This is a genomic window from Streptomyces sp. NPDC002643, from assembly GCF_053592555.1.
Map to the genome: position 1 here is coordinate 345,777 of NZ_JBSFVY010000003.1, position 57,671 is coordinate 403,447.

The window sequence follows — 57,671 nt, forward strand, 5'->3', positions numbered from 1 at the left end:
CCGCCCAGCACCAGATTGATGCCGACGGCGAGCCCGTCGCTGTTCAGACCCAGATAGCCGAGCAGCCCGGCGAAGCTCAGCATCAGCACCTCGCGCGGGGAGCCCGCCCGGCGGATCGACAGGAAGCAGGTCTGGTCGTCGAGATTGCCGCTGAGGTCGACCGTCTGCGCGAGCGTGGTGTGGGCGCCGCCGTCCGGGCCGTGACCCACCCGCGCGTACGTCGTGCAGTCGCCCTCGGGGCGGCGGGTGCGGCGGTAGCCGAGGATCTCGCGGCGCAGTTGCAGCAGCAGGGCCTCCTCGTGGCTGATACCGGCCCCGTCGGCGAGACCGAGGATCTCCTCGGCCAGCTCTGGTACGGCGGCCTCGATCTCCGCCCGGTGCGCCGCGATCGCCGGCGCCAGCGACTCGGGCGACACCGGGGTGTCCAGGAGGTGGTTCAGCCGGGCGAGCCCGTCGTCGAGGAACGCGCGCAGCACCCGGGCGCGGGCGGCGCCGTGCCGCCGCCCCAACTCGTAAGGGGAACCGGCCAGTTGGAGGGCGGGGATGGGGGGTTCGGTGGTGGTCATGGTGTCGTCACGAGACCTTCCGGAGCAGTACACCGTGGCGGGCGCCGGGCACACTGGAGGCCAGCAGATACAGCCCGTCGATCTCGCTCTCTCCCGAGGCGAGGAGATCGACGAGGTTGATCAGGGGGTCGGCGGCGAAGCAGTGGCCGAGCCGCTCGACATCACCGAGGCGCAACTGCGCCGCCGTGAAGCCCGCCTGACGTTCCTTCATGGTGACCAGCGGCCGTACGAGGTTGGCCGGCAGCAGCGCGGTGACCTTCTCCCGGGGAATCCCGGTGACACGTTCCAGCTCCTCGTTGACCGCGACCGCCAGCCGGGAGTCGATCTCGTCGCGCACGCCCAGCACGGACGCGTTCTGCGCCGACGCCGAGGCGATCATCGCGAAGCCGTCCGGCCCTCGCTCGGCCGCGCCCACCAGACAACTCGCCGCGCCATCGCTGAACAGCGCGAACTTCTCCAGCCGCACCGCCTCGTCGACGATCCGGTCCGCCGTGACGACCAGGACCAGCCGATGACTGCCGGACGCCACCAGGGAGCGCGCCAGGTGGAGGGCGGCGAGCAGATTGTTGCAGCGGTTGAGCGTCATCCCGCAGGTGAACGCCACCCCGGTCAGCCCCAGCCCGTCCAGCACGGCCCCGAGGAACCCCGCGTGGTCGTCGACGGAGGGTGGGAACGCACTCGTGCAGACGACCAGCCCGTCCACCGACTCCCTCGCCACACCCGAGGCGTCGAGTGTGGCGTTCCCACTGGCGACCGCCAGCTCGACCGGGGTGCGCTCGGTGCGGAAGTAGCTGCCCCAGCCCCAGGTCCGGGGAGCCACGGGGATGGCGTACCGCGCCGCGCGCGCTTCCAGGTTCTCGACGGCCGTGTACGGTTCCTCGATCTCACCCAGGACGTACCGGGGCGAGCCGAGGAAGACCGGGGAAGTGTTCATCCGTCCTGGCCCCCGGGCTCGGGAGCGAGGCGTACGACCGCCCGGGCCTCGCTGAGGACCCTGGTGCCGTCGCTGGTGACGACCAGGTCGACCCGGACGCGGGTGTCGCCGAGCCGTTCGGCGACCCGGCCCCGGACCTCGACCGTGGCGCCCCGGGCGTCGTCCGGGACGAGCACCGGCCGGCTGAAGCGGGTGCGGTACTCGACGATCGCGCCCGGGTCGCGCACCCAGTCGGTGACCGTGCGGGCGGCCACGGCCATGGTGAGCATGCCGTGGGCGATCACCTCGGGCAGCCCGGCCTCGTGCGCCACCCGGGGGTTCCAGTGGACGGGGTTGAAGTCCTCGGAGGCCCCCGCGTACCGCACGAGATCGTGCCGGGTCAACGTGACCGCGCGGACGGGCAGTTCGGTGCCGACCGTCACTTCCCCGGCCGTGGACATCACTTCCTCGGCCTTGGACGTCACTTCCTCAGCCCTGGATGTCATCGCCCCGCACCGCCTTCCACCGCGCTCAGCGAGACGAAGGTCATGGAGGTGGTGACGACGTGTTCGCCGCCGGTGTCGGCGAGGTCGGCCCGCAGGGTCAGTACGTCCTTGCCGCGCAGCGTCTTCGCCCCGGTGATCTCCAGAGTGGTCACCAGCCGGTCGCCGACCCGGACCGGACGGGCGTACGCGAAGCGCTGGTCGCCGTGGATGAGATAGGTGGGGTCGAAGCCGATGTCCCCATAGTCGAAGACCTCTTCCATCGCCCGCATGACCACGACGAACGGGAACGTCGGCGGGGCGAGCGGGGCGGGATGGCCGAGGGACCGCGCCGCCTCGGGGTCCGTGTACACGGGGGCGGGGTCGCCCACGGCCTCGGCGAAGCGGCGGATCGTCTCCGGCTCCACGGGGTAGGGCCGCGAGGGCGGATACATCTTGCCGACGCAACTCGGGTTCAGCGCCATGTCGCTCCATCAAGTGCGGGTCGGAAAGGGGGCGTTGGACGATGGACGGGGCAGGCTCAGTCGTCCCAGTGGTCCAGGACCCTGCGGCGGACGTCGGCCGGGTAGGCCTGGGCGAACGAGCTGTGGTGGAGGCGGCCCTCGCCCCAGGCAGGCAGCAGACCGTCGTGGACGACGCTCGGGCCGCGCATCGCCTTGCGTTCGTCGTCCGAGTAGCAGGCCATGAACGGCAGGACGACTCCGTCCCACGCCGTCCGCCGGTCCTTGGGGTGCAGCCGGGTGGCCAGCGCCCACAGCAGATCGGCCTCGTCGGACGGGTCGATGTCGTCGTCCAGCACGAAGGTGACCGGCATCATCGCGCTGGGCCCGCCGCTGTTGTGGATGACCTCGCCGATCCGCCGTACGAACTCCCCGGAGTCCGTGCCGGGCAGCGCCGACCGCCAGTCGTCCGGCACGGTCACCACCGTCCAGTGCATGGCCGCCGGGAACGGCATCCACACGGTGGTCACCGGCAACCCGGCCCTCCGCAGGGCGTGCAGGACGTTCGCGGCGCGACCGGTGCCGGTCACCGTGTGGTACTCGTCCGCCGGCCGGCCCTCGGGGACGATCGGCCAGATCGGGTCGTTCCGGTGGGTGATCGCCTCCACGCTGTACACCGGCTGCATCGACGACTGCGTGGACGCGTACCCGGCGTACTCGCCGAAGGGGCCCTCCGCGCTGTCCCGGCCCACCGACATATGGCCCTCGATCACCACCTCGGCGGTGGCGGGCACTTCGAGGTCGACGGTCTCGCACCGGACGACATCGACCGGCTCCCCGTGCAGCGCCCCGATGTAGCCGACCTCGTCCACTCCGCGCGGCAGCGGGATGCCCCCCACGAAGGGGATCGCCGGGGCGCCGCCCTGCACCAGCGCGTACGGCATCGGCTCGCCCCGCTCGGCCCACGCCTGCCAGACCAGACCGAGGTGCTGCGGAGGCACCACCAGGCCGGTCATGCGCTTGCCGTCGAGCATCATGATCCGGGAGATCGACCAGTTGGTCCATGAACCGTCGGGCATCCTGGCGACGATGACACCCCAGGTGTTGAGGTAACTCCCGCCGTCCTTCTCATGGATACGCGGCACGGCGAACCGGTCCAGCGTGGCGTCGTCGCCGAGCAGCACGTTCTCCTTGCAGGGCGCGCTCTCGCGCGGCACCGTGCGCGGCGGTACGGGCGCCAGGTCACGGGTGCGTACGAGGTGCTCCACCAGCTCGGCCGCGCTCGTCTCCGGTGGCAGCCCCACCGACAGCGCCAGCCGGGCCAGCCGTAGGCCGGGCCGGGAGCCGACGCCCGCCGGAGCGCCGAACATCCGCATGCCGATCCGGTCCTCGGCGATGTTCGTGAACAGCGGGGCGGGGGAGCGGATCTCGTACGAGCGGCGGGTGATGGCGGCCGCCTCCAGATCCGCGCTGACGGGGCGGCCTACGGTCTTCAGATCGCCGAGCGCGTCGAGCGCGGCGAGGTAGTCACGCAGGTCGGTGAAGTGGCTCATGAGGGTGCCCCTCCCGGGCGTTCACGGTGACGGAGCGGGGGTCGAGGCCGACGGACACCGGTGCCTGGGCGGGTGCCGGGGCCGAAGCCGATGCCGGGGCCGTCGCGTCCGGCAGGCCCTGCCAGCGCCGCGCCCGGCCCGACGCGATCCCGAACTGGTCCAGGACCCGGGCGACGATGTGATCGACCATGTCCTCGACGGTGGACGGCCGGTTGTAGAAGGTCAGCATCGGCGGCAGCACCACCGCGCCCATCCGGGACAGGGCCAGCAGATTGTCGAGATGGATGTCGCCGAGCGGGGTCTCCCGGGGCACCAGCACCAGCTTGCGGCGCTCCTTGAGCGTCACGTCCGCCGCCCGTGCGATCAGCCCGTCGGCGTACCCGGTCCTGACCGCGGCCAGCGTCTTCATGCTGCACGGCATCACGATCATGCCGTCCACGGGGAAGGACCCGGACGAGATCGCGGCGCCCTGGTCGTCGGGGGAGTGGGTGACGTCCGCGAGGGCGCTCAGCGCGCGCCCCGTGAGCCCGGTCTCGACCTTCAGCGTCGAGCGCGCCCACCGGCTGACGACCAGATGGGTCTCCACCTCGTCGTGGAGCCGTAGTTCCTGGAGCAACCGCACACCCAGTACGGCGCCGGTGGCACCGGTGATGGCCACGACCAGTCGCATCGACGGCCCCCTCACTTCAGGCAGGCGCGGAAGCGGCACACCGACGCCCCCTCGCGCATGCACTCGACGACCTCGTCCGTCGCTCTCACGCCGATGCCCTCGAACCAGCCCGCCCGCAACTCCACGCACGGGCACCGGTAGCCGTCCAGGGAGCGGCTGGCCTTGAGCATCTTGAGGGCGAAGTGCTCGCTGACGACGGTCTCCCAGGTGCCGTCCTCGTCGAACTCGGTGGACTCCAGCTTCACCATCGACCGGGTGAACATCAGCCGGGCCAGCGCCTCCAGCGTGGCCGCCACGTCCTTAGGGGCGCCCTCCGGGTCCGTGGGGTGCTGCCGGGAGTAGAGGGTGGCGATGCGTCGGGCCACGAACTGCATGACCTCGGCGTTGAGTTCGTTGGCGGCGTCCTGTCCGAAGCGGGTCTTCACCGCCTGGTACCAGCGGGCGTCGTGCAGCCACCAGGCCTGCCGCAGCAGGGCGATCTCCTTGGAGAGCGGGAAGTCCCGCGCGGTCTCCGTCATACCGACGACCCCCTGACGGGTGCCGTGCCGGCGGTGACGAGGAGCGCCTCGGCCCGGTCCGGGCGGTCCTCCCGGGTGGCCAGCTCGACCAGGACGAGGAGCACATCCCCGGCGCTGCCGTCCTCGATCAACAACTCGGCCAGGTCCATCCCTTCGGCCGGCGGGTCACCGGCCGGGCTGACGCAGATCACGGGGCCGCCGAGACCCCAGCGGGCTGACACCACACCGAGGACGGCGCTGGGCACGGACTGGTAGAAGAGCAGCGGCGACGCCTTGGACCCGGTGTCGACCGAGCCGGTGACGGCGGCCTCGGTGGCCATGTCACCGAGCCGCGACACCAGCACCATCGCGGTGTCCTCGGCCCGCTCCGCCGCGAGAGGCGGTTCACCGAAGCGCTCGCTCAGACAGGCGTCGGCGATATGGGCGATGATCGGGGCGAACGGCGAGGCGGTGAACCCGGGGAGGTTCGGCGGCTGTTCCCCGCTGTCGGCGGACCAGCTCGCCCGCGCCACAACGGTCAGGTGGGAGGCTGTCGTCGTCATGCCGCGCTCACCACCAGCGCCGTGTTGGCGCCGCCGAACGCGGCGTTGAGGCTGAGGACATGGCGGGTCTCCCGTTCCCTGGGGGAATCGAGGACGAGGTCGAGCCGGCAGTCGGGATCGGGGCCGAGATAGCCGGAGTTGACCGGCAGCCGCCCCGACTCCAGGGCGAGCAGACAGATCACGAACTCGACCAGACCCGCGGCCTGCAGGGCGTGCCCGTGCATCGACTTGGTGGAGCTGACGGGGACGGACTCCGCGTGCTCCCCGAACGCCCGGTGCAGCGCGGCGGTCTCGGCGGCGTCGTTGTACGGCGTTCCGGTGCCATGGGCGTTGACGTAGTCGAGGTCCCCGGGGCCGAGCCCCGCCCGGTCCAGTGCCCGGGTGATCGCTCGGGCCATACCGACACCCTGCGGATGCGGCTGGCAGACATGGTGGGCGTCACCCGCCATGCCCCACCCGGTGAGACGGGCCAGCGGCCGTATTCCGGGCCGGCTGTCGACGGCCTCCAGCACCACCGCCCCGGCGCCGTCGCCCAGCAGCAGCCCCTTGCGTCCGCTGCTGAACGGCCTCAGCCGTCCGTCGGGTGCCAGGGCCTTGCCGGCGTTGAAGGTGGTGAAGGACTCCGCGTCGACGAGATGCCCGGCGGCGACCACCACCCGGTCCTCGCGGCCCGAGGAGATCAGCGCCGCCGCCTCCGCGATCGCCGTACTCGCCGCGACACAGGCGTTGATATAGGTACGTCCGGCGCCGCGCAGGCCCAGCTCGTGCGAGAGCCGCCGGGCGGTGTCGCTGATGGGCCGGGACTCCTGCTCGCGCCTCGGCAGCCGGGACACCTCGGGGTCGGCGTGCCGGGCCACGATCAGCGGGGCGTCGGCCCGTTCGCCCTGCGAGAGCCCGGCCTGTTTGCACGCCTCCTCGGTCAGCGCCGTCAACTCGGTGTCGAGGTCGAGTCCGGCGTCGGCCTGGGCGGCCACCCCGACCCGGTATCTGCCGGTGTCGAACCGGGTCACCGGAACGAACGCGGGTTCACCGGAGTAGATCCCCTCGCGCAGTACGTCGACGCCCTGCCCGTACCCGGTGGTCACCGCCATCCCGGTGACGGCGACCGTCCTGCCGGAACGGCCGGGCCCTGACTGCCTGTTCACCTGAAGCCTCCCGGAATTTCCGTCGCGGCCGGCTGAATCGTTCGAAGAGAAACCCGCGGCTGGAATCGGCCGGGTCCCGCGCCGGCGGTATTCGTCGAGTTCTTGGTGGAATTCCGGCCGACGAAATTCCGCCGCCTGCATTCCGTTCGGCCGACTGCTCGGTCTGCTCGGTCTGTTCGGTCCATGCGGTCCGTTCGGCCCATTCGATCCGTTCGATCGGTTCGGTTCGTTCGGGGAATCGCCGATGCTCGTGTGGCCGGGAACACGTTTCAGTGCCCCATTCCCATGCCGCCGTCCACCGGGACCACCGCGCCGGTGATGTAGGACGCCTCGGGGGAGACCAGGAACCGGACGGCCGCCGCCACTTCCTCGGGGGTCGCCATCCGGCCGAGGGGGATCTGACCGACGATCCGCTCCCGCTGGGCGTCGCTGAGCGCGGTGCTCATCGCGGTGTCGGTGAGCCCGGGCGCCACCACATTGACGGTCACCCCGCGCGGGGCGAACTCCCGGGCCAGCGACCGCGCCATACCGATCAGCCCCGCCTTCGAGGCCCCGTAGTTGACCTGGCCGGCGACCCCGCTGAGCGCGGCTGTCGACGAGATGATCACGACCCGTCCGCCCGGGGCGCGCATCAAGTGCCTGGCGGCGCGCTTGACCACCCGGTACGTCCCGGTGAGGTTGGTGTCGACGACCGAGGTGAAGTCCTGCTCCTTCATACGGATCAGCAGGGTGTCCCTGGTGATGCCGGCGTTCGCCACCAGCACCTCCACCGGGCCCTGCTCCGCCTCGACCTTGGCGAACGCCTCGTCCACGGCCGTCGCGTCCAGGACGTCGCAGGGCACGGCCAACAGTCCGCTCGGCGGCTCTCCCGAGCGATGGGTCACGGCCACCCGGTCGCCGTCCGCGACGAGGCGCCGGGCCACGGCCAGGCCAATTCCGCGATTCCCGCCGGTTACCAGGACAGATCGGCTCATGCGTGAAATCTCCAGCCCGCTGGTCGTGAAAAGCGTCGAGAGCACCGCCCCATGCGCGCACACCGGGAAACCGGGTGCCGGACGCATCCGCGATTCCACAGCGGGCGGGCAGACAAATCTCATCGCAGGAGCCGCGTGATTTCCACGGATCACGGTGTGCCTCGCACGTGCCTCGAAAACGGACGGGGGAACGGGGCACACCCGAGGCACATTGACTTTCCACCGGGGAGCCGGTCCACAGCGAACGGGGAACCCCCCGAAAAAACGGCGAACGGCCGCCCGGCACCGTTGTTCCGGTGCCGGGCGGCCGAGTGCTCCGCCGCGCGGGCCCGGGCCAGGGCCGTACCGGCCCGGACGGGACGCCGTCAGTCGGACGACAGCAGGTGCCGCACCTCCGGCAGATGGGAGTACGCGCGCAGGGCGAGCCGCACCCGCTCGGAGGCCGCCGCCCGGACCCCGCCGAGCAGGGTGGTGGCCTCCGCCACGGACTCCGCGCCACCGGCCGCGTCGCCGAGCGCGACCTGGGTCTCGGCGGCCCGCAGCAGATACAGCGACCGCACACACGGCGGCAGCTTCAGTTCCGGCACCTGCTCGGTCAGCACCGGCTCGAAGCACTTGAGCGCGCGGTCCGGCTGCCCCATCTCCAGCAGGGACACCCCATCCATCAGATGGAGCCAGCTCTCCGAGCGGATCGGCAGGATCAGCATGCGGTCCGCCCGGGGATCGGTGCTCAGCGCCAACCGCCCTTCGAGCAGCGCCCGTTTGCGGCCGAGATCGTCCCCGCGCTGGGCATGGACCCGTGCGGTCTGCGCGTGGATGAGCGCGGTCAGCGCCGGATCTCTCACCTGGACCCGCTCACGGCCGAGCAACGCCCGGGCCGCCGTGAGGAGTTCGGTGGCCTCCTCGTGCAGATGCAGATCCAGGTACTGCGCCGCGTGCAGGGTGACGATCGCCGCCGATGTCTCCGCGTCACCGGCGGCGGTCGCGCACCGCAGCGCCGCCACGTAGTACCGCTGGGCGCTGACGTGCTCGCCCTGCAGCCGGGCGATGAAACCGCACAGGGACAGCCCCTCCGCCGCCAGCGTCAGCAGCCCCCGGCCGTGGCGCAGCACCTCCGGGGCGGCGGCGAAGTGGTCGGCCAGATGCCGCAGCTCCTGCTCACTGGCCGGCACCAGCCACCCGGCCGTGAACCGGCCCGCGAACATGTGCAGCGTCCGCAGCCGGGTGCACGCCTGCAGTACGGAACCCGGCTCGACGCCCCCGCCCGGCTCCCAGGGCTCCGCCGAGGCACCGGGCGCGAGACCCTCCGGGGCCCTCGCCAACTCCTCGGTCATCGCCTCCAGCCAGCTCTCCGCCAGCGACTTGGCCGCCCAACCCGTCGCCAGCAGATACCCCTGCTGCGTCTGCTGCCGTGCCGCGACGGCATCGAGGATGGCCTCCGGCACGGCCGAGGACGTCCACGGTAACTCCAGCTGACGCGCGTCCCCGTGGGCGAGACGCAGCCAGTCCGGCCAGACGAGCCTTGCCACCTCCTCCTCCGGTACGGCGTGGATGTGCGCGATCGCGAGCTGCGCGGTCCGCTCCGGCACCGCGCGGCCGGCTTCCCAGCGGGACACCTTCTCCCTGCGCGCCGCCATGTGCCCGAAGCCGAGTTCGGCATGGGTCGCGGCGATCAGACGCGCGTACTCGCTGTGCGTGTAGCCGGCCCTGGTCCGCAGCGCGGCCAGAGGGTGTCGGTGGCGGGGGGTGGACGAGGCCATGCCTTTTTCTTCTCTGAACATCAGAATGCTGTGCTCCTCGATGACACGTTTCGCGTGAGGCGGTGAGGGGTATCCGCCAGACCCGGACTGAAGTCCCGGGCCGGTCGGACCGTCAAAGGGCGGTGTCCGAGTCGTGCACCTTGCGGCTCAGGGGCAGTGGACGGCGGGGTGCGCGGGTCGTCAGGCGTGAGGTGAGCGAGGCGTAATCACGCGGATACCAGAACGTCATGACAGTGTCCGGGTCGACTGGCTTGACCGGGAAGAGCGATTTCGGCTGTGTCACTCGGACATGCCCTTCATGACAGACGAAGCGGGCCCTCCCGATCAACCCCCCGAAGTCGACAATATGCAAGCCTGAAGACTCGGTCGGGGAAGCACGGTCTCGACCGTACACATGCCTGTACCTGGACCCTACTAACTGGTAGCCTCCGGGCCGTCAGCACCCGGCCCCCGCTGCGGCGCTCCCCTCCGCAGTCGACGCCGACTAAGGAGCAACAGTCTTGCGCGAGTTCAGCGTTCCGGCCTTGTACGAGGTTCCCGCCGACGGCAATCTGGTGGACATCATCCTCCGTAACGCCGACAAGTACCCCGACCGGGCCGTGCTCGCTCGCAAGGTCGACGGGCAGTGGCGGGACGTCACCGCCAAGGCGTTCCTCGCCGAAGTCCGCGGTGTGGCCAAGGGGTTGATCGCCTCCGGTGTGCAGCCGGGCGATCGCGTCGCCCTGATGTCCCGCACCCGCTACGAGTGGACCCTGCTCGACTTCGCGATCTGGACCGCCGGCGCGGTCTCCGTCCCGGTGTACGAGACGTCCTCCGCCGAACAGGTCGAGTGGATCGTCAGCGACTCCGGCGCCGTCGCGTGCGTCGTGGAGAGCGCCGCCCACCAGGCGGTCGTGGAGGAGGTCCGCGAACGCCTGCCGCTGCTGAAGAACCTCTGGCAGATCGACGCGGGCGGCATCGACGAACTCGTCGCCCTCGGCCGGGATGTGACGGACGCCCAGGTGACCGAGCACTCCTCGGCCGCAGGCCCCGACTCGATCGCCACGATCAACTACACCTCCGGCACCACCGGCCGCCCCAAGGGCTGTGTGCTCACCCACCGCAACTTCCTCGCGGAGTGCGGCAACATCATCGCCCGCAACACCCCCCTGTTCCGCGAGGACTCCTCCATCCTCCTCTTCCTGCCGCTCGCGCACGTCCTGGCCCGGGTGGTCGAGGTCGGCGCGATGGTGGCGCCGATCAAGCTGGGCCACGTCAGCGACGTCAAGAACGTCACCGAGGAACTGGGCAGGTTCCGCCCCACCTTCCTCCTCGGTGTGCCCAGGGTCTTCGAGAAGGTATACAACTCCGCCCGCGCCCAGGCCCGCGCCGGCGGCAAGGAGAAGATCTTCGAGCTGGCCGCCGACACGGCCATCGCCTACAGCCGCGCCCTGGAGACCCCGTCCGGCCCCGGCTTCATGCTGAAGCTCAAGCACACGGTCCTCGACAAGCTGGTCCTCAGCAAGCTGCGCGCGGTCCTGGGCGGCCGTACGACCCACGCCATCTCCGGCGGCGCCGCGCTCGGCGAGCGCCTCGGCCACTTCTACCGCGGCCTCGGCCTCACCGTCCTGGAGGGCTACGGCCTCGCCGAGTCCTGCGCGGCGACCACCCTCAACCCCTGGGACCGCCAGAAGATCGGCACGGTCGGTCTGCCCATGCCGTGCAGTTCGGTACGGATCGCCGACGACGGGGAGATCCTGCTGCGCGGCGAGCACATCTTCCAGGGCTACTGGAACAACGAGGCGGCTACCTCGACGGCCCTGGTCGACGGCTGGTTCCACACCGGCGACATCGGGACCCTCGACAACGAGGGCTACCTCCGTATCACCGGCCGCAAGAAGGAGATCATCGTCACCGCCGGCGGCAAGAACGTCGCCCCGGCCGTGATCGAGGACCGTATCCGCGCCCACGCCCTGGTCGCCGAGTGCATGGTGGTCGGCGAGGCCAAGCCGTTCGTCGGCGCACTGGTCACCCTGGACGGGGAGTTCCTGCCCCGCTGGGCCGCGCAGCACGGCAAGCCGGAGGACACCCCGGTCGGCAAGCTCCGCGAGGACCCCGAGCTGCTCGCCGAGATCCAGCGGGCCATCGACGACGGCAACGCGGCGGTCTCGAAGGCCGAGTCGGTTCGCAAGTTCCGCATCCTCGACGTCCAGTTCACCGAGGCGTCCGGCCATCTGACGCCCTCCCTGAAGCTCAAGCGCAATGTGGTCCTGAAGGACTTCGCCAAGGAGATCGAGGCGATCTACCAGTCCTGACCCGATGTCCGCTTCCTGAGCGGACACCCGAAGGCCGCCCACTCACCCCTCCGAGTGGGCGGCCTTCGCCATGTGCCCCTTGCCTGCGCCCGGCTACTCGCCCGAGGGCGCCGGCAGGGCCGTGCCCGTGGCGACCGGTGTACCGAAGTTCGGTGTCCCGTCGGCGTTCCAGGTGAACTTCTGTGCCCGGGTGGACCGGTTCATGTCGCAGCCGCCGCTCGCGGAGCTGTTGGCGTGGTAGACCATCCAGTCCTCGGTGCCGTCGGGTGACTTGAAAAAGCCGTTGTGGCCGGGCCCGTAGACCCCGTTCGCGTCGGACCGCTGGAACACCGGGCTCGGTGACTTGGTCCAGGACGAGGAGTTGAGCGGGTCACCGCCGTTGTAGGTGAGCATGCCGAGCTTGTAGTCGGGTGTGGAGCAGTGGCTGGCGGAGTAGATGATGAAGGTCTTTCCGTTCCGTTGCAGGACCTCGGCCCCCTCGTTGACCGCACCGCCCACCGTCTCCCAGCTGTAGGTCGGGGTGGACAGAACGCGCCGGGTGCCACTGGCCGTCCAAGGGTTCGACAGCGGCCGGATGAACATGGGCTGCGACCCGTTGTAGAAGGTCCCCAACAGATAGAGCTGCCCGTTGAGTTGGAGGATTCCCGGGTCCAGCTCCCAGGTGTTGTCCTGGGTCGGATCGAGCAGATCGGCCTTGAAGGTGTAGGGCCCCATCGGGTCGAGCCCGGCGCTCTCCAGCACATGGATGCGCTGGGTGCCCAGGTCGAACGGCTCCCGCCCGGCCGTGTAGTAGAAGTACCACCGCTTCCCGTTGGGCCCGTCGAGGAGATGGAACTCGGGCGCCCACATCGTGCCCGCCCCGTTGGGCCGGGTCAGTTGGAAGACGACCTGTTCGGGGGCAGAGGAGAGCCCGGCGAGCGTGGTCGCCCTGCGCATGGTGATCGTCGAGTTCCAGGTGGTGGTGGCGAGGTAGTAGTACCCGTCGTAGTACGTCATCCACGGGTCGGGTCCGCGTGCGACCAGGGGATTGGTGAACGTCTTCGTACCGGCCCCGTCCCCGGTGAAGCCGGGCAGCCGCCACACCCGGCCGTTCGCGGAGGCGCACGGCAGCTGCACCACAGCGGTGTCGGAGGCCGACGAACCACCGTTCGGCGTCACACACTTCCCCGACCCGACGGACACCAGGTTGAACGTCCTGTCCGTCCCGGACACCGACACCGGTACCAGCCGCCACTGCTGATTGGTGCCGTTGTGGCAGGGCCACTGGATGATCGCGGCGTTGTCGGCCGTCGAGGCACCGTACACATCGACGCACTGACCGGACCGCGTGGTGATCGTGTAGGTGTCGGTGGTCCCCGAGACCGGGGTGAAACCGAGGTTCTGGTTGGCGCCGGAGGAGCAGGTGAAGGCGCGGAGCTGGGTGCCGTTGCCGGTGGAACCGCCAGGCAGGTCGAGGCAGTTGCCGCCGTTCTGGTTCACGCCCGTGGAGGTGAACGACACGGCGGCGGACGCGGGCGGCGCCGTGGGGAAGACGACCGCGAGGGCGAGCAGGGTGAGGAGCGTGGAGAGACGTCTGAACCGCGTCAGGGGCATCGTCATGGTCATGGGCCATACGCCTTCACTTCGAGGAGACCGACGGAGTTGGTGCCGTTGCTGGTGAGCAGCACCCGTAGTCGTGTGGTGCTGGTGGCGGTGAAGGTGACGCTGTTGTACTGGTTCGCGGCCAAGCCGTACGCGCTCGCGCCCGGCACGTCGACGTACGAACTGCCGTTCCAGTACTGGAGTTTCCAGGCGGACGGCATGTCGATGCCCTGGTCGTCGTCGAAGAAGTACACCTCCGCCTTGTTCAGGGTGCGCGCCGACGGCCAGGTCAGCTCGGCCCACTGCTGACCGGACTCGGGCCAGGTGCCCCAGCGCGGATTCACGGTGTCGTTCGACGAGGGCGGATCGATCCCGTCGTTCAGGGCGGTGACCGCTTCCCACGGGGAGGTGTACGAAGCGCTCGCCGTCGCGGAACCCGCCTGGTTGGCCGGCGGCTGAGGCGGCTGGACACCGCCCCGGTTGAACACCTTCACCTCGGTGAGTCCGGTCCTGGCGCCGGAGGCGTGGGTGGCCAGCACCCGGATGCGCTGGGCGTCGAGAGACGGGAAGCGTACGAGGTTGTAGTTGGCGCGCGGGACGGACGGGCTCTTGGTCTGGTCGGGGGCGTTCACCCACGAACTGCCGTTCCAGTACTGGACGGTGTACGAGGACGGCGCCCGGTAGGTCGTACTGGCCGGTCTGCTGTCCTTGAAGTACAGGCGGACCTCGTTGAGCGTCCGGGTGGCGCCGAAGTCGATCTCGTACCAGTCCTGGCTGCCGGCGGAGCCGCCGGCGCCCCAGAAGGGTTCGTTGGTGGGCAGACCGTCGACCGCGCCGGAGACCGAGGAGCCCGACCCGGTGTGGGAGGCGGAAACGGTCGCGCCGGAGGCGAGATTGGTGAGGTCGGCGGTGAGATCGACGCCCGCCTTGGCGAGCATGTCGACCATGCGGGGGCTGTCCTGGACAACCTGGTTGGGGGCCTTGAGACCGGGGGCGGCGGTGTGATGGGTGACCGTGCCGTTCGTCGTCACCTCACCGGTGGCCGGGTCCCAGGTGAAGGGGACGAGCGTGCCGACGGTGGCGACGCGGCTGCCGTTGACGAAGATCGAGTAGCCCTCCGGGACACCCGGGTAGCGGACCACTCCGTCGGCCGGGTCGTCCCAGACGATCGACAGATCGCCGTTGCGGTAGCGGAGGTTGTTGACGGTGAAGTGGCTCCAGCCGATGTCGATCGGCGACAGCTCGACCTTGGCGTCACCGCGCGGCCGGAGCCCGGCCACGTCCTCGATGACCGTCCAGTTGCTGCTGCCGAGGATGTTGTGATGTATCCAGGACCGGTAGTCGATCGAGGAGCCGTTCCAGTCCGCCCAGAACTCGTTCGCGTCCGGCCACTGGGTGTTGCCGCCGACGTACTGCGCCCAGGTGTTCCAGTACAGCAGCTTCTTGTAGTCGGTCGCGCTCATCCAGGAGTTGGGGTAGTTGCGCAGCACCGACGAGTACAGCCTGAACTGCACGGTCGAGTTGATCGTGGAGAAGTTGTTGGAGCCCGGTTCGCCTGCCTCGGCCGCCGCCTGCTTGTCGATCTGGTTGGCCGTGTAGAACGGGAAGATCGGGTACTGCGCCGGGTCGTCGTACAGGCGCAGGGCCTGCCGGTAGGTCGCGGTGTCGGGGACGGCGCCGACCGAGAACGGGTAGTAGTTGTTGATCTCCTTCCACGGCACCCATTCGTTCGTCGACTTCAGCCGGTGCTCGAAGAGCTGCCGGTTCGGGTTCCACAGCACATTCACGATCGCGTCCTTGATCTGGTTCGCGAGCGTGCGCATCTCCGTGGCCTTGGCCGTGTTGCCGATCGCCTCGTACGCCTGCGCGGCGGCCATGGCACCGCTGTACTGGTAGGCGGACTCGGCGCGGTCCATGTTCCCCGGCTTCCAGTGGAAGGACACCGCGTCGGCGTCATTGCCGGTCAGGGCACCCCAGTCGTACTCGATGAGCTTGTTGTCGTCGTGGTCGTAGTACGCGAGCTGCCCCTTGACGTCACCCTCGGCGTACCGGGCCAGGTTGCCCGCGATGGCCGGCTGGCCGCCGTGGATCTGGTAGCTCTTCCAGGCGGCCTCGGCGATGTACTGGGTGTAGCTGTTCGACCAGTTCTCCGGGTCGCCCGGGTTGTCGAGGAAGCGTCCGCCCTTGGAGATCTGCCCGACGCTCAGCCAGTCCCCGTAGGCGTAGATCGGGTTCCGCAGATACTTCAGGTCGTCGATGTGCATCGGCTGGGTCAGCGCGATCGCGTTGTTGTAGCCGAGCACGCCTTCGGTGGAGGTCGGGAACTGGAAGGTCTGCCCGGGGATGTCGGCGTCGAGGTGGTTGAAGCGCATCAGCCACCAGCGGTAGTAGATGTTCTTCTTGATCGCCGGCTCGGGCACGTCGACATAGGGCACGTTCTGCGCCCACCACAGGTTGTAGGCGCGGACGTGGGTCGCGAAGGCGGTCGCGGGGGAGTGACCGGCGTACGCGTTGTACTCGCTCAGCGATTCCGGGATCTCGTCGGTGACGAAGCCCATCACCACCTTGACGGTGACCGTGGCCCCGGCCGCGACCGTCACCGAGCGGCCCAGACCACCGCTCGACACCGTGAACCCGTCGCCGGTCAGCCGGGGCTTGAGGGTGGTGAGGTTGTTGTACGCGTTGACCTGGCCGGTCAGCTCGCTGCCGCTGCCGGATGTGGCGTACGGCGAGGTCGCGCGCAGTTGAAGCGTGGTGGAGGCGGAGCCGTTGTTCCTGATGGCCAGGTTGGTCACGGCCACGTTGTTCTCGGTGATGAACTTGGTCTGGTCGACGGTGACGGAACCGCTGGTGTGGACGCTCTTCCAGTGGCTCGGGGTCTGCCGCCGCTGGCCGACCTGTTCGGTGAAGGTGCCCGGGGTGATCGCCACCGAGTAGGCGTTGCTGTTGTTGATGCCCTCCCAGTAGGCGACGTTGCCGCCGAAGCCGAGCACCGCCGGGTTGTGGGTCTTCATGAACAGGGCCCGGCCCCGGGACATCAGCCAGGGCCCGGCCGGATCGTCGCCGGTACGGGCCAGCAGCCGGTCCATCCAGAAGTCGGTGCCCGAACTCTCCGCGTCGTAGATGGCCTTCATCATGTCGCCCTGGGTGTGGGCGACGGGCGGGGCGGGGATCGCGGGGCCGCCGAAGGTGGGGAAGCCGATGGTCTGGTCGGCGTGGGCGGGAGGTGCGGCGAACACGGAGCAGACGAGAAGCGCCAGAGCGATCAGGAGGGGGTGCGCGGCGGGCCTTGTTCGTCTTCGCATCGGTTGCTCCCCTTTGCTGAAACGACCTAAAAGGTTTTCGCAACGTAGGAGCGGGCTGATGGAGTGTCAAGGGAGGCCGCTGGGGCACGAGTTCGCCGACCGCGCGGTTCAGGACAGACGGGGATCGCGGCGGCGCGTGCCTCGGCCCGGGATCGACGTGGTCAGGACAGCGGCGCCGTCGACCCCCGGATGACCACCCGGCAGGGCAGCGTCTCCACCCCCGTACGCCGGCCGCCCCCGATCGCCGTGAACAACGCGTGCGCCGCCGCCCGGCCGACCTGCTCCAGGTTCATGTCCACGCTGGTCAGCGGCGGCCGTGAACCGGCGGTCAGCACCTGCCAGTTGTCGAACCCCATGACCGCCACGTCCTCCGGCACCCGAAGCCCCCGCTCGCGCAGCACCTCCATCACCCCCCGGGCGATCTGATCGCTGCCGCACAACACGGCGTCGACATCGGGGTGCTGGTCCAGCAGCAGCGCGGTGGCCGCCCGCCCCCACCCCTCCGACCAGGCCCCGAAGCGCGGTTCGCCGACCAGCGCGAGCCCGGCGTCGGAGAGCGCCGCCCGCGCGCCCTCGGCCCGGTCATGGGCGGCGGCATACCCGGGATCGCCGGTGATGTGCGCGATCCGCGTACGGCCGCAGGCGAGCAGATGGTCCACGGCGATCCGCCCGGCGTCCACGCTGTCCGGCACGATGGACAGATCCTCCGGGTCGTCCGACGGCGCGTACGCGTACACCACCGGAACCGGCAGCTCACGGCCCAGCGACGGCCGGGCATCGGTGCGGCTGCCGACCACGATCAGCCCGTCCACCCGCCGTCCGAGCAGTGCCCGCACATGATGCTGCTCCCGGATCGCGTCCCCGCGCGCGTCGCACAGGAACACCGCGACCTCGCCCGCCCCGAAGGCGTCCTCGGCGCCCATCAGTATCGGGATGCTGAATCTGCCCTCCAGATCGCTGGTGAGCAGCCCGACCGTGCCGGTCCGCCCGGCGAGCAGCCCCCGGGCCAGCTGGTTCGGCCGGAACGCCAGCCGCTCGGCCGCCTCGATCACCCGCTGCCGGGTCTCCGCCCGCACCTGGCTGCGCCCGTTGAGCGCCTTGGACGCGGTGGCGACGGAGACCCCGGCCAGCCGGGCCACATCGCTGAGCGTGGCGGGATGCGGACGGGCGGGGCCGGCGGCCTGGGTCATGGGCGTTCTCCTGTCTCGCGGCGCGTGCCGGGGCCGTCGAGCGTGGCACGTCGCACGTGAAACCGTACGCGAGTTGTTTCGGCCGATGTGCGTCCCGCCGGTTTTCACAGGTTTCGGGAAGCCTGTAAATCCGGTTCGTGCGAGGGGGATTGACGGGCCATGAGGCTGGTCCTAGCTTTCAGAAAGCCTTTTCGGTTTGTTTCCGGGTTCGTTTCCGTCGAGGGGATCGGCATGGGGATCGGCAGGGAGATGGGCATGGGCTTCGGCATGGGGAGCACGATCGGACCACATGGACGTCTGCGCCGTATCGCCGCCGGTGCCGTCGCACTGCTCGCCGCCGGAAGCCTGGTCACGGCCTGCGGATCGGGCGACGGGGGCTCCGGTAGCGGGGGAGCCGGGGCTGGTGGTGTGAACGGCGTCGACGACGGCACCACGCTCACGATGTGGACGCGCGCCGCGACCCGCCCGCAGAGCGAGGCCCTGGTCGAGGCGTACAACGCGAGCCACAAGAACAAGGTCGAGCTGACCGTCGTCCCCACCGACGACTACCAGGCCAAGGTCGGCGCCGCCGCCGGCTCCCGGGACCTCCCCGACCTGTTCGCCTCCGATGTCGTCTTCGTGCCCAACTACACCTCCAGCGGCCTCTTCGCCGACCTCACCGAACGCGTCGACGCCCTGCCCTACGCCGACAAGCTCGCCCAGTCGCACATCAAGGCGGGCACCTACGAGGGCAAGAAGTACGTCGTACCGCACACCCTCGACCTCTCGGTGCTCTTCTACAACAAGGACCTCTACCGCAAGGCGAAGCTCGACCCCGAGAAGCCGCCCACCACGCTGGCCGAGTGGGACGAACAGGCGCGGGCCGTGGACGGACTGGGCGGCGGTGTCAACGGCACCTTCTTCGGCGGCAACTGCGGCGGCTGCGGCGTCTTCACCTGGTGGCCGTCGATCTGGGCGGCCGGGGAGGAGGTGCTGAACGAGGACGGCACGGAAGCCGACCTCGACTCCGCCACCGCGCGGAAGGTGTACGACACCTACCGGGGCTGGGTCGACGACGACATCGCGGCCCCCGGCGCCCGCGACGAGACCGGCACCACCTGGACCGGTGTCTTCCCCAAGGGCGAGGTCGGTGTGATGCCCATGCCGTCCACCACGCTCGGCCTGATGCCGAAGGACCTCGACCTCGGTGTTGCGCCCATCCCCGGCCCCGATGGCGGCAAGTCCACCTTCGTCGGCGGTGACGCCATCGGCATCGCCGCCACCAGCGAGGCCGCCGACCAGGCCTGGAACTTCCTCTCCTGGACCCTCGGCGACAAGGCCCAGGTCGATGTCGTCGCCGCCCACAAGGACGTGGTGGCCCGCACCGACCTCGCCGCCAACAAGCACTCCGCCGCCGACCCCCGCCTGGTCACCGTCAACGAACTCGTCGCCCACGGCCGCACCCCGTACGCCCTCAAGTTCGGCGAGACCTTCAACGACCCCAACGGGCCCTGGCTGACGCTGATGCGCGACGCGGTCTTCGGCGACGGCACGTCCCTGGAGAAGGACAACGAGGCGGTCACGGCCTCGCTGGCGGACTGAGTTCGCCGGCGGAACGTGTTCGCCGAGGCAACGTGTTCGCCCACGGAATGCGTTCGTTGACGGACCGAGGAGGGAGAGCCATGCAGGTCAAGGCACCCGACCGAGTGACGACCGAGCACCGCGCCCCACCGGAGCACCCGACCCCACGACGCCGCAGGGCCACGCCCCTGTGGCACTCCCGCACCCTCCAAGGCCTCGGCTACGCCGCCCCCACCGCCGCCTTCGTCGCCGTCTTCTTCGTCGCGCCCCTGCTGCTCGTCGGCCAGATGTCCCTCAGCGACTGGCCCCTGCTCGCCGGAGACCGGGGCACCAACGCCCCCGAGAACTACACCGACATCGCCGACAACACCCTCTTCTGGCCCGCCGTCCGCTTCACCCTCCTCTACACGGTGATCGTCACCGTGATCCTGCTCGGCCTCGCGCTCCTGCTGGCGTTGCTCGTGCAGGAGTCCCGCCCGGGCGCGGGCTTCTTCCGCACGGTCTACTTCCTGCCCGGCGCCCTGGGCCTGGCCTCCGCCTCCCTGCTCTTCTGGGGCCTCTACAGCCCCACCACAGGCCCGCTCAGCGACATCCCCCGGAAACTGGGCCTCTCCGACGACCCCGTCTCCTTCCTCGGCACCCCCACCTCCGCCCTGCTGTCGACGGTGTTCCTGGTGGTGTGGAAGTTCGCCGGGTTCTACATGCTGATCCTGCTGGTCGGCCTGCAACGCATCCCGCACGAGGTCTACGAGGCGGCCCGGATGGACGGCGCGAGCCGCGCCCAGATCTTCCGCTCCATCACCCTGCCCCTGCTACGACCCTCCCTCGCCCTGTCCCTCCTCCTCTGCGTCACCGGATCGCTGCTCGCCTTCGACCAGTTCTTCGTCCTCACCAAGGGCGGCCCCGACAACAGCACGGTCACCGTCGTCCAGTTGATCTACCGGGAGGCGTTCCAGCGCCTGAACCTGGGCACCGCCGCCGCCCTCTCGATCATCGTGCTGGCCGCGCTGCTGCTGCTCAACGCCCTCCAGTTCCGCGGTCTGCGCCACGCCGACGAGTCATGACCCCCGCGTCCAGGAGAAGGGAGCCCCCGGTGCTCAGCCGAGCCCGAGCCCGAGCCGGAGCCCGAGCCGGAATCCTCGGCCGTACGCCGTACTACGTCGTCGCCGGAGGACTGGCCGTCATCTTCCTCTTCCCCCTGCTGTGGAACACCTGGGCCTCGATCAGCCCCCAGCCCGGCACCGCACAGGACTCCGGCCACGGCCTCGGCAACTACCGGACGCTCCTCGACTATGACGCCGGCCTGTGGCGGTACCTCCTCAACAGCACGCTCGTCTCGGCGTTCACCGTCACCCTCACCCTCGGCGTCTCCCTGCTCGGCGGCTACGCCTTCGCCCGCTTCCACTTCCCCGGCAAGAACGCCCTGTTCCTGCTGACCCTGGCCATCCTCATGGTCCCCTACGCCACCCTCCTCATCCCCCTCTACGTCCTCCTCGGCCGGCTCCACCTGCAGAACTCGCTGATCGGGCTGAGCCTGGTCCTCGCCATGTTCCAACTGCCGTTCGCCACCTTCATGATGCGGATCTCCTTCGAGGCGGTACCACGCGAACTGGAGGAGTCGGCACTGGTCGACGGCTGCGGCACGGCGGGCGCCCTGCGCCGCGTCCTGCTCCCCGCCGTACGGCCGGGACTGATCACCGTGGGCCTCTTCGCCTTCCTCGCCGCCTGGAACGACTTCATCGCCCCGCTGATCCTCATCTCCGACAGCGAGAAGGCACCCCTGCCGCTCGCCGTCGCCAATCTGCGGCAACAGAGCATGGGCGCCGTCGACTACGGCGCCACCGAGGCGGGCGTCGTGGTCCTCGCCGTCCCCTGCCTGCTGATCTTCCTGCTCCTGCAACGGCACTACGTACGCGGCTTCATGTCGGGCGCGCTGAAGGGCTGACACGTCCGCCACGGAGCGGACCTACCGAAGGCATGAACCATCCCAGAAGGGGACCTACCGAAGGAATGATCCGCCACAGAAGGGACCTACCGAAGGCATGATCCGGTGACGACGAACGACACCAAGCGCTCACTCGTCCTGCCCGTCGCCCCGAGCCGGGGCCGACTACGACCGCTGGGCCTCGACGAGGTCAGGATCACCGGCGGCTTCTGGGCCCACCGCCGGCACATCAACGCCACCGCCACCCTCGACCACTGCCGGGAATGGATGGAACGCGTCGGCTGGATCGGCAACTTCACCGCCGCCGTCGAGGGCCGTGTCCAACGGGACCGACGTGGCAGGGAGTTCGCCGACTCCGACGTCTACAAGCTGCTCGAAGCCATGGCCTGGGAGGGCGGCAACGACGCGGTCACCGCCCTGGAGACCGTCACCGGCACCATCGCCCCCGCCCAGGAACCCGACGGCTACCTCAACACCGCCTTCGGCCGCACCGGCCAACAGCCCCGCTACAGCGACCTCGAATGGGGCCACGAGCTGTACTGCTACGGCCATCTGATCCAGGCGGGCGTCGCCCAGCTGCGCACCCAGGGCGACGGCGAACTCGCCAAGACCGCCCGCCGGGCCGCCGACCACGTCTGCGCCACCTTCGGCCCCGGCGGCATCGAATCCGTCTGCGGCCACCCCGAGATCGAACCCGCCCTCGTCGAACTCGCCCGAGCCACCGGCGAACAGCGCTACCTCGACCAGGCCGCTCTCTTCATCGACCGCCGAGGCCAAGGCACGCTCGCCGACCCGGAGTTCGGCCGCGCCTACTACCAGGACGACATCCCCGTACGCGAGGCACCCGTCCTGCGCGGCCACGCCGTACGTGCCCTCTACCTCGCCGCCGGCGCCGTCGACGTGGCCATGGAGACCGGCGACGACGAACTGCTCGCCGCCGTGGTCCGCCAGTGGGAGACCACGGTCGCCCGCCGCACCTACCTCACCGGCGGCATGGGCTCCCACCACCGCGACGAGGCCTTCGGCGACGACTACGTCCTCCCGCCCGACCGCGCCTACTCGGAGACCTGCGCCGGTGTCGCCTCGGTGATGCTCAACTGGCGCCTCCTCCTGGCCACCGGCGACCCCCGCTACGCCGACCTCGCCGAACGCACCCTCTTCAACGTCATCGCCACCTCCCCCTCCGAGGACGGCCGGGCCTTCTTCTACGCCAACACCCTCCACCGCCGCCGCCGAGGCACCCTCCCCCCGGCCGACGCCGAGAGCCCCCGCGCCGAGGCCGGCCTCCGCGCCCCCTGGTTCGCGGTCTCCTGCTGCCCCACCAACGTCGCCCGCACCCTGGCCCTCCTCCCCGCCTACCTGGCGACCACCGACGACCACGGCCTCCAACTCCACCAGTACGCCGACGCCGAGATCGCCACATCGTTCGGGACAGGCCAGGCCGTCGCCCTGCGGGTCCGTACCGACTACCCCTCCGGCGGCCATGTGACGGTACGGGTCGACCGGACCCCGGAGCACCCCTGGACCCTCTCCCTGCGCGTCCCCGAGTGGGCGACCGGCGCCACGGCCTGGCTGATCACCCCGGACGGCACCCGCCGAGCCGTGACCCCGGGCACGGTCGAGGTCACCCGCCGCTTCCGCCCCGGCGACGAACTCCGGCTCGAACTCCCCATGGCCCCCCGCTGGCTCGAACCCGACCCCCGCATCGACGCGATACGCGGCACGGCCGCCGTCCAACGCGGGCCCCTGGTGTACTGCGCCGAGTCCGTCGACCTGCCCACCGGCCACGAGGTCGACGCCATACGGGTGGACACCACCGTCGAGCCACAGGACACGCCAGGCACCGCCGCCCCCGGTGTCGTTGTCGCAGGCGCGCTCACGCAACCGACCGACACCCCATGGCCGTACGCACCCCCCACCCACCCCCCGACGACGGAGCCCACGGACCGCACCACCCACATCGCCCTCGTGCCCTACCACTCCTGGGCGAACCGTGGCCCTTCGACGATGCGGGTATGGCTACCGAAGACCGAGTGATCAAGCGATCAAGCGATCGAGTGACCCGGAGATCGAGCAGTGACGATCGGAGTCGTAGCATGCCCCAACCCCCCACACGCCGCCGCCTGTTGACACTGGCCGCAGGCACCGCGGCGGCGACCTCCTTACCACACACGACCCCGGCGGCCCACGCCGCCACCATCGCCGACCCCACACCCGCGCGGGCCACCAGGACAGTCATCGCCCCCGCCACCTGGCAGGTCCATCCCTTCCCCCTGGACCAAGTCACCCTCGGCGACGGCGTCTTCCGCCGCAAGCGGGACCTGATGCTGGAGTACGCCAGGTCGTACCCGGCCGACCGCATCCTGGCCGTCTTCCGGGCGAACGCCGGCCTCGACACCCGGGGCGCCCAGCCGCCCGGCGGCTGGGAGACCTCGGACGGCAATCTGCGCGGCCACTACGGCGGCCACTTCCTCACCCTCGTCGCCCAGGCGTACGCCGACACCCGCGAGGCCGCGCTCAAGTCCAAGCTGGACTACCTGGTGGCCGCCCTCGCCGAGTGCCAGCGGACCGTGGCCGAGCGCGGCGACCCCAGACCCAGCCACCCCGGGTTCCTGGCGGCGTACCCGGAGACCCAGTTCATCCTGCTGGAGAGCTACACCACCTACCCGACCATCTGGGCCCCGTACTACACCTGCCACAAGATCATGCGGGGCCTGCTCGACGCCCACACCCTGGCGGGCAACGCGGAGGCGCTGACGGTCGCGTCGGCGATGGGCGACTGGGTGCACAGCAGACTCGGCCGACTCCCCAAGGCCCAGCTGGACCGCATGTGGTCGATCTACATCGCCGGTGAGTACGGCGGCATGAACGAGGTGATGGCCGATCTGTACGCCCTCACCGGCAAGGCCGAACACCTCGCCGCCGCCCGCTGCTTCGACAACACCGCCCTGCTGGACGCCTGCGCCCAGGACCGCGACATCCTCGACGGCCGCCACGCCAACCAGCACATCCCCCAGTTCACCGGCTATCTGCGCATGTTCGACCACACGGGGGAGGACCGGTACGCCGACGCGGCCCGCCACTTCTGGGGCATGGTCGCGGGACACCGGACGTACAGCCTGGGCGGTACCGGCCAGGGCGAGATGTTCCGTGCCCGGGACGCCATCGCGGCCACCCTCGGCGACAACAACGCCGAGACCTGCGCCACGTACAACATGCTCAAACTCAGCCGCCGGCTCTTCTTCCGCGACCCGGTCCCCGCCTACATGGACCACTACGAGCGGGGGCTCACCAACCACATCCTCGCCTCGCGCCGGGACGCCCGCTCCACGGCGAGCCCGGAGGTGACGTACTTCGTCGGGATGGGGCCGGGCGTCGTCCGCGAGTACGGCAACACCGGCACCTGCTGCGGCGGCACCGGAATGGAGAACCACACCAAGTACCAGGACTCCGTGTACTTCCGCTCCGCCGACGGCGGCGCCCTGTACGTCAATCTCTACCTCGCCTCCACCCTCCGCTGGCCCGAGCGCGGCCTCGTCATCGACCAGACCAGCGCCTTCCCGGCCGAGGGCGTACGCACCCTGACGTTCCGCGAGGGCGGCGGTCTCCTCGATCTCAAACTGCGTATCCCGTCCTGGGCCACGGACGGGGTGACCGTCACCGTCAACGGCGTCCGGCAGCGGGTCACGGCCGTGCCCGGCACCTATCTCACCCTCAGCCGGACCTGGCAGCCCGGCGACCGGATCGCGATCTCCACGCCCTATCGGCTGCGCGTCGAACGGGCGTTGGACGATCCGGGTGTGCAGTCGGTGTTCCACGGGCCGGTGCTGCTGGTCGCACGGAGTACGGAGACCGGGTTCCGGCAGTTCTCCTTCTACAGGGACTTCACCCTGCGCGGCGATCTCGCCACCGCGATCAGGCCCGAGGGCAGGCCGGGGTACTTCACCACGCACGGTCTGACCCTCGCGCCGTTCCACGTCGGGGACACCGCCCGCTACCACGCGTACTTCCGGCGGAACGAGCCCGTGGTGGTGTTCGGTACGGCCGACTCCGGCGTGCCCAACCGGGCACGCGCGGACCGCCTCACCTTCCTCGACGTGCTCTGGCAGCAGGCGCCGTTCGCCGGGTCGGCTCAATTCGTGGACGCCGTACGGGTGTTGGCCGACGGGTGGCTGGCGCAGGGGCTGTTCAGCCCGAGCGAGCGTGACGCGGTGGTCGCGGCGGCGGTGCGGGCCGATCTCAGGAACTGAACCAGCACTGAACTCCGCCCCTTGGGTTGACGTGTACGTGGCGAAATGGGTTCATGGGAGCGCACTCGCATATGGGAGCGCTCCCACAACCCTTTTTTCGATGCCTGAGATTCTCGGCGCCCACCCCACTGGAGTCGCGATGAGAACCACGAGAAGCGTGAAATCAAAGAGCCCTCTGCTCGTCCTCCTGGCCGCGTTGGCGTGTCTGTTCGGCGTGCTCTCCCCGGCCGCCGCCCACGCCCAGGCGGCCCCCGACACCCGGACCGAACCCGAGACCCAAGCCACCGGTCTGCACATCAGCGACGGCCGGCTGCTGGAGGGCAACGGCAACGATTTCGTCATGCGGGGCGTGAACCACGCCCACACCTGGTACACGGGCGAGTTGCAGTCGCTGGCCGATGTGAAGGCGCTCGGCGCCAACACCGTCCGGGTGGTCCTCTCCGACGGACACCGCTGGACCGAGAACAGCGCCTCCGACGTCGCGAACGTCGTCGCCCAGTGCAAGGCCAACCGGCTCATCTGCGTCCTGGAGGTGCACGACACCACCGGCTACGGCGAGGACACGGCCGCCGGGACACTCGACCACGCCGCCGACTACTGGATCGGCCTCAAGGACGTCCTCGCCGGCCAGGAGAACTACATCATCGTCAACATCGGCAACGAGCCCTGGGGCAACACCAACCCCGAGGGCTGGACCGCCCCCACCATCGCCGCGATCCAGAAGCTCCGCAACGCCGGCTTTGAGCACACGATCATGGTGGACGCGCCCAACTGGGGCCAGGACTGGCAGGGCGTGATGCGCGCCAACGCCCAGGCCGTCTACGACGCCGACACCACCGGCAACCTGATCTTCTCGATCCACATGTACAGCGTGTTCGACACGGCCGCCGAGATCACCGACTATCTCAACGCCTTCGTCGACGCCGGACTCCCCATCCTCATCGGTGAGTTCGGCGGCCCCGCCGACCAGTGGGGCGACCCGGACGAGGACACGATGATGGCCACCGCCCAGCAGTTGGACCTCGGCTATCTGGCCTGGTCCTGGAGCGGCAACACCGACCCGATCCTCGACCTGTCGATCGGCTTCGACCCGAACAACCTCAGCGCCTGGGGCCAGCGCATCTTCAACGGCGCCAACGGCATCGCCCAGACCGCCGAGGAGGCCACGATCTACGGCGGTTCCGCGCCCGACACCCAGGCCCCGACCGCCCCCGGCACCCCGACCGCCTCCGCCGTGACGGCCACCACCGCCACCCTCACCTGGTCCGCCGCCACGGACGACACCGGCGTCACCGCGTACGACGTGGTCCGCGTCAACGGCGGCTCCGAGACCGCGGTCGCCGCCTCCACCACCAACTCGGTCACCCTGACCAACCTCACGGCCTCGACGGCCTACACCTTCGCCGTCTACGCCCGTGACGCGGCAGGCAACCGCTCGTCCCGCTCGGCCACGGTCGACGTCACCACCGGCTCCACCCCCGCCGGGAACTGCTCGGTCGCCTACCGCGCCACCAACGAATGGTCCGGCGGCTTCCAGGGCGAGATCGTCATCGGCAACACCGGCACCGCCGCCGTCAACGGCTGGACCCTCCGCTTCGCCTTCGCCGACGGCCAGACCATCAGCAACATGTGGGGCGGCACCCCGAGCCAGAGCGGCGCCTCGGTGAGCGTCACGGCCGCCTCGTACACGGCGAACGTACCCGCCGGGGGCTCGGTGACGGTCGGGTTCACCGCGAGCAAGGGCGCCACGAACACCGCCCCGACCGCGTTCACCCTCAACGGGGCGACCTGCACGACCGCCTGACGCCCGGTCCGGCTCCCGGGGGCGCCCGCGTGGTGGTGCGCACCGGCGTACGGAGGTGACGCGCCCCGTTCGGGTGTTCCTGCTGGACTCGGCCGAGCACCGATGGCTTTGATGGTGGCGGCACGGCTGACCGTTGTCCGTGCCGCCGCACAAGCCGACGTCGACGCAGCGGGGTTCGACGCGGTGTTCGCGCCAGCGGTGTTCGCGCAGAAGAGCCGAAGAGCCGGCTGGCCGGAGAAGAGCCGGAGAACGATCTGCATGGTGACCACCGACCGGTACGGCAACCGCCTGTACGAGACCACCGCCGAGAGCGCGGCCCATCTGGACCGGGCGGTCGAGGGCCTGCTGTTCTTCCGCCCGGACTTCCCCGGCGCGGTCAAGGACGCCGTCCTCGCCTGCCCCACCTCCCCCCTCGCCCAGGCGTTCTCGGCCTACCTGGGCGTCCTCGGCACCGAGCCGCGCGACGCCGCCCTGGCCCGCGACCGCTTCGCCGAGTTCGCCGCCGGGACCGACACCTCGGCCCTTCCGCCCCGGGAACGCATGCACGTGGCGGCGGCGGAGGCCTGGCTCGGCGGCGACATGGGCTGGGCGAGCCAGATCCTCGAAGAACTCGTCGTCGAATGCCCCCGCGACCCGCTGGCCCTGGCGGTCGGCCACCAGCTCGACTTCTTCACCGGCGACGCGACCCGCCTGCGCGACCGGATCGGCGGAGCGCTCCCCGCCTGGTCCACGGACGACCCCCATCGCGGCCCCCTGATGGGCATGTACGCGTTCGGCCTGGAGGAGTCGGGCCACTACGCGCGCGCCCAGGAGACCGCTCTCGCCGCCGTCGAACAGAACCCCCAGGACGTCTGGGCGATCCACGCCGTGGCCCACGTCCACGAGATGCAGGGAAGGTTCGCCGAGGGCATCGACTACTACAACGCCCGCCTCGACGACTGGTCGAGCGGCACCCTCCTGACCGTGCACAACTGGTGGCACTACGCCCTGTACGCGCTGGAGGCGGGCGACACCGACACCGCCACCCGGATCTACGACGCCGTGCTGCACCACAAGGACTCCACCGGCTTCGTCATGGAACTCCTGGACGCCGCCGCCCTGTTGTGGCGGTTCCTCCTCGCCGGCCTCGACGAGGACACCCGCTGGCAGAAGCTGGCCGACGCCTGGGCGGCGCGCGAGGACCCGCCGCACTACGCCTTCAACGACGTGCACGCCGTGATGGCCTTCGCGGGCGCCGGTCGGCTGAAGGCGGCGGACGCGCTCATCGCCGACCGCCGCCGCTGGCTGGCCGAGGACGAGGGCCACCCGACCGCCAACCATGTGATGACCGCCGAGATCGGCCTCCCGGTCTGCGAGGCCCTCGTCGCGTACGTCCGGGGCGACCACGCCACGGTGATCGACCTGCTCTGGCCGGTACGACGCCGGCTGAACACCTTCGGCGGCAGCCACGCCCAGCGGGACGCCGTCCAGCGGACGCTGCTGGAGGCGACCCTGCGCGCCGACCGGGGCGACCTGGCCCGTCTGCTGCTCGGCGAGCGCACCGGTCTCTCCCCGCACAGCCCGTACAACTGGCTGGGCGAGGCCCGTCTCGCCGACGCCCTCGGTGAGGCCGGCCGAGCCGCCCTCGCCCGCGAGAAGGCGAGCGAACTGGCGGCCCCGGCGGCGAGCAGGCTGGGCCGCGACCTGCACGGGCCGTATCTGGCGACCCGTACGTGACGGTGCCGGGCCCGCGTGGGGGGCGCGTACCGGACCGGGCCGACGGCGATCCGCCTGCCCCGGCCGTCCGCGCCTACGACAAGCAGCCCACATGCGCCAGGGCCTGCTTCAGCAGGACCCCCTGGCCGCCCGGCATCTCGCTCTGCACCGACTCGGACGCCGCCTCCTGAGGGCTGAACCAGACCAGGTCGAGGGCGTCCTGCCGGGGGCGGCAGTCACCCGAGACCGGGACGATGTAGGCGAGCGACACCGCGTGCTGACGCGGATCGTGGAACGGCGTTATGCCCAGCGTCGGGAAGTACTCGGCGACGGTGAACGGCTGCAGCGCGGCCGGCACCCGGGGCAGCGCCACCGGGCCGAGGTCCTTCTCCAGATGGCGCAGCAGGGCGTCGCGCACCCGCTCGTGGTGCATCACGCGGCCGGAGACCAGCGTGCGGCTGACCGTTCCGTCCGGGCCGATGCGCAGCAGCAGTCCGATGCTGGTGACTTCGCCGCTGTCGTCGACGCGCACGGGCACGGCCTCGACGTACAGGATCGGCATCCGGGCGCGGGCCGATTCGAGCTCGTCGGACGAGAGCCAGCCGGGCGTGGTTTCGGTCATGTCAGACATTGGCCGATCATACTTTCAACGTCATGGGGAGCGCGCGTCGCTCCGGTCACACCTTGCCCCACCGACCGGATCACCATGCGCCCCGGCGAAGATCATTCGTGAGCCGACTCGTGAGCGTTGTCGTGGGCGGCCCACAGGCCCCGGACATGGCCGAGGTGCCGGGTCATGACCGCTCGTACGGCGTTCTCGTCGCGGTCGAGGAGGGCGTCGAGGAGTTCCAGGTGCTCCTGGGCGGAGGCCGCCAGCCGGCCGGCTTCGACGAGTGCGGTGAGACCGTAGAGGCGGGAGCGTTTGCGCAGGTCACCGACCACTTCGACGAGATGGGCGTTCCCGGCGAGGGCGAGCAGACCGAGGTGGAAGCGGGTGTCGGCCTCGACGTACGCGATGAGGTCGCCGGCAGCGGCGGCGGCCACGATCTCCCGGGCGGCGGGCCGCAGCGCCTCCAGGGAGACCGGGTCGGCGGTGCGGGCCAGCGACACGGTGGTCGGGATCTCGATGAGCGAGCGGATGTGGGTGTATTCGTCGAGCTGCTTCTCGGTGACCGCGGTGACCCGGAAGCCCTTGTTGGGCACGGTGTCGACCAGGCCCTCCTTGGCCAGATCCAGCATCGCCTCGCGCACCGGGGTCGCCGAGACACCGAAGCGGGCGGCGAGCGCGGGCGCCGAGTACACCTCGCCCGGCCGCAGCTCCCCGGCGATCAGCGCGGCCCGCAGCGCGTCGGCGACCCGCTCCCGGTAGCTGCTCTTCTTGCCGCCCAGTACCGGCAGATCGGGGGAGGAGAGGGCAGGGGCGGGGGCGGGGGCCGTGGAGCGCTGGGGGCCCATGGGGGTCATGACGGTCTCTCCTGAGGTCCTGGCGTTCCGGAGCCCGGAATCCTAGAGGACGAAGCCGGATGGGAACGGGTCGGACGGGTCGAGCAGATACTGGGCCGTGCCCGTGACCCAGGCGCGGCCGGTGAAACTGGGCAGCACGGCCGGGATTCCGGCCACCTCGGTGGTGCCCAGCAGCCGCCCGGTGAAATGGGTGCCGATGAACGACTCGTTCACGAACTCGGTGTGCAACGGCAGTTCACCCCGCGCGTGCAACTGCGCCATCCGCGCGCTCGTCCCCGTACCGCAGGGTGAACGGTCGAACCAGCCTGGGTGGATCGCCATCGCGTGCCGCGAGTGCCGGGCCGTGGCGCCCGGCGCGTACAGATGGACATGATGGACCCCGTGGATCGACGGGTCCTCGGGGTGGACGGGCTCCCCCTCGGCGTTGATGGCCGCCATCAGCTCCAGCCCCGCCTTGAGGATGTCGTCCTTGCGGTCCCGGTCGAACGGCAGCCCGAACCGCTCCAGCGGCAGGATCGCGTAGAAGTTCCCGCCGTACGCCAGGTCGTACGTCACCGTCCGGCCGTCGGCGAGCACGGCCTTGCGGTCGAGGCCGACGGAGAACGACGGCACGTTCCGCAGCGTGACCGCCTTCGCCGCGCCGTCCTCCACCGCCACCTCGGCCACGACGGGGCCCGCCGGGGTGTCCAGCCGGATCGTGGTCACCGGCTCGACGACCTCGACCATGCCCGTCTCCACCAGCACGGTCGCCACGCCGATCGTGCCGTGACCGCACATCGGGAGATAGCCGGAGACCTCGATGTAGACCACGCCGTAGTCGCAGTCCGGGCGGGTCGGCGGCTGCAGGATCGCCCCGCTCATCGCCGCGTGTCCGCGCGGCTCGTTCATCAGCAACTGCTTGATGTCGTCCCGGTGTTCACGGAACCACAGCCGCCGCTCGTTCATGGTCGCACCCGGGATCGTGCCGATCCCCCCGGTGATCACCCGGGTGGGCATGCCCTCGGTGTGCGAGTCGACGGCGTGCAGCACGAGTCTGCTGCGCATGGCCGAGCCTCCTTTCTTGAGCGGGACGCATGACGGTTCGGCGGGGCTACGCCAGCCCGGCGGCGACGGCCTTCTCGGTGGCGGCGCGGATCGTGGCCTCCTGCTCGGGAAGCAGCTCCACGCGCGGCGGACGGCAGCGGCCCCCGTGCCTGCCGACGATGTCCATGGACAACTTGATCGCCTGCACGAACTCGACCGTCGAGTCCCAGCGCAGCAGCGGATGCAACTGCTCGTAGAGCGGCTTGGCCGTGGCGAGGTCGCCGTCCACCGCCGCGTGGTACAGCTCCACGGTGGCGGCGGGCAACGCGTTCGGGTATCCGGCCACCCAGCCCTTCGCACCGGCGACGGCCAGCTCCAGCAGGACATCGTCCGCGCCGATCAACAGGTCCAGTTCCGGCGCGAGTTCGGCCAGCCGATACGCCCTGCGGACATCCCCGGAGAACTCCTTCACAGCCTGGATGTACCCCTCGCCGTGCAGCTTGGCGAGCAGTTCCGGGACGAGATCGACCTTGGTGTCGATGGGGTTGTTGTACGCCACGATCGGCAGGCCCGCCTTGGCGACCTCGGCGTAGTGGGCGAGGACCGAGCGCTCGTCGGCGCGGTAAGCGTTCGGCGGCAGCAGCATCACCGACGTACAGCCCGTGTCTCGCGCCTGCTCGGCCCACCGACGCGACTCGGCCGACCCGTACGCGGCGACCCCGGGCATCACCCGCGCCCCACCGATCGCCGCGACCGCCGTCTCGACGACCTTGACCCGCTCCTCGCCCGTCAACACCTGATACTCCCCGAGCGACCCGTTCGGCACGACACCGTCACACCCACTCTCGACCAGCCAAGCGCAGTGCTCGGCGTACTTGTCGTAGTCGACGGACAGATCGTCGCGAAGGGGCAGAGCAGTGGCGACGAGCACACCACGCCAGGGACGGTTCTCGATGATGGTCATGTGGGTTTCCCTCTCAGTGAGATGTGACATACGACTGGCCGCCCACTTAGCTGCGGGCAGTCGTGCCGCTGGCCGACGCCGGGCGGTGCTTACTCAGCTGCGGGCAATCGTGCCGCTGGGGCGGCACGGGTGGGCGCAGCGGCACCCTGCAAGCGCCGGTAAGCGAAACCCCGGCCCGGCCCACCCCAGCTCCGGCAAGCGCTCCGACACCGGCCCAGTTCACCCGTCCCCCTCCCCACCCCGCGCCAGCACCCCCAGCGGCACCGGCCGAGCGAAGGGCCGCCGCCCCACAGCCTCCGCACACCCGGCAACCCCCGCGACAGCGGCGCCACACATCCGCCCCTGACACCACCCCATCCCGGCCCGCGTCAACAACTTCACGGTCCGCACATCCCCCGCCCCCAACCCTCCGACCGCCTCCCGCACCACCCCGGCGGTGACCTCCTCACACCGACAGACGACCGTCCCATCGGTGACCTGCTCGACCCACCCCGCCGGCGGCACGCAAACACTGTCGAGCGCACCGAAGAACTCCCGCAGCGCCCGACGGGACTCGGCGGCCCCCGCCCAGTCACGGGCGTCCGGCACCCGCCCCCGCAACCGCACCGCCGCCGACCGCCCGGCGATATGCCCCTCGGCGAGGGAGAGCACCGCCCCACCCACCCCGGTGGTCTCGCCCGCGGCCCACACCCCCGGCACATCGGTGCGCTGCTCGTCGTCGACCCACACACCGATGCCGTGCGCACCCCGGACGCCGCTATCGATACGGCACCCGAGGGACTCGGCGAGATCGGTGTGCGGAAGCATCCCGTGCCCCACGGCGAGCGTGTCGCAGGCGATACGCCGCTCACTACCGCCCCGCACCCGCCCCTCGGCATCGAGCGCGGCCACGGTCACGGCCTCCAACCGGTCCTCGCCGTGCGCCTCCACCACGGTGTGCCGCACCAGCGTCCGTACCCGCCGCCGCACCAACTCCACCGCGTACCCGGCACCTTCGACGAGCTTGTCCGGCCGCCCCAGCAGCCCCGCGCCCCGCCGTACGAGCGCCTTGGGATCGGTCGACTCCACCAGCGCGGCCACGGTGACGCCCGCCGCCGCGAGCCCCGTCGCGACCGGCAGCAACAGCGGCCCGGTCCCCGCCACCACCGCCGTACGCCCCGGCACCACCAGCCCGCCCTTCACCATGGCCTGCGCACCCCCGGCGGTGACCACACCCGGCAGGGTCCAGCCGGGGAAGGGGAGCACCTTCTCGTAGCCGCCGGTCGCGAGCAGCACGGCGTCGGCGCGCACGGTGACGGGCTCCTCCTGGGCGGGGCCGAGCAGCGCGTGCACGGTGAAGGGCGAAGAGGCGCCGGCCTGTCGCTCCACGCACCACACATGGTGGTCGGGGAGATGAGCGACGCGCCCGGCGGCGATCTGCCGTTCGAGGCCCGCGCTCAGCCGCCGCCAGGTCCGCCACTGGTGGTGCAGGGCCTGCGGCCGCCGGGCACCCAGCCCGGCGGCGGGCTGCCGATAGAACTGGCCGCCAACGGCCTCCGCGGAGTCGATGAGCGTGACGCGTACCCCCCGACCCGCCGCCGCGAGGGCCGCCGCGAGCCCCGCCGGACCCGCGCCGATGACCGCGAGGTGGGGGAGAGCGGTGCCCGATGACGTTTCCTCACTCGCCATGCCCGGTCCCCTCCTGAGTGCCGATGACATCGCCGGGCCGGGCCGGAACCAGACAAGCCCGTTGATTGGGCCGCCCGTTGACGGTGACGAGACAGTCGAAGCAGACCCCGATACCGCAGAAGATCCCTCGCGGCCGGCCCCCGACCCGGGTGGTCCGCCAGGACGTCACCCCGGCCGCCCAGAGCACGGCCGCGACGGTCTGACCGGGCAACGCCTGGACCGTACGACCGTCGAACGTGACGGCGAAGCCGGGCCCCGGCTCGGCCTCGGCAAGCTCCAACGGATTCACGCGGCGCCCCCTTCACGCTCGCCGTGCCCTGCCAACCGGTCCGGTCCCGCGAACCGGTCCGGGCGGAACGGCGAAAGGTCGAGGTCGGGTGTCTTCCCCCCGATCACCTGGGCGATCAGATGCCCGGTTCCGGTGGCGAGCCCGATCCCGGCGCCCTCGTGCCCACAGGCGTGGAACAGCCCCGGCACCCGTGGGTCGGGCCCGATCGCGGGCAGATGATCCGGCATGTACGGCCGGAACCCGACGTACGTCCGCATCGCCCGCACCCGCTCCAGGAACGGGAACAGCAGGGTCGCCCCCGCCGCCAGCGCCCGTACGACCGGCAGCGAGAACGACCGGTCGAAGCCGACCCGCTCCCGGCTCGCCCCGATCAGCACCGGCCCGGCGGCCGTGCCCTCGACGACCGGGGAGGTCTGGAGCGCCGCCGAGTCACTGGCCACGTCGGCCACGTAGTCGGCGGCGTACACCTTGTGCCGGACCAGGGGCGGCAGCGGTTCGGTGACGAGGACGAAGCCGCGACGGGGGAGGACGGGGAGGCGGACCCCGGCGAGCGCGGCCACCTCACCGCCCCAGGTACCGGCGGCGTTGACGACGGCGGGCGCGTGGATCTCGCCCCGGTCGGTCCGTACGCCGCGTACCGTGCCGTCGGCCGTGCGCAGCACCTCGGTGACCGTCCGGCCGGTGAGGAGACGGGCGCCGGAGGCGCGCAGAAGATGGGCGGCGGCCAGGGTGGGCATCACCTGGGCGTCGCCGGGGTAGTGGACACCACCGGCGAGGCCGGGTGCCAAGTGGGGTTCCAGATCGGTGAGTTGACGGGCATCGGCGGTGAGGGCCCGCACACCGGCGGCCCGCTGCCCCGCCGCGAACGCCTCCAGCGCGGTGAGCCCCTCCGGGGTGGCGGCGACGACGAGCCCGCCCTTCGCCTCGTACTCGAAGGCCCCGCCCCGACCGGGCTCGGCGGCCAGCTCCGCCCACAGACGTCGCGAGAGCAGGGCGAGGTCGAGTTCGGGACCAGGTTCCTTGTCGGAGACCAGGACGTTGCCCTCGCCCGCGCCGGTTGTGCCACCGGCCACCGGGCCACGGTCCACCACGACGACACCCAGCCCCGCCCGTGCCGCGTACAGGGCACAGGCCGCGCCCACCATTCCCGCTCCGACAACCACGACGTCGCAGGTCAGTCGCTCGGTCACCTCAGTACTATGTCACACGGCACAAAGGGGGAGAAGAGATGACGTGGGAATAGACTCGTCCTGTCGTCTCACCGAAGGATCAACGGATGTCACACGACAGGGCCTGCTGTGCTCCGGGCCGGGAGCCGGTGACCGTGCCGGGCGTACCGCACGGCAGGGCGTCGGACGGGGTCGCGTCCGGCGACGCGGCCGAGAAGGCACAGCCGCCCCGCCCGCCGCTCGCCCTCCCCGGTGGACGCTTCCTGATGGGCACCGAGGACGAGGTCGGTTATCCGGCGGACGGTGAGGGCCCGGTCCGCGAGGTGGAGCTGAGCCCCTTCCGTATATCGGCGACCACGGTCACCAACGCACAGTTCGCCGAGTTCGTGGACGCGACCGGCTACGCGACCGAGGCCGAACGCTTCGACTTCTCCTTCGTCTTCGAGGGCTTCCTCCCGGCCGAACTGCGTGCCGTGTCCCCGCGTGTCCCCGGCACACCGTGGTGGCGGGGCGTCCGGGGCGCGACCTGGCGGCACCCGGAGGGCCCCGGCTCGACCGTGGACACGATCCTCGACCACCCGGTGGTGCACGTCTCCTGGAACGACGCACAGGCCTACTGCGCCTGGTCGGGCACCCGGCTGCCCACGGAGGCGGAGTGGGAGTACGCGGCCCGGGGCGGCCTGGAGCAGAAGCGCTACCCGTGGGGCGACGACCTGGCCCCCGACGGCAGCCCCATGTGCAACATCTGGCGCGGCACCTTCCCCACACTCAACACGGCGGAGGACGGCTACCGTTCGACGGCCCCCGCCGACGCCTTCGCCCCCAACGGCTTCGGCCTGTACAACACGGTCGGCAACGTATGGGAGTGGTGCGCCGACTGGTTCAGCCCCGACTTCCCCACCACGGCCCCCCGTACCGACCCCACCGGCCCCCCGTCCGGCTCCACCCGCGTCATGCGAGGCGGCTCCCACATGTGCCACGCCTCCTACTGCAACCGCTACCGGGTAGCCGCCCGCTCCTCCAACACCCCGGACAGCTCGTCCGGCAACATCGGCTTCCGCGTGGCGACCACGCCCTGAACGGCCCTTTCGCGAGCGGCCCGGCAACTCGAACGCCCCACCCGGCATGCCCGCCCCCCGCCCCGCCCGGAAACTGACCCCATGCCAGGACACGACCCCGCCCCCCGGTCCCGTTCCGGCCCCGGCCCCATCGAGGGGTACGCCCTGATCGGTGATCTCCTCACCACGGCCCTCGTGGGCCGGGACGGCGGTGTCGACTGGCTGTGTCTGCCCCGCTTCGACTCACCCGCCTGCTTCGCCGCCCTCCTCGGCGACGAGGACAACGGGCGCTGGCGCATCGCCCCGGCCATGGCTCCGGAGGCCTCGGCCGTCCGCCGGTACCGCCACGACACGCTCGTGCTGGACACCGAGTGGGAGACCCCCACCGGCAAGGCCGTGGTCACCGACTTCATGCCGCGCCGTGAACGCGAGGACGCCCCCTGTGTCGTACGGATCGTGGAGGGAGTCTCCGGCACCGTCGACCTGCGCATGGAACTGCGGCTGCGCTTCGACTACGGCCGGGTCCTGCCCTGGATGCAGTGGAGGGACGGCCAGCTGACGGGCATCGCGGGCCCGGAGTCGGTGTGGTTGAGGACCCCGGTCCGGCCGAGGGCCCACGGCACCGTCCACATCGCGGACTTCCGCGTCCTTGCCGGTGAACGCGTCCCGTTCGTCCTCACCTGGCACCCCTCCCACCGGCCCGCGCCACGACCGGTGGACGCGTTCGAGGCGTTGCGCGCGACCGAGTCGTACTGGCGGCGCTGGCTGCGCGGACTCTCGTACGACGGACCGTACCGCGAGGCCGTCGCCCGCTCCCTGGTCACCCTTAAGGCCCTCACCTACGAGCCGACCGGAGGCATCGTCGCCGCCCCGACCACCTCCCTGCCCGAGCGGATCGGCGGCGTCCGGAACTGGGACTACCGCTACTGCTGGCTGCGGGACGCCGGAATGACGCTGGAGGCGCTGCTCCGCAGCGGTTTCACCGACGAGGCGGACGCCTGGCGGGCCTGGCTGGAACGGGCGGTCGCGGGGCGGCCCGAGGACGTACAGATCATGTACGGCATCGCGGGCGAGCGACGGCTCACCGAGTGGGAGGCGCACTGGCTGCCGGGGTACGAGGGGTCGCGCCCGGTGCGGATCGGCAACGCGGCGGCCGAGCAGCGCCAACTCGACGTACCCGGTGAGGTCATGGACGCCATCCATCTGGCGATCGGCTGCGGACTGCGCCCCCGCCCGCATCTCGTCGAGTTGCAGACGGTCCTCCTCGATCACCTCGAACAGGCCTGGCACCAGCCCGATCAGGGACTGTGGGAGATGCGCGGCGAATCCCGCCACTACACGCACTCCAAGGTGATGTGCTGGGTCGCCTTCGACCGGGCCGTCCGGCTCGCCGAGGACCATGGCCGCCCCGGACCGGTGGAGAAGTGGCGGGCCGTCCGCGAGAGCATCCACCGGGAGATCTGCGAACGGGCGTTCGACCGGGAACGCGGCACCTTCACCCAGTCGTACGGCTCCCGCGAACTCGACGCCGCGCTGCTGCAGATCCCGCAGACCGGCTTTCTGCCACCGGACGACCCCCGGGTCCTCGGCACCGTCGAGGCCGTACGCCGCGAACTCCTCTTCGAGGGCTCCGAGGGGCTGGTCAGCCGTTACACGACGGGCGGCGCCGGCTCGCCGGACGGCCTCACCGGCGGCGAGGGCGCCTTCCTCGCCTGCTCCTTCTGGCTCGCCGACGCCCTGCTGCTGATCGGCCGCGACGACGAGGCCCGCGCGCTCTACGAACGGCTGCTGGACCTCCGCAACGACGTCGGACTGCTCGCCGAGGAGTACGACCCCGTCACCCGCCGCCAACTGGGCAACTTCCCCCAGGCGTTCACCCACGTCCCGCTCATCCGGGTCGCCTACGAACTCGACGGCCACGCCACCCACGCCCGTCGCGGCCGACCGAAGCCGGCTCCCCGCGCGAAGGGGGTCTGACCGTGCTGCCGGGATTCCTCACCAGGGCCGTCGAACTCCTCCTCGGCCGCGAAGGGCAGCACCGCCCGCTCCATCTCAAGGCCGCCGGGGGTGCCACGGCCGTCCTGGTGGTGGTGATGCTCCTCGGCTCCTGGGCCGTGGTCGCCGCCGAGCACGACGCGGCGCGGGCCAACCTGACGACGTACCCGAGGGCCCTGTGGTGGTCCATCGAGACGGCCACGACCGTCGGCTACGGCGACTTCTACCCCGTGACCCTCTGGGGCCGGGTCGTCGGCGCGGTCGTCATGGTCGTGGGCATCACCACCTACGGCATGGTCACCGCCGCCATCGCCACCTGGTTCGTCGGCCGTGAACAGAAGCGCCGCGAACTCCGCCACCGCACCCATGAGTTGTGCGACGAGACCGCCCACGCGCTGCACGAACGCTTCGACCGGCTGGAGCGGATGCTCGCCGGCAAGGGCGAGGACCGGGGCTGAACCGCCGACCGAGGGGGACGGGACCGACGCCGGCTCGCCGGCCGCAGCGACGGGATTGACGCCGACCCGTTGGCCGGCGATGGGATCGACGCCGGCCCGCCGAGTGCCGCCGACCCGGCATGCGCCGCGCGTGCCGTCGACCACTCCTCGGACGCCCACTTGACGAGGGCCGAAGGCCGATCGACACTCACTGAGGGTTTTCCCTAGTGAACAGGTAGGGAATGCCTCGCGATCGCGGACCGGACCCTGGGGAGACAGATGACCGCCACGCCCGTTCACGCCGGCACCCTCCGAGCCATCCCCTCGCCCCCGAGGACCGCCCCCGACTTCCGGGGCAGGATCGGCGGCGACGCGCGCAGCGGCCACTACGCCGTGCCCCGCCGCTACCGCCTCCATCTGTCGCTGGCCTGTACCGGCGCCCTGCGCATCGCCGTCGTGCACGCCCTCCTGGGGCTGGACGACATCTGTCCGGTCACCCTCCTGCCCGCCGTGCCCGACGGACCCGACGGCGAACACTCCGCGCTGCGCCCGCTGTACGAGGCGAGCGCCCACCGCTACCCCGGCGCGGCCGTGGCCCCCGTCCTCAGTGACGACTGGTCCGGACGCATCGTCAGCACCCACGCCCCCGACATCATGCGCGACCTCGCCCACCGCTTCGGCGCCGAAGGCATGCCCGAGCTGTACCCGGCGGACGCGGAGAGCGAGATCGAGGCCGTGGCCCACCTCTGTGACCAGGGCATCGACGCGCCCGCGCAGCGCGCCGGACGGGCCGACGCCGACGACACCGAACGCCGTGACGCCCTCGCCTCCCTGCTGCGCACCCTGCGCTCACTGGACGCCCGGCTCGCCCACCAGGAGTACCTGCTCGGCGATTCGCTCACCGCCGCCGACGTGGAGTTGTGGGTGGGCCTCGTCCGCCTGGACACCGTGCACCGCTGGCACCTGGACGCCTCCGCCGTGCACCGCGTCGCCGACCACCCGCACCTGTGGTCGTACGCCCGACGCCTCACCGCCCACCCCGCGTTCGGCCCCCGTCTCGACCTCGACGGCATCGCCCGCCGCCACCACGCGGACTGCCGAGGTCTGGAGGCCGCCGGCGCCGCCGTACAGATCCTGGACTGGGCCGCACACGTGCCCACCCCGACCGTATCGACAGACGGACGACCGTCCCGCCTGCCGGACTGACCATCGACTGCGAGCGGGCGGTCGTCGTCGCGCTCAGCGCTCCAGGGCGCCGTCCAGGAATGTCCTCATGTCCGTCAGGACCTCGGCCTTGTCGGTCTCGTTGAACACCTCGTGCCGGGCGCCCGCGTACACGCGTTCGGTCCACTCGGTGCCGCGAAGCTCCTCGATGCCCGTACGGCTGCCCGGCAGCGGCACGATCCGGTCGTCGTCGCCGTGCAGCCACAGCAGGGGGAGGGAGCCGACGGTGCCGCCCTTCGAGATCCTCTCCAGGGCGCTCTCGATGGCCAACAACGTGGTCCGCTTGAACGGGCCGTGCCACACCAGCGGATCGCTCGCGTACGCCGCCCCGACCGCCAGGTCACGGGAGAGCAGCTTCGGGTCGAGCGGCACATCGGGCACCTCCGGCGGTGCCAGCAGCGCCGCCAGCGGTTCCCAGATGCCGATCAACGGGCCGGACAGGACGAGCGCGGTCAGCCCGGTGCCGTACCGCTGGGCGTACCGCGCGGCGATCAGACCACCCATGGAGTGGCCGATCAGAACCACCGGGAGGCCCGGGTACTCGGCGCGGGCGATCTCCTCCACCGAACGCACATCGGTGACGACGTCCTCGAAGTCCTCGATCAGCACCCGTTCGCCGGCCGATCTGCCGTGCCCCATGTGGTCGGGGCCGAACACGGCCGCCCCGTGCGCGACCAGGGAGTCGGCCACATGTTCGTACCGGCCGATGTGCTCGCCGTAGCCGTGCACCAGAAGAGCGACATACCGCGCCCCCTCGCACGGCCACTCCCGGGCGGTGATCCCACCCCGGGTACCGGCGAAGGCATGCTCGCGCGAGTCGGCCATGACTCCTCCAACAGCGTCGACGAAGCCGCTTACGAAGCTACCCGGGGGATCTTGCCAGCCGCCCCGCCGCTGGTCCATGGCACGCGACCCGCGTCATCCCCTCGCCCCCTCCTCCTCGGCCGGGGCCACCTGGCGAGACGGTCCTGTCGGCGCGGCGATAGTTGCGCATAGCATCGGTCTCCGCATGAACACGATGACTCTCTGGCACCTGTCCACGGCCGAATTCGCGGCCCTCGCCTTCGCCGCCCTGCTCGTCGGCTTCTCCAAGACCGCCGTGAGCGGTGCCAACACGGTCAGCCTCGCGATCTTCGCGGCGATCCTCCCCGCCCGCGCCTCGACCGGCATCCTCCTGCCGATCCTCATCGTCGGCGACGTCTTCGCCGTACTGACATACCGCCGCCACGCCCACTGGCCCACCCTGTGGAAGCTCTTCCCGGCGGTCGGCGCGGGCGTCGTGTTCGGCACGCTGTTCCTGGTGTGGGCCGACGACGGGATCGTACGGACCTCGATCGGCGCGATCCTGCTGCTGATGGCGGCGGTCACGGTGTGGCGCCGCCGCACCGCCGAGAAGGAGGACGACCCCGACGCGGTCACCACCCGCGCCGGCCGCCTCAAGGCCCGCTCGTACGGCGTACTCGGCGGCTTCACCACCATGGTCGCCAACGCCGGCGGCCCCGTGATGTCCATGTACCTGCTCTCGGCCGGCTTCCGGAAGCTCGGCTTCCTTGGCACCTCGGCCTTCTTCTTCCTGATCGTCAATGTGTCCAAGGTGCCCTTCAGCGTGGGCCTCGGCCTCATCGACGGCCACTCCCTGCTGCTGGACGCGGCCCTCGCCCTCTTCGTGATACCGGGCGCCTTCCTCGGCAAATGGGCCGTGAGCCGCATCAACCAGAAACTCTTCGAGCGACTGGTGATCGCGGCGACGATCGTCGGCGGCCTGCAACTACTGCTGCGCTGATGCCCCGTAGTCTCGACCGCATGCCCCCGCAGGTCCCGCCCGATCAGGCCCCCTCTCCGTACGCGTCCTCCCGGCGCGCCCCGGCCTCGCCGGCCCCTCGCCACATCCTCGTCCTCGGCGGCACCACGGAGGCCCGTGAGCTGGCCGCGGCCCTGGCGGCCGTGCCCGGGGTGCGGGTGACGTCGTCCCTCGCCGGGCGGGTGTCGCGGCCGGGGACGCTCGAAGGGGACGTACGGACCGGCGGCTTCGGCGGCACGGAGGGGCTGACGGCCTGGCTGCGGGAGCATCACGTGGACGCGGTCGTCGACGCCACGCACCCCTTCGCCACCGCCATCACCGCCAACGCGGCCCGGGCGACGCACACCACCGGCACCCCGGCCGTCGTCCTGCGCCGCCCCGGCTGGCGCCCCGGCCCCGGCGACCGCTGGCACGACGCCGCCTCCCTCGCCGAAGCCGCCGCGCTGCTGCCGGCACTGGGCCACCGGGTCTTCCTGACGACCGGCCGTCTGGGCCTCGCCCACTTCGCCCACCTCACCGAACTCCACTTCCTCGTACGGTCGGTGGAGGCGCCCGAACCGCCGCTGCCGCCGCACTCCATGGTCATGCTGGCCCGGGGCCCGTTCACGGTCGACGACGAGACGGCGCTGCTGCGCGAGCATCGCATCGACGTCCTGGTCACCAAGGACAGCGGGGGAGCGGCGACCTCGGCGAAGCTCACCGCCGCACGCACCCTCGACCTGCCGGTCGTGGTCGTACGCCGTCCTGCGCTACCGGAGGGCGTGACGGCCGTACCGGACGTCGAGGGAGCCCTGGCCCACCTCGGCCTCGCCTCCGGGTGAGGCGCTCAGCCGTCCGCCCCCGCAGCCCCACCCGTCGCAGCTGTCGCACCCGACGTCGCCAACTCCCGTGTCCGACCGGGCGGGCCGGGGGTGAGGTCCTCCGCGAGGAGTCGTTTCGCGATGGTGTCGACGGCGGCGCGCAGGTCACCGTCGACGGGATGGCCGTAGTCCTTCTCCAAGCGGGCGCGGAGCCAGTCGCCCCAGGCCCTGCTGATCACCGCGGCCTCGCGGGCACCGGCCTCGGTATGGGAGAAGAGGGCCCCGTCGCGGGTGAGATAGCCCTCCTCGACCATGCGGTCGAAGACCGGCACCAGTACCTCCGGCGGCATATGGCGCCTCGTGGCGATCAACGTGATGCTCGCATGACCGGCCATCCGGGTGTACAGCTCCACCTGCATCACGGCCCAGGCGCCCGCGATGTCGAGCCGGGTGTCGGACCCGCTGACGATCCGGCGGGCCGTGTCCGGCTCCGTACCCACGATGATCTTCCCGACGGCGGCCTCCAGAAGCCGCTGGGAGTCCCCGGCCGGTGGCCGTGCGAACCCCTCGCCCATGTCCTGCGAACTCGCCCGCGCACTGTCGCGCAACTGCACCTGCTTGAGGAAGAGCGCGACCACGAACCCCACGGCGGCGACCGGCACCGTCCACAGGAACACCGTCTGCAACGTGTCCGCGTACGCCTCGACGATCGGCTCGGCGGCCTGCTCGGGCAGCCGGTGCAGCCCCTCGGGACTCTGCGCGGCCTTCGCGATGTCCGCCGGCGAGGCCGCCCCCGTCCGCGCGGCCTCCGCGACGGCGGCGGACAGCTTCGGGGCGAGCGTGTTGGCGTAGATCGTGCCGAAGACGGCCGTCCCGAACGAGCTGCCGAGCGTACGGAAGAACGTGACGCCGGAGGTCGCGGTGCCCAGATCGGTGTACTCGACGGTGTTCTGCACGGCGATCGTCAGCACCTGCATGGACAGTCCGATCCCGGTGCCGAGTACGAACATGTACAGCGACTCCAGCCAGACGCCCGTGCCGGGCCCCATCAGCGACAGCAGATACAGGCCGAGCCCCATGACGAGCGAGCCGACGATCGGGAAGTACCGGTAGTGGCCGGTCCTGCTGACCACGTTGCCGCTGGACACGGAGGCGATGAGCAGACCGATGACCATGGGCAGCGTCCGGACACCGGAGACCGTGGCCGAGTCGCCGTCGACATACTGGAGATAGCTCGGCAGATACGTCATCGCGCCGAGCATGGCGAAGCCGACGATGAAGCTGAGGATCGAGCAGACCGTGAAGACCGGGTTGAGGAACAGTCGCATCGGCAGCATCGGCTCCACCGCGCGGGTCTCCGCCCAGCAGAACAGCCCGAGGGCGACCGCGCCGCCCACGAACAGCCCGATGATGACGCCGGACCCCCAGGCGTACTCGTTCCCGCCCCAACTCGTCGCCAGGATCAGCGCGCTCGCCCCGACCGCGACCAGCCCGATGCCCAGATAGTCGATGACCGGCCGGGACACCGACTTCACCACCGGGATCGTGCGGGCCGCCGCCACGACCACGAGGATCGCGATGGGGACATTGACGTAGAAACACCAACGCCAGTCCAGATGATCGGTGAACAGCCCGCCGAGCAGCGGCCCGATCACGGTCGCCACCCCGAAGACCGCGCCGATCGCCCCCTGGTACTTGCCGCGCTCCCTGAGCGGGATCACATCCGCGATCAACGCCATCGCGGTCACCATCAGCCCGCCCGCGCCCACGCCCTGCAGGGCCCGCCACACGATCAGCAGGGTCATGTTGGAGGCGAGGCCGCACAGGAACGAGCCCGTGATGAAGACGATCGCCGAGACCTGAAAGACGATCTTCCGCCCGAACAGGTCCCCGAACTTCCCCACCAGCGCCGTCGACACCGTCTCCGCCAGCAGATACGCCGTGACCACCCATGACATGTGCTCCGCACCGCCGAGATCCGACACGATCGTCGGCAACGCCGTACCCACGATCGTCTGGTCCAGCGCCGCGAGCAGCATGCCCAGCATGATCGTCACGAAGACCACATTGCGCTGCCGGGTACTCAGCACGGGCGGCTGAGGGGCGGTGGCGGTCGCGTCGGAAGGGCCGGACGGCGAGGACGGGGCGGGGGCCTGGGCTGTCGTCACAGGGTCACGATCACACCGGGGGCCGGTGCGTGCATGCGGGGGCGCTCCGCGCGGGTAACCCGACGAGAGGACGCCTCGTGGTGGGCTCACACCTCCCCGAGTGCTCATCCCTCCCGGCGTCTGCGCAGCAAGTACGTGTCCATGATCCAGCCCTTCCGCTCCCTCGCCTCGGCGCGCAGCCGCTCGATACGGGGGGCGGCCTCGGCGAGGGGGCCGGAGGCGAGGATCTCGTCCGGGGTGCCGATATAGGCGCCCCAGTAGATGTCGATGTCCTGGTCGGCGTACTCCCGGAACGTCTGGTGCGCGTCCAGCATCACGACCACGTCGTCGACGCCCTCGGGAAAGCCCTCGGCGAGCCGCCGCCCCGTGGTGATCTGCACCGGGCGGGCGACCCGGTTCAGCCCCGTACGGTGCCGGGCGACGAGCGCCGAGACACTGCTGATGCCGGGCACGACGTCGTACGCGAACTCCACGGCACCCCGCTCCCGCACCTCCTCCAGAATCCCGATCGTGCTGTCGTACAACGCGGGGTCGCCCCACACCAGGAACGCCCCGCTCTCCCGCGGCCCCAGCTCCTCGGCGATCAGCCGCTCGTAGATCTCCGCGCGCGCACTGCGCCAGTCCCCGACGGCGGGGGAGTAGGCCGCACCCCCGGCGGCCCGATCACGCTCGGGGTCCCGCGCCTCGATGACCCGATACGACCCCTGGGGAAGGTGTGCGTCCAATATGTCCCGGCGCAGCTGGGTCAGATCGCTCTTCACCTCGCCCTTGTCGAGCACGAAGAACACATCCGTACTCCGCATGACCCTGACCGCCTGCAGCGTCAACTGCTCCGGGTCACCCGCCCCGATCCCGATGACATGAATCTTTCGCACCCCCCGAGTCTGCCGCACCCCACTGACAGCGCGGACACCGCCTGGTGGGCGGCCGCATCGGGGACGGGACGAGGCTCGGGGCGGTCAGCCGTCCCCGCGCAGGAGTGGGGCGCAGGTCCCCGCGTCCACGGGGGCGCCCTTCTGCTCCACGGTCCCGGCCAATTCCCGTGCCCAGGTCCGCACCGCCGTCAGATCGATGCCGTAAGGGCGAGCCCGCCCGCTGACGGCCGCCCACTCCTCCACGGCCCCGGCACCGCGTCGCAGCAGCCGTGCGCCGCCCGTGATGTTGCCGCGCGCCGAGTGCGTGAGCCCCACGGCGAGCTGGGCCAGCCCACGCCACAGCTCGCGCTCCTCCTCCGGCCCGGACTTCCAGGCGTCCTCGAACACCTCGTGCGCGTGGAAGGGCCGCCCCGTGTCCAGCAACGCCTGCGCCTCGGCGACCGTCTCCTCGGGCCCCCGCACGACGCCCTCCGGCTGCCGCTCCACACCGGGCGCCCCGTACGGCAACGGCCGCCCCAGCCCGTCCCGGGGCCGGGCGTTGCGCGCACGCCCCTCCGCGTCCCGGTCCCGCCCCTGCCCACTTCCGCCACCCGATGCCACGCTCATGCCCCGATTGTCCCCCGCCCTCACCGGCAGCGACGCACCCCCCGACGTACGGTAAAGTTCTTCCTGCGCGTTCACACGGATCACCCGTGAACAGCGCACCGGGACGTGGCGCAGCTTGGTAGCGCACTTGACTGGGGGTCAAGGGGTCGCAGGTTCAAATCCTGTCGTCCCGACTCGATGGAGTCGCAGATCAGGGGCCGTTTCAGAGCAATCTGAAACGGCCCCTCGATCGTTCTCGGGGACCCGTTGGAGACCACCGGGCAGGGACCTGCCGGCCGGGGCGGCCAGGGGAGCCGCTCAATGGTTCAGGGGAGCCGCTCAATGGTTCATGGGGGGAGGGATCTCTCCCTGTTTCGAGCGCGGGGGCGATGGCACGCTGCCGCGCAACCGGCCGCGCAGTCGATGCGCCCGGTTCGTAAAGGTCCCGCGCACCCCCCACCGGAGAGCCGGGGTTTCCCCGACGGTCAACGGCAAGCGGCGGACGGTGGGGGCGTGCACGGTGCTGGTCGACGGGCGGCGGGTCAACTCCTGCCTGACGCTCGCCGTTCGGCTGGAGGGGGCCGAGGTCACCACGATCGAGGGCCTGGCCGACGGTGACGAACTGCACCCGCTGCGGCAGGCGTTCATCGACGAGGACGCCTACCAGTGCGGCTACTGCACGCTGGGCCAGATCATCTCCGGGGTCGGCTGCATCCAGGAGGGGCACACCGGATCTCCGGAGGAGATCCGCTAGTGGATGAGCGGCAACATCTGCCGCTGCGGCCGCTATGTGAAGATCGTGCGCGCGGTCGACCAGAGCGCCGGCCGGAAGTGAGGACCGATGGCCGGCATCGCCCGCGACCCGGACCACCCAGGCTTCAATCGCCACCGAGGGCACCGCGCAGGTGTACTTCTCCTCCATGTCCCACCTGCTCGCGCGCGTGGAGCCCGATCCGGCCATCGGCGCGATCCTGGACGACCCGCTGCGGGAGGACTTCCTCGACCGGATTCGTGAGGCCGTCGGCCCGGACATCGAGCGGTCCACGCTGGCCTACCCGTGGGCCAAGCACGGCGTGGCCCGGTTCGCCCGCCGGGAAGCGGTACGGCTCGGGCCGGTCGGGGCCCGCGTCTGCTCGCTCGCGCCGGGCATCATCGACACCCCGCAGGGCCGACAGGAGGCGGCCGAGCAGACGTCGATGCGGCGGCTCGTCGACGCGACGCCGCTCGGCCGCACCGGCCGCCCGGAGGAGGTCGCGGCCGTCGTCGCGTTCATGCTCTCGGACGAGGCGAGCTTCCTGAACGGGATCGACATCCTCGTCGACGGCGGCGTCGTCGCCGCGGTCCGCGACACGTGACCGTCGCCACCGCGCTCCGCGCAGCCAATGGCCCGGAGCGGCCGGTGAGTTGATGACGCGGACGGGGCGCAGTGCCTGCTCAGGCCGCCGTCACCATGCACACGCGTGATCGCGCCCCACCTCCCACTTCAAATCCGTCCCCGCACACCCGTTGACCCACTCGGTTCACCCACCTAGCCTCCATCCTCATACGTGGATGATGTCTGTGTATGTAGATGGGAGTTGGGAACCGCCGTGCCGCTCCTCATAGTCGGGGTCAGTGTTCTGATCCTGCTTCTGCTCATGACCAGGCTGAGGCTCAACGGGTTCGCGGCCCTGCTGCTCGTGGCCGTCGGGGTCGCGCTGGTGCGGGGCATCCCCGTGGCGACCATCCCGGACGTCCTCTCCGAGGGCATCGGGGGCCAGATCGGCGACACCATGCTCACCATCGGACTCGGCGCCATGGTCGGCCGGGTCATGGGGGACTCCGGTGCCGCCCAGCGCATCGCGGGCACGCTTCTCGACGCGTTCGGCCCGCGCTGGGTGCAGGTAGCCATGGTGGTCACAGCCATGCTGATCGGTGTGACCATGTTCTACGAGGTCGCGTTCATCATCATCGTGCCCATCGCGTTCACCCTGGTCAGGGTCACCGGCGCGCCCCTGCTGTGGGTCGGCCTGCCGATGTCCATCGCCCTGTCCACCATGCACAGCTTCCTGCCGCCGCACCCCGGCCCCACCGCCGTCGCCGCGGCTTTCGACGCCTCCGCCGGACTGGCCCTGTTCTACGGCCTGTTCATCGCCGTACCCGTCGGCGCGCTCATCGCCCTGACCTGGCCCCGACTGCCCTTCGTCCGGGCGATCACCCCCGCCATCCCCAAGGGCCTGGTCAGCGACCGTGAGTTCACCGACGAGGAGATGCCCGGTCTCGGCTGGTCGCTGTTCGTGGCGCTCTTCCCCGTGGTGCTGATCGTGGCCGCCGCCGTCACCGACATGGCCACCTCCACCGAGAGCCCCTTCCTGAACGTCGTCGCCTTCATCGGATCGGCCCCGATCGCACTGCTGCTCACCCTCTGTCTGGCGTGCTGGGCGTTCGGGCCGCGCATCGGCCGGAGTCTGAGCGAGGTCGGCGCCTCCTGCACCTCGGCCGCCCAGGCCATGGCGATGATCCTGCTGGTGATCGGCGCGGGCGGGGCCTTCAAGAACGTCCTCGTCGAAGGCGGTATCTCCGACTACATCAAGGATGCCATCGACAGCTGGTCCATCTCCCCGATCGTCCTCGCCTGGCTCGTCGCCGTCATCCTCCGGATCGCCCTCGGCTCGGCGACCGTCGCCGTCGTCACCGCCTCCGGCGTGGTGCTGCCGCTCCTCGCGGGCAGCGGGGTCCACCCGGAGATGATGGTGCTCGCCGTGGCCTGTGGCTCCATCGCCTGCTCCCATGTCAACGACCCGGGATTCTGGCTGTTCAAGGAGTACTTCAACCTGTCCGTCATCGAAGCGATCAAGGTCCGTACGAGTTATACGACGGTGCTCGCCGTCCTCGGTCTCGGCGGCGTCCTCGTCGGCGAGTGGACCCTCGACGTCCTCGGCCTGTGACCACCGGCAGTCCTTGACCACCGGTAGTCCTTGACCACCGATAGTCCTTGACCACCGGCCCCGCTCCGTTCACCCGCGCACCCCGAAGGACCCCGACCAGCATGAGCCAGCCGACCGTCACCGAGTACGCCGTCTACCCCGTCGCCGGCCGGGACAGCATGGAGCTGAACCTCTCCGGCGCGCACGGCCCCTACTTCACCCGCAATGTCGTCGTCCTCACCGACTCGGAGGGGCGCACCGGGCTCGGCGAGGTCCCCGGCGGCGAGAAGATCACCCGGACGCTCCGCGACGCCGAACCGCTGGTCCTCGGCGCCAAGGTCGGCGACTACAAGCGGGTCCTGCGCGAGATCGGCGACCGTTTCGCCGACCGCGACTCCGGTGGACGCGGCACCCAGACCTTCGACCTGCGGACCACCGTCCACACGGTCACCGCCGTCGAGTCGGCGCTGCTCGACCTCCTCGGACAACATCTCGACGTACCCGTCGCCGCACTCCTCGGCGACGGCCAACAGCGGGACTCTGTACGGGTGTTGGGCTATCTCTTCTACGTCGGCGACCCGGACCGCACCGACCTGGAGTACGTCCGCGAACCCGACTCACCCGTGGACTGGTACCGCGTCCGGCACGAGGAGGCCCTGACCCCGGAGGCGATCGTCCGCCAGGCCGAGGCGACCCATGCCCTCTACGGCTTCCGGGACTTCAAGCTCAAGGGCGGGGTGCTGGAGGGTGTGGAGGAGGTCAGGGCCGTACGCGCGCTCAAAGCCCGTTTCCCCGAGGCCCGGATCACCCTCGACCCCAATGGCGCGTGGTCGCTGCGCGAGGCGATCGAGCTGTGCCGGCCCCTCCTCGACACGCTCGCCTATGCCGAGGACCCCTGCGGTGCCGAGGGCGGTTACTCCGGCCGGGAGATCCTCGCCGAGTTCCGCCGGGCCACCGGACTGCCCACCGCCACCAACATGATCGCCACCGACTGGCGCCAACTGGCCCATGCCCTGGCCCTCCAGTCCGTCTCCATCCCGCTCGCCGACCCCCACTTCTGGACCATGCAAGGCTCGGTGCGCGTCGCGCAGCTCTGCAACGCGATGGGGCTGACCTGGGGCTGTCACTCCAACAACCACTTCGACATCTCCCTCGCCATGGTCACCCACTGCGGAGCCGCCGCCCCCGGCGAGTACAACGCCCTCGACACCCACTGGATCTGGCAGGAGGGCCTGGAACGGCTCACCACGACCTCGCCCAGGATCGTCGGCGGCGAGATCGCCGTCCCGGACGCCCCCGGCCTCGGTATCCGACTCGACAGGGACCGCCTCCACGCCGCCCACGACCTCTACCGCGCCAAGTCGCTCGGCGCCCGCGACGACGCCGCCCCCATGCAACATCTCATCCCCGGCTGGCAATTCGACAACAAACGCCCCTGCCTGGTCCGATAGCCGACCACCGGCCACCGACCACCGGCCACCGCCACAGACCACAGACGGCCGGAGCCCTGCCCCCCGCCTACCCCCGCCTACCCCCGATACCCCCGCAGCTTCCGGTACAGCGTGGCGCGGGCGATGCCCAGGGCCGCGGCCGCGCGGGCCTTGTTGCCGCCGTTGCGGTGGAGGGCGTCCAGGATGGCGGCCCGCTCGGCGAGTTCCATCGGGGTGAGACGCTGTGCCGCCGGTCCCTCGCGCAACGGGTCCGGCAGCTCCGCGTGGCGCACCGGGCCCGTCGCCCGCCGCCGCTCCGCCAACGCCCGTACGACATGCGCGAGTTCGGTGACATTGCCGGGCCAGGCGTACTGCTCCAGAGCCCGCAGCGCCTCCAGTGTCCAGGTGAGCGGCGGCCGTCCCGGCGCGGGCCGGGGAGTCAGCGCGGCGACCAACTCCCGGATGTCCTCCGGCCGTTCACGCAACGCGGGAAGCGGGACCGTACGGGCGGCGAAGCCGTCCAGGAGCCGTTGCAGACAGGGGCCCGGCGTCGCTCCGGGGGTGTAGGTCACGAGCAGGGGAGTGCCGGGGCGTTCGTCGAGGAGTGAGTTGAGGGTGGCCACGTCGGGCTGCGTGAGGCGCTCGGCATGCCGGAGGAGCACCGGCTCGCGGCACCCCTCCACCAGCCCCTCGATCGCGGCCCGCACCTCACCCTCCGCCCCCTCGGCCGCGTCCACCGTCCACGCGCTCTGGGCCAGCTCCCGCCCGAGCGCCGTCTTCCCGGTGCCCCGCTCACCGACCAGCAGCCAAGGCTCGTCCGACCGCGCCAACTCCACCGCCCGATCGACGGCGTGCCGCCACAGCACCGACCGCCCCGCGAGGGCGACGACACCCCGCCCGGCCGACGTCGTACGCCCGCTCCCGTGCACTTCGAGGACGGCGACGGCCCCGATGACGGACCCCTCGTGCGACACGAGCGTGACCGCCGCCGAACACCGTGCGCCGCCCGGGAGTTCGACGTCCTCCGGCAACGGCCCCACCCCGCGCACGAACTGGCCAGCCCCACCCGGATGTGCGACATGCCCCAGCACCTCATGGAGCCCGTGCTGATCGACGCGGCCGTCGCACGCGGCACCAAGCTGCGCTTCAGCACGGTCTACAAGTCCTTCACGCAGGACGCCGACGGCGTCACGGTCACCGTCGAGGACCGGCTGCGCGGCGACGCGTACACCATCCGTGCCAAGTATCTGATCGGCGCCGACGGCGGCCGCTCCCAGGCCGCCGAGGACGCGGGCCTGCCGATGGGCGGCCAGATGGGCGTGGCCGGCAGCATCAACATCGTCTTCGACGCCGACCTGTCGAAGTACACCGCCCACCGCCCGTCCACCCTCTACTGGGTCCTCGCCCCCGGCGCCACCGTCGGCGGCATCGGCGCGGGCCTCGTCCGCTGCGTACGGCCGTGGAACGAGTGGCTGATCGTCTGGGGCTACGACGTCACCGCCGGCGCCCCCGACCTGACCACCGAGTACGCCGAGTCCGTCGTCCGCGAGCTGGTCGGCGACGACGAGATCCCGGTGACCGTCAGGTCGTCCTCGGCCTGGACCGTCAACGAGATGTACGCCGAGACGTACTCCAGCGGCCGGGTCTTCTGCGCCGGCGACGCCACCCACCGCCACCCGCCGTCCAACGGCCTCGGCTCCAACACCTCCATCCAGGACTCCTACAACCTGGCCTGGAAGCTCAAGCTCGTCCTCGACGGCACGGCCTCCCCGAAGCTGCTCGACTCCTACACCGCCGAGCGCGCCCCCGTGGGCAAGCAGATCGTCACCCGCGCCAACAAGTCCATCGGTGAGACCGCCCCCGTCTTCGAGGCCCTCGACGGACTCTCCCCGCAGACCCCCGAGCAACTGTGGGCCAACATCGCCGCCCGCAAGGAGACCGGCGAGGCCGCCGAGAAGCAGCGGGCCCGGCTGCGCGAGGCGATCGCGTTCAAGGTGTACGAGTTCAACGCGCACGGCGTCGACCTCAACCAGCGGTACACGTCCGAAGCGATCGTCCCAGACGGCACCCCCGACCCCGGCTTCGCCCGCGACCCCGAACTCCACCACCAGCCCAGCTCCCGCCCCGGCGCCAAGCTCCCGCACGCGTGGCTCACCTCGGGCACCCGCAGGCTGTCCACCCTCGACACGGTCGGACAGGGCCGCTTCACCCTGATCACCGGCATCGGCGGCGAGGACTGGACACGGGCGGCCGAGGCCCAGGACCTGGAGATCGCCACCGTCGTCATCGGGCCCGGCCGGCAGTACGAGGACCCGTACGGCGACTGGGCCCGGCTCGGCGAGATCACCGACGCCGGAGCCCTCCTCGTACGACCGGACGGTTACGTCGCCTTCCGCCATGCCACGCCGGCCGGCTCCGCCGAGGAGGCCGAGCGGTTGCTGAGCGAGGCGCTGCGGCGGATTCTCGGACATGTCTGACGGGGGCGACGGAGAGGGTGGGACGTGACGGGGACGACGGATTCGGGCGGAAGCAGGGGAGCCGTATGACCAGCGAATTCACCGACGGCATCACCGACGACATCACCGGCGCGGTCGTCGACAGCTTCGCGCGCACCGCCGACCCCCGGCTGCGCGAGCTGCTCGGCTCGCTCGTCCGTCACCTCCACGACTTCGTCCGCGAGACCCGGCCACCAAGGCGGAATGGGAGAAGGCGATCGCCTTCCTCACGGCGACCGGGCAGACCTGCACGGACACCCGCCAGGAGTTCATCCTCCTCTCCGATGTCCTCGGCGTGTCCATGCTCGTCGAGACGATCAACGCCGACCGCGCCGGGAGCGAGGCGACCGAGTCCACCGTGCTCGGCCCGTTCCATATGACCGAGTCGCCGGTCAGGGAACTCGGCGCCGACATCGACCTGGTGGGCGGCGGCGAGCCGTGCGTGATCAGCGGCCGCGTGCTGTCGGCGGACGGCACCCCGCTGCCGGGCGCGGTCCTCGACGTCTGGCAGGCGAACGCCGAGGGCTACTACGACGTACAGCAGCCCGAGGTCCAGCCGGCCGGCAACGGGCGGGGCCTGTTCACGGCGGACGACGAGGGCCGCTTCTGGTTCCGCACCTGTGTACCGAGTCCGTACCCCATTCCGACCGACGGCCCGGTCGGCCATCTGCTCGGCGCGACGGCCCGCCACCCCTACCGCCCGGCCCACATCCACTTCATCGCCTCGGCGCCCGGCCACACCCCGGTCACCACCCACATCTTCGTGGCGGGCAGCGACTATCTGGACTCGGACGCGGTGTTCGCGGTGAAGCAGAGCCTGGTCCAGGACTTCACCGAGACCGACGACCCGGCCCTGGCGGGGGAGTTCGGCATCCCGAACCCGTTCCGCCACGCCCGCTTCGACCTCGTACTCGTACGGGACGAGGAGCGGGATCAGTGAGGAAAGCCCACGGGGAGCGGTCGGAGGGGCGGTCATGAGGGAGTTCGTCCACGAGAGCCGCCCGATGAGGGTCGTCTTCCGGGCCGGGGCCTCGGCCACCGCCGTACCGGGGGAGGCCGAACTACTGGGGCTGCGGCGGCTGTTGGTGGTGTCGGGGGAGCGGGGCGCGGAGACCGCCCGTACCGTCGCCGGCTCGCTGGGCGACGCCTGCGCCGGGCTGCACACCGAGGCCCGTATGCATGTCCCCGTCGAAGTCGCCGCCCGCGCGGTGGACGTGGCCCGGGCCGCCGGCGCCGACGGCTGCGTGGCGGTCGGCGGCGGCTCCGCGATCGGCCTCGGCAAGGCCATCGCCCTGCGCACCGGCCTTCCGCTGATCGCCGTACCGTCGACCTACTCCGGCTCCGAGATGACCCCCGTCTGGGGCCTCACCGAACACGGCGCCAAACGCACCGGCCGCGACCCCTCGGTCCTCCCGCGCAGCGTCGTCTACGACCCCGAACTCACCCTCTCCCTCCCCGTGGGCCTCACCGTCACCAGCGGCATCAACGCCGTCGCCCACGCGGCCGAGGCCCTGTACGCGCCGGACGCCACACCCCTGGTCTCCCTGACGGCTCAGGAGGGCGTACGGGCGATGGCGGGCGCCCTGCCCGACCTGGCGGCCGACCCCGCGAACCTCGACGCCCGAGGCCGCGCCCTCTACGGCGCCTGGCTGTGCGGCACCGCCCTCGGCGCCACCACCATGGGCCTGCACCACAAGCTGTGCCACGTCCTCGGCGGGACCTTCGGCCTCCCGCACGCCGAGACCCACACGATCGTCCTCCCGTACGCGCTGGCGTACAACGCCCCGGCCGCCCCCGAGGCCCTCGCGGCCCTGGCCCGAGCCCTGGACGCGGACGACGCCCCGGCGGCCCTGTGGGACCTCGCCGACCGCCTCGGCGCCCCCCGCTCACTGGCCGAACTCGGCCTGGACGAAACCGGCTTGGAGACGGCCGCGAACCAGGCGACCGCCCTGGCGTACCCGAACCCGAGAGAGGTCATCAGGGAGGGCGTCCTCGCCGTACTCAGAGCGGCGTACGAGGGCGAACGGCCGGGGCGGCCGTAGGACGAAAGCCGCCACCCAGGCGAACAACCACGGCGGACGTAGGAAGCGCCGCCCACGCAGGCGAACGAGACGGCGGCCGTACGGCGAGAGCCACCCACGCAAGTGAACGACCACGGCCGGACCGGCGAGCGCCGGGGGACCTGCCCCTCCCGGCCGAAGCGGAATGAAAGGTGAACAGCATGCCCCTCGGACTGCTCCGGCGGCGATTCGCACATGCCTCCGGAGGCGCCGGCGCCCCCGCGCTGCCGGTCCCGGCCGGCGCGGGTGTCGTCGTCCGTGAGGTCCTGGACCCGGTGGACCAGCCCCTGGGCGGCGCCGATGTGACGGTGACGGAACTGCGCGGCCACCGCGTCGCGGCCCGTGGCACGACCGACCCGTACGGCTTCTTCATGGCCGTGCTGCCGCCGGGCGACTACAGCCTGCTGATCTCGGCCGAGGGCCTGGAACCGCACCGCGAGTCGGTGGAGGTCGTGGCGGACACCCGACCCGCCCCCCAGCGCCTCTGGCTCCAGTCGGCCCGCCAGCTCGCACTCCCGGCCCCCGGCACCTGGTTGTTCGACCCACCCCACACAGCGATCCGCTTCATCGCCAAGCATGTCGGCATGGCCCATGTGCACGGCCGCTTCGAACGCTTCGACGGCGGCATCCAGGTGGCGCAGGACATGACACGGTCCCGCGTCCAGGTCCGCATCGACGCCTCCAGCATCACCACGGGCAACAACACCCGTGACACGCATCTGCGCTCCGCCGACTTCCTCGACGTCGACCGCTACCCGTACATCGACTTCACCAGCCATCGCTTCGCCTACCGGGGCGGCAGCAAGTGGACCCTGACGGGCAGCCTCACGATGCACGGCGTGAGCCGCACGGTCTCCCTGGACACGACCCAGGCGATGTACCGCACCCACGACACTCCCACACCGCCGCAGTAATGCAGAGCAGCCCCCTTCCGTTTTCCGGTTGAGCACGCCTTTTGCCGGAAAGTGGACAACAACTGCCTTGTGGACGTGGGAAGTGCACTGACAGAGCATGGACAGGGCATGTATCTCGACGGGACTTCTTCCCCACACTCTGCGGCTCTCAGGGAGGCAGCAAGGCATGGACGCGCCTCAGAACAGCCACGAAGGTATACGACTGGTCGACCTCTCGGAGGTGCCGGCCGGGTGGCTCGATGCGGCGGCAAAGGGGGACACGGCGCTGGGGTTCGCCCTGCGCCGCCATTGCCACCAGGAGCGGGAGGGTCGCTCGGTGACGACCCACGCCATTACGTTCGAAAGTGCGCTGTGATGACGACGGAGGCGGGTTCCGGACACTTACCCGCGGCCCCTTTCCGGCAGTTCTTGCTGAAAATACACAGTTTATGCAATCTGTCCTGCGACTACTGCTACGTGTATTTCGCCGCTGATCAGAGTTGGCGTGGGCGGCCCGGGGCGATGGCTCTCGACACCGTACGGCAGGCGGTGGACCGGATCGCCGAACACGCCCGTGAACACCGGCTCAGAGCCGTACGGATCATCCTCCACGGCGGAGAACCCCTCCTGGTGGGCAAGGCGCACCTCGGCGCACTGCTGACGGTCATCGCCGAGCGTCTGTCCCCTCGGGTCGAGGTCCGTCTGTCGCTGCAGACGAACGGCACCCTCGTCGACGAGGCATTTCTCGCCGTACTGCACGACCACGACGTGGCGGTGGCGGTCAGTCTCGACGGCACCCGGACCGCCCACGACAGACACAGAAGGTACGCGAACGGCCGCCCCAGCCACGCACGGGTGGCAACCGCCCTGCGTCTGCTCAACAGCCCACGCCACAGGGAGCTGTTCGCGGGTCTGCTCTGTACGGTCGATCTCGCCAACGACCCCGTCGAGACCTATGAGGCGCTGCTGGCCTTCGCGCCTCCCCGCCTCGACTTCCTGCTGCCGCACGGCACTTGGGAGTACCCGCCGCCGGGCCTCGCCCATCGACGGATGCCGCCCGTCCGCGCACCCGTCGAGGCGGTGCCCGACGAACCGGCGCCCAGTGAACCGGTGATGTCCAACGAGCCGACACCGTACGGGAATTGGCTCATCGGCGCCT

47 protein-coding genes, 1 tRNA gene and 3 pseudogenes (2 of these 51 cut by a window edge) are annotated in these 57,671 nt (G+C 70.9%); 25 read left to right on the forward strand and 26 right to left on the reverse strand.

All coding sequences use genetic code 11. The annotated features are described in order from the left end of the window. From ACWD4G_RS06265 to ACWD4G_RS06315, 11 genes are all read right to left on the reverse strand, one after another. A protein-coding gene (locus ACWD4G_RS06265; RefSeq protein WP_451291024.1) for a C45 family autoproteolytic acyltransferase/hydolase crosses the window boundary here: on the reverse strand, window positions 1-566 show its 5' portion. 535 nt of this gene lie to the left of the window's left edge; the window shows 566 of its 1,101 coding nt (coding positions 1-566); its start codon is at window positions 564-566; its stop codon lies beyond the left edge, outside the window. A 7-nt stretch (window positions 567-573) separates the two neighbouring features. After that, window positions 574-1,500 carry a 3-oxoacyl-ACP synthase gene (locus tag ACWD4G_RS06270; protein ID WP_451291025.1) on the reverse strand — a complete coding sequence of 309 codons (927 nt, stop codon included), beginning with the start codon at window positions 1,498-1,500 and terminating at the stop codon, window positions 574-576. Next, the gene (locus ACWD4G_RS06275) at window positions 1,497-1,940 is read right to left on the reverse strand and encodes a MaoC/PaaZ C-terminal domain-containing protein (protein ID WP_451291154.1); all 444 of its coding nucleotides are present in this window, start codon (window positions 1,938-1,940) and stop codon (window positions 1,497-1,499) included. The genes ACWD4G_RS06270 and ACWD4G_RS06275 overlap by 4 nt, the downstream gene beginning before the upstream one ends. 41 nt (window positions 1,941-1,981) lie before the next feature. Further along, the gene (locus ACWD4G_RS06280; RefSeq protein ID WP_451291026.1) at window positions 1,982-2,446 is read right to left on the reverse strand and encodes an FAS1-like dehydratase domain-containing protein; all 465 of its coding nucleotides are present in this window, start codon (window positions 2,444-2,446) and stop codon (window positions 1,982-1,984) included. A 56-nt stretch (window positions 2,447-2,502) separates the two neighbouring features. Continuing rightward, window positions 2,503-3,975 carry a UbiD family decarboxylase gene (locus tag ACWD4G_RS06285; protein ID WP_451291027.1) on the reverse strand — a complete coding sequence of 491 codons (1,473 nt, stop codon included), beginning with the start codon at window positions 3,973-3,975 and terminating at the stop codon, window positions 2,503-2,505. After that, the gene (locus ACWD4G_RS06290; protein ID WP_451291028.1) at window positions 3,950-4,645 is read right to left on the reverse strand and encodes a UbiX family flavin prenyltransferase; all 696 of its coding nucleotides are present in this window, start codon (window positions 4,643-4,645) and stop codon (window positions 3,950-3,952) included. The genes ACWD4G_RS06285 and ACWD4G_RS06290 overlap by 26 nt, the downstream gene beginning before the upstream one ends. 11 nt (window positions 4,646-4,656) lie before the next feature. Further along, window positions 4,657-5,163 (reverse strand): hypothetical protein, encoded by a 507-nt coding sequence (locus tag ACWD4G_RS06295; protein ID WP_451291029.1) that lies wholly within the window; start codon window positions 5,161-5,163, stop codon window positions 4,657-4,659. Beyond that, a complete protein-coding gene (locus tag ACWD4G_RS06300) occupies window positions 5,160-5,705 on the reverse strand; it encodes a beta-ketoacyl synthase chain length factor (protein WP_451291030.1) in 546 nt (181 codons plus the stop codon). Before ACWD4G_RS06300 ends, ACWD4G_RS06295 begins: the two co-directional genes overlap by 4 nt. Beyond that, the gene (locus ACWD4G_RS06305) at window positions 5,702-6,850 is read right to left on the reverse strand and encodes a beta-ketoacyl-[acyl-carrier-protein] synthase family protein (protein WP_451291031.1); all 1,149 of its coding nucleotides are present in this window, start codon (window positions 6,848-6,850) and stop codon (window positions 5,702-5,704) included. The genes ACWD4G_RS06300 and ACWD4G_RS06305 overlap by 4 nt, the downstream gene beginning before the upstream one ends. Window positions 6,851-7,119: 269 nt before the next feature. Further along, window positions 7,120-7,824, reverse strand: coding sequence for a 3-oxoacyl-ACP reductase FabG (gene fabG, locus ACWD4G_RS06310; protein ID WP_451291032.1), 705 nt, complete (start codon window positions 7,822-7,824; stop codon window positions 7,120-7,122). Window positions 7,825-8,189: 365 nt separating this feature from the next. Continuing rightward, window positions 8,190-9,584, reverse strand: a complete 1,395-nt coding sequence (locus tag ACWD4G_RS06315) for a transcriptional regulator (protein WP_451291033.1) — start codon at window positions 9,582-9,584, stop codon at window positions 8,190-8,192. Between the two features lie 500 nt (window positions 9,585-10,084). On the opposite strand from ACWD4G_RS06315, the gene ACWD4G_RS06320 reads away from it, so the two are divergent. Beyond that, on the forward strand, window positions 10,085-11,878 hold the full coding sequence (locus tag ACWD4G_RS06320) for an AMP-dependent synthetase/ligase (RefSeq protein WP_451291034.1): 1,794 nt from the start codon (window positions 10,085-10,087) through the stop codon (window positions 11,876-11,878). A 93-nt stretch (window positions 11,879-11,971) separates the two neighbouring features. On the opposite strand, the gene ACWD4G_RS06325 is transcribed toward ACWD4G_RS06320, so the two are convergent. The 3 genes from ACWD4G_RS06325 to ACWD4G_RS06335 all read right to left on the reverse strand — a co-directional run bounded on the left by ACWD4G_RS06325 (window position 11,972) and on the right by ACWD4G_RS06335 (window position 17,954). Next, a complete protein-coding gene (locus tag ACWD4G_RS06325) occupies window positions 11,972-13,465 on the reverse strand; it encodes a family 43 glycosylhydrolase (RefSeq protein WP_451291155.1) in 1,494 nt (497 codons plus the stop codon). Window positions 13,466-13,479: 14 nt separating this feature from the next. After that, entirely contained in the window at window positions 13,480-16,764 is a 3,285-nt protein-coding gene (locus ACWD4G_RS06330; protein ID WP_451291035.1) for a discoidin domain-containing protein, read from the reverse strand. A gap of 161 nt (window positions 16,765-16,925) precedes the next feature. Beyond that, window positions 16,926-17,954, reverse strand: a complete 1,029-nt coding sequence (locus ACWD4G_RS06335; RefSeq protein ID WP_451291036.1) for a LacI family DNA-binding transcriptional regulator — start codon at window positions 17,952-17,954, stop codon at window positions 16,926-16,928. A 267-nt stretch (window positions 17,955-18,221) separates the two neighbouring features. Here ACWD4G_RS06335 and ACWD4G_RS06340 point away from each other — a divergent pair, with 267 nt between their 5' ends. The 7 genes from ACWD4G_RS06340 to ACWD4G_RS06370 all read left to right on the forward strand — a co-directional run bounded on the left by ACWD4G_RS06340 (window position 18,222) and on the right by ACWD4G_RS06370 (window position 29,229). Beyond that, entirely contained in the window at window positions 18,222-19,535 is a 1,314-nt protein-coding gene (locus ACWD4G_RS06340) for an ABC transporter substrate-binding protein (protein ID WP_451291156.1), read from the forward strand. Between the two features lie 80 nt (window positions 19,536-19,615). After that, a complete protein-coding gene (locus ACWD4G_RS06345) occupies window positions 19,616-20,578 on the forward strand; it encodes a carbohydrate ABC transporter permease (protein ID WP_451291037.1) in 963 nt (320 codons plus the stop codon). 29 nt (window positions 20,579-20,607) lie between these two features. Then, window positions 20,608-21,459 (forward strand): carbohydrate ABC transporter permease, encoded by an 852-nt coding sequence (locus ACWD4G_RS06350; protein ID WP_451291038.1) that lies wholly within the window; start codon window positions 20,608-20,610, stop codon window positions 21,457-21,459. A 105-nt stretch (window positions 21,460-21,564) separates the two neighbouring features. Next, on the forward strand, window positions 21,565-23,496 hold the full coding sequence (locus ACWD4G_RS06355) for a glycoside hydrolase family 127 protein (protein ID WP_451291039.1): 1,932 nt from the start codon (window positions 21,565-21,567) through the stop codon (window positions 23,494-23,496). A 59-nt stretch (window positions 23,497-23,555) separates the two neighbouring features. Continuing rightward, the gene (locus tag ACWD4G_RS06360; RefSeq protein ID WP_451291040.1) at window positions 23,556-25,709 is read left to right on the forward strand and encodes a glycoside hydrolase family 127 protein; all 2,154 of its coding nucleotides are present in this window, start codon (window positions 23,556-23,558) and stop codon (window positions 25,707-25,709) included. Between the two features lie 139 nt (window positions 25,710-25,848). Beyond that, window positions 25,849-27,513 carry a cellulase family glycosylhydrolase gene (locus ACWD4G_RS06365; protein WP_451291041.1) on the forward strand — a complete coding sequence of 555 codons (1,665 nt, stop codon included), beginning with the start codon at window positions 25,849-25,851 and terminating at the stop codon, window positions 27,511-27,513. A 261-nt stretch (window positions 27,514-27,774) separates the two neighbouring features. Further along, window positions 27,775-29,229, forward strand: a complete 1,455-nt coding sequence (locus ACWD4G_RS06370) for a tetratricopeptide repeat protein (protein ID WP_451291157.1) — start codon at window positions 27,775-27,777, stop codon at window positions 29,227-29,229. A 73-nt stretch (window positions 29,230-29,302) separates the two neighbouring features. Here the strand turns inward: ACWD4G_RS06370 and ACWD4G_RS06375 are convergent, their stop codons facing one another. From ACWD4G_RS06375 to ACWD4G_RS06405, 7 genes are all read right to left on the reverse strand, one after another. Beyond that, window positions 29,303-29,830, reverse strand: coding sequence for an NUDIX hydrolase family protein (locus tag ACWD4G_RS06375; RefSeq protein WP_451291158.1), 528 nt, complete (start codon window positions 29,828-29,830; stop codon window positions 29,303-29,305). A gap of 101 nt (window positions 29,831-29,931) precedes the next feature. Next, a complete protein-coding gene (locus tag ACWD4G_RS06380; RefSeq protein WP_451291159.1) occupies window positions 29,932-30,663 on the reverse strand; it encodes a GntR family transcriptional regulator in 732 nt (243 codons plus the stop codon). Between the two features lie 51 nt (window positions 30,664-30,714). Next, on the reverse strand, window positions 30,715-31,716 hold the full coding sequence (locus ACWD4G_RS06385) for a proline racemase family protein (RefSeq protein WP_451291042.1): 1,002 nt from the start codon (window positions 31,714-31,716) through the stop codon (window positions 30,715-30,717). 46 nt (window positions 31,717-31,762) lie between these two features. Then, entirely contained in the window at window positions 31,763-32,659 is an 897-nt protein-coding gene (locus ACWD4G_RS06390) for a dihydrodipicolinate synthase family protein (RefSeq protein ID WP_451291043.1), read from the reverse strand. A 219-nt stretch (window positions 32,660-32,878) separates the two neighbouring features. After that, window positions 32,879-34,327, reverse strand: a complete 1,449-nt coding sequence (locus tag ACWD4G_RS06395; RefSeq protein WP_451291044.1) for an FAD/NAD(P)-dependent oxidoreductase — start codon at window positions 34,325-34,327, stop codon at window positions 32,879-32,881. Then, on the reverse strand, window positions 34,317-34,616 hold the full coding sequence (locus tag ACWD4G_RS06400; protein ID WP_451291045.1) for a (2Fe-2S)-binding protein: 300 nt from the start codon (window positions 34,614-34,616) through the stop codon (window positions 34,317-34,319). The genes ACWD4G_RS06395 and ACWD4G_RS06400 overlap by 11 nt, the downstream gene beginning before the upstream one ends. Next, window positions 34,613-35,806 carry an NAD(P)/FAD-dependent oxidoreductase gene (locus ACWD4G_RS06405; protein ID WP_451291046.1) on the reverse strand — a complete coding sequence of 398 codons (1,194 nt, stop codon included), beginning with the start codon at window positions 35,804-35,806 and terminating at the stop codon, window positions 34,613-34,615. Before ACWD4G_RS06405 ends, ACWD4G_RS06400 begins: the two co-directional genes overlap by 4 nt. Window positions 35,807-35,892: 86 nt before the next feature. On the opposite strand from ACWD4G_RS06405, the gene ACWD4G_RS06410 reads away from it, so the two are divergent. The 4 genes from ACWD4G_RS06410 to ACWD4G_RS06425 all read left to right on the forward strand — a co-directional run bounded on the left by ACWD4G_RS06410 (window position 35,893) and on the right by ACWD4G_RS06425 (window position 40,481). Continuing rightward, window positions 35,893-36,864, forward strand: a complete 972-nt coding sequence (locus ACWD4G_RS06410; protein ID WP_451291047.1) for a formylglycine-generating enzyme family protein — start codon at window positions 35,893-35,895, stop codon at window positions 36,862-36,864. A gap of 81 nt (window positions 36,865-36,945) precedes the next feature. Next, a complete protein-coding gene (locus tag ACWD4G_RS06415) occupies window positions 36,946-38,820 on the forward strand; it encodes a glycoside hydrolase family 15 protein (RefSeq protein ID WP_451291048.1) in 1,875 nt (624 codons plus the stop codon). A gap of 2 nt (window positions 38,821-38,822) precedes the next feature. After that, complete coding sequence (locus ACWD4G_RS06420) at window positions 38,823-39,296, forward strand: potassium channel family protein (RefSeq protein ID WP_451291049.1); 474 nt, start codon at window positions 38,823-38,825, stop codon at window positions 39,294-39,296. Between the two features lie 258 nt (window positions 39,297-39,554). After that, window positions 39,555-40,481 (forward strand): glutathione S-transferase C-terminal domain-containing protein, encoded by a 927-nt coding sequence (locus ACWD4G_RS06425; RefSeq protein ID WP_451291050.1) that lies wholly within the window; start codon window positions 39,555-39,557, stop codon window positions 40,479-40,481. Between the two features lie 33 nt (window positions 40,482-40,514). Here ACWD4G_RS06425 and ACWD4G_RS06430 read toward each other — a convergent pair whose 3' ends face one another. Next, window positions 40,515-41,324 (reverse strand): alpha/beta hydrolase, encoded by an 810-nt coding sequence (locus tag ACWD4G_RS06430; RefSeq protein ID WP_451291051.1) that lies wholly within the window; start codon window positions 41,322-41,324, stop codon window positions 40,515-40,517. A gap of 184 nt (window positions 41,325-41,508) precedes the next feature. Here ACWD4G_RS06430 and ACWD4G_RS06435 point away from each other — a divergent pair, with 184 nt between their 5' ends. Beyond that, complete coding sequence (locus ACWD4G_RS06435) at window positions 41,509-42,282, forward strand: sulfite exporter TauE/SafE family protein (protein ID WP_451291052.1); 774 nt, start codon at window positions 41,509-41,511, stop codon at window positions 42,280-42,282. A 20-nt stretch (window positions 42,283-42,302) separates the two neighbouring features. Then, entirely contained in the window at window positions 42,303-43,121 is an 819-nt protein-coding gene (locus tag ACWD4G_RS06440; RefSeq protein ID WP_451291053.1) for a cobalt-precorrin-6A reductase, read from the forward strand. A 5-nt stretch (window positions 43,122-43,126) separates the two neighbouring features. Here the strand turns inward: ACWD4G_RS06440 and ACWD4G_RS06445 are convergent, their stop codons facing one another. From ACWD4G_RS06445 to ACWD4G_RS06455, 3 genes are all read right to left on the reverse strand, one after another. Next, window positions 43,127-45,268 carry an MDR family MFS transporter gene (locus ACWD4G_RS06445; protein ID WP_451291054.1) on the reverse strand — a complete coding sequence of 714 codons (2,142 nt, stop codon included), beginning with the start codon at window positions 45,266-45,268 and terminating at the stop codon, window positions 43,127-43,129. 104 nt (window positions 45,269-45,372) lie between these two features. Next, complete coding sequence (gene cobF / locus ACWD4G_RS06450) at window positions 45,373-46,143, reverse strand: precorrin-6A synthase (deacetylating) (RefSeq protein ID WP_451291055.1); 771 nt, start codon at window positions 46,141-46,143, stop codon at window positions 45,373-45,375. A gap of 84 nt (window positions 46,144-46,227) precedes the next feature. Next, window positions 46,228-46,749, reverse strand: a complete 522-nt coding sequence (locus ACWD4G_RS06455) for a DUF309 domain-containing protein (protein ID WP_451291056.1) — start codon at window positions 46,747-46,749, stop codon at window positions 46,228-46,230. 99 nt (window positions 46,750-46,848) lie between these two features. On the opposite strand from ACWD4G_RS06455, the gene ACWD4G_RS06460 reads away from it, so the two are divergent. The 5 genes and pseudogenes from ACWD4G_RS06460 (at window position 46,849) to ACWD4G_RS06480 (ending at window position 51,085) form a co-directional block, all read left to right on the forward strand. After that, window positions 46,849-46,922 (forward strand) — tRNA-Pro (locus tag ACWD4G_RS06460). 314 nt (window positions 46,923-47,236) lie between these two features. After that, window positions 47,237-47,563 (forward strand): annotated as a pseudogene (locus ACWD4G_RS06465) ((2Fe-2S)-binding protein); the annotation flags it as partial. Window positions 47,564-47,648: 85 nt separating this feature from the next. Then, entirely contained in the window at window positions 47,649-48,083 is a 435-nt protein-coding gene (locus ACWD4G_RS06470; RefSeq protein ID WP_451291057.1) for an SDR family oxidoreductase, read from the forward strand. A 234-nt stretch (window positions 48,084-48,317) separates the two neighbouring features. After that, window positions 48,318-49,655, forward strand: a complete 1,338-nt coding sequence (locus tag ACWD4G_RS06475) for a gluconate:H+ symporter (protein WP_451291058.1) — start codon at window positions 48,318-48,320, stop codon at window positions 49,653-49,655. Between the two features lie 101 nt (window positions 49,656-49,756). Next, window positions 49,757-51,085, forward strand: coding sequence for an enolase C-terminal domain-like protein (locus ACWD4G_RS06480; protein ID WP_451291059.1), 1,329 nt, complete (start codon window positions 49,757-49,759; stop codon window positions 51,083-51,085). Window positions 51,086-51,162: 77 nt separating this feature from the next. Here ACWD4G_RS06480 and ACWD4G_RS06485 read toward each other — a convergent pair whose 3' ends face one another. Then, entirely contained in the window at window positions 51,163-52,095 is a 933-nt protein-coding gene (locus tag ACWD4G_RS06485; protein WP_451291060.1) for a helix-turn-helix domain-containing protein, read from the reverse strand. Between the two features lie 12 nt (window positions 52,096-52,107). Here ACWD4G_RS06485 and ACWD4G_RS06490 point away from each other — a divergent pair. The 6 genes and pseudogenes from ACWD4G_RS06490 to ACWD4G_RS06515 form a co-directional block, all read left to right on the forward strand. After that, window positions 52,108-53,541, forward strand: a pseudogene (locus ACWD4G_RS06490) (FAD-dependent monooxygenase); the annotation flags it as partial. Between the two features lie 65 nt (window positions 53,542-53,606). Next, window positions 53,607-54,499 (forward strand): annotated as a pseudogene (locus tag ACWD4G_RS06495) (intradiol ring-cleavage dioxygenase). A 34-nt stretch (window positions 54,500-54,533) separates the two neighbouring features. Continuing rightward, complete coding sequence (locus ACWD4G_RS06500) at window positions 54,534-55,601, forward strand: maleylacetate reductase (protein WP_451291061.1); 1,068 nt, start codon at window positions 54,534-54,536, stop codon at window positions 55,599-55,601. A 179-nt stretch (window positions 55,602-55,780) separates the two neighbouring features. Further along, entirely contained in the window at window positions 55,781-56,533 is a 753-nt protein-coding gene (locus tag ACWD4G_RS06505) for a YceI family protein (RefSeq protein WP_451291062.1), read from the forward strand. 166 nt (window positions 56,534-56,699) lie between these two features. After that, a complete protein-coding gene (locus ACWD4G_RS06510) occupies window positions 56,700-56,888 on the forward strand; it encodes an FxSxx-COOH cyclophane-containing RiPP peptide (RefSeq protein WP_451291063.1) in 189 nt (62 codons plus the stop codon). Next, window positions 56,888-57,671: the 5' portion of an FxsB family cyclophane-forming radical SAM/SPASM peptide maturase gene (locus ACWD4G_RS06515; RefSeq protein WP_451291064.1), read on the forward strand. The gene runs 515 nt beyond the window's last position; only the first 784 of its 1,299 coding nucleotides appear in the window; the start codon lies at window positions 56,888-56,890; its stop codon lies beyond the right edge, outside the window. The genes ACWD4G_RS06510 and ACWD4G_RS06515 overlap by 1 nt, the downstream gene beginning before the upstream one ends.

Bases quoted from the DNA above. Each gene is read 5' to 3' on its own strand.
- ACWD4G_RS06415 (WP_451291048.1), top strand. From the start codon at position 36,946: ATGCCAGGACACGACCCCGCCCCCCGGTCCCGTTCCGGCCCCGGCCCC.
- ACWD4G_RS06295 (WP_451291029.1), bottom strand. From the start codon at position 5,163: ATGACGGAGACCGCGCGGGACTTCCCGCTCTCCAAGGAGATCGCCCTG.
- ACWD4G_RS06365 (WP_451291041.1), top strand. From the start codon at position 25,849: ATGAGAACCACGAGAAGCGTGAAATCAAAGAGCCCTCTGCTCGTCCTC.
- ACWD4G_RS06410 (WP_451291047.1), top strand. From the start codon at position 35,893: ATGTCACACGACAGGGCCTGCTGTGCTCCGGGCCGGGAGCCGGTGACC.
- ACWD4G_RS06425 (WP_451291050.1), top strand. From the start codon at position 39,555: ATGACCGCCACGCCCGTTCACGCCGGCACCCTCCGAGCCATCCCCTCG.
- ACWD4G_RS06300 (WP_451291030.1), bottom strand. From the start codon at position 5,705: ATGACGACGACAGCCTCCCACCTGACCGTTGTGGCGCGGGCGAGCTGG.
- ACWD4G_RS06340 (WP_451291156.1), top strand. From the start codon at position 18,222: ATGGGGAGCACGATCGGACCACATGGACGTCTGCGCCGTATCGCCGCC.
- ACWD4G_RS06455 (WP_451291056.1), bottom strand. From the start codon at position 46,749: ATGAGCGTGGCATCGGGTGGCGGAAGTGGGCAGGGGCGGGACCGGGAC.
- ACWD4G_RS06395 (WP_451291044.1), bottom strand. From the start codon at position 34,327: ATGGCGAGTGAGGAAACGTCATCGGGCACCGCTCTCCCCCACCTCGCG.
- ACWD4G_RS06505 (WP_451291062.1), top strand. From the start codon at position 55,781: ATGCCCCTCGGACTGCTCCGGCGGCGATTCGCACATGCCTCCGGAGGC.
- ACWD4G_RS06315 (WP_451291033.1), bottom strand. From the start codon at position 9,584: ATGGCCTCGTCCACCCCCCGCCACCGACACCCTCTGGCCGCGCTGCGG.
- ACWD4G_RS06330 (WP_451291035.1), bottom strand. From the start codon at position 16,764: ATGCGAAGACGAACAAGGCCCGCCGCGCACCCCCTCCTGATCGCTCTG.
- ACWD4G_RS06380 (WP_451291159.1), bottom strand. From the start codon at position 30,663: ATGGGCCCCCAGCGCTCCACGGCCCCCGCCCCCGCCCCTGCCCTCTCC.
- ACWD4G_RS06440 (WP_451291053.1), top strand. From the start codon at position 42,303: ATGCCCCCGCAGGTCCCGCCCGATCAGGCCCCCTCTCCGTACGCGTCC.
- ACWD4G_RS06275 (WP_451291154.1), bottom strand. From the start codon at position 1,940: ATGTCCACGGCCGGGGAAGTGACGGTCGGCACCGAACTGCCCGTCCGC.
- ACWD4G_RS06430 (WP_451291051.1), bottom strand. From the start codon at position 41,324: ATGGCCGACTCGCGCGAGCATGCCTTCGCCGGTACCCGGGGTGGGATC.
- ACWD4G_RS06385 (WP_451291042.1), bottom strand. From the start codon at position 31,716: ATGCGCAGCAGACTCGTGCTGCACGCCGTCGACTCGCACACCGAGGGC.
- fabG (WP_451291032.1), bottom strand. From the start codon at position 7,824: ATGAGCCGATCTGTCCTGGTAACCGGCGGGAATCGCGGAATTGGCCTG.
- ACWD4G_RS06285 (WP_451291027.1), bottom strand. From the start codon at position 3,975: ATGAGCCACTTCACCGACCTGCGTGACTACCTCGCCGCGCTCGACGCG.
- ACWD4G_RS06470 (WP_451291057.1), top strand. From the start codon at position 47,649: ATGTCCCACCTGCTCGCGCGCGTGGAGCCCGATCCGGCCATCGGCGCG.
- ACWD4G_RS06510 (WP_451291063.1), top strand. From the start codon at position 56,700: ATGGACGCGCCTCAGAACAGCCACGAAGGTATACGACTGGTCGACCTC.
- ACWD4G_RS06375 (WP_451291158.1), bottom strand. From the start codon at position 29,830: ATGACCGAAACCACGCCCGGCTGGCTCTCGTCCGACGAGCTCGAATCG.
- ACWD4G_RS06480 (WP_451291059.1), top strand. From the start codon at position 49,757: ATGAGCCAGCCGACCGTCACCGAGTACGCCGTCTACCCCGTCGCCGGC.
- ACWD4G_RS06500 (WP_451291061.1), top strand. From the start codon at position 54,534: ATGAGGGAGTTCGTCCACGAGAGCCGCCCGATGAGGGTCGTCTTCCGG.
- ACWD4G_RS06270 (WP_451291025.1), bottom strand. From the start codon at position 1,500: ATGAACACTTCCCCGGTCTTCCTCGGCTCGCCCCGGTACGTCCTGGGT.
- ACWD4G_RS06345 (WP_451291037.1), top strand. From the start codon at position 19,616: ATGCAGGTCAAGGCACCCGACCGAGTGACGACCGAGCACCGCGCCCCA.
- ACWD4G_RS06335 (WP_451291036.1), bottom strand. From the start codon at position 17,954: ATGACCCAGGCCGCCGGCCCCGCCCGTCCGCATCCCGCCACGCTCAGC.
- ACWD4G_RS06435 (WP_451291052.1), top strand. From the start codon at position 41,509: ATGAACACGATGACTCTCTGGCACCTGTCCACGGCCGAATTCGCGGCC.
- ACWD4G_RS06290 (WP_451291028.1), bottom strand. From the start codon at position 4,645: ATGCGACTGGTCGTGGCCATCACCGGTGCCACCGGCGCCGTACTGGGT.
- ACWD4G_RS06390 (WP_451291043.1), bottom strand. From the start codon at position 32,659: ATGACCATCATCGAGAACCGTCCCTGGCGTGGTGTGCTCGTCGCCACT.
- ACWD4G_RS06360 (WP_451291040.1), top strand. From the start codon at position 23,556: ATGCCCCAACCCCCCACACGCCGCCGCCTGTTGACACTGGCCGCAGGC.
- ACWD4G_RS06280 (WP_451291026.1), bottom strand. From the start codon at position 2,446: ATGGCGCTGAACCCGAGTTGCGTCGGCAAGATGTATCCGCCCTCGCGG.